General features: G+C 71.4%; 47 protein-coding genes, 1 pseudogene and 1 riboswitch (2 of these 49 running past the window's edge). Of the genes and pseudogenes, 26 read left to right on the top strand and 22 right to left on the bottom strand.

The genetic code is table 11. The features are described 5' to 3' along the window. A protein-coding gene (gene paaK, locus ABZ880_RS24215) for a phenylacetate--CoA ligase PaaK (protein ID WP_361266429.1) crosses the window boundary here: on the top strand, positions 1-237 show its final stretch. 1,059 nt of this gene lie to the left of the window's left edge; only the last 237 of its 1,296 coding nucleotides appear in the window; its start codon lies off the left edge, out of view; its stop codon occupies positions 235-237. Here paaK and ABZ880_RS24220 read toward each other — a convergent pair whose 3' ends face one another. The 4 genes from ABZ880_RS24220 to ABZ880_RS24235 form a co-directional block, all read right to left on the bottom strand. Beyond that, positions 238-1,734 carry an acyl-CoA synthetase gene (locus ABZ880_RS24220; protein WP_361266431.1) on the bottom strand — a complete coding sequence of 499 codons (1,497 nt, stop codon included), beginning with the start codon at positions 1,732-1,734 and terminating at the stop codon, positions 238-240. It abuts the gene before it with no gap. A 247-nt stretch (positions 1,735-1,981) separates the two neighbouring features. After that, positions 1,982-2,878, bottom strand: a complete 897-nt coding sequence (locus tag ABZ880_RS24225) for a hypothetical protein (protein ID WP_361266433.1) — start codon at positions 2,876-2,878, stop codon at positions 1,982-1,984. A 129-nt stretch (positions 2,879-3,007) separates the two neighbouring features. Next, positions 3,008-4,561 carry an acyl-CoA synthetase gene (locus ABZ880_RS24230; RefSeq protein WP_361266434.1) on the bottom strand — a complete coding sequence of 518 codons (1,554 nt, stop codon included), beginning with the start codon at positions 4,559-4,561 and terminating at the stop codon, positions 3,008-3,010. Next, the gene (locus ABZ880_RS24235; RefSeq protein ID WP_361266436.1) at positions 4,558-5,667 is read right to left on the bottom strand and encodes a nitronate monooxygenase family protein; all 1,110 of its coding nucleotides are present in this window, start codon (positions 5,665-5,667) and stop codon (positions 4,558-4,560) included. The genes ABZ880_RS24230 and ABZ880_RS24235 overlap by 4 nt, the downstream gene beginning before the upstream one ends. A 116-nt stretch (positions 5,668-5,783) precedes the next feature. Here ABZ880_RS24235 and ABZ880_RS24240 point away from each other — a divergent pair, with 116 nt between their 5' ends. Both ABZ880_RS24240 and ABZ880_RS24245 read left to right on the top strand, forming a co-directional pair. Then, a complete protein-coding gene (locus ABZ880_RS24240; protein ID WP_361266438.1) occupies positions 5,784-7,568 on the top strand; it encodes a serine hydrolase in 1,785 nt (594 codons plus the stop codon). A 123-nt stretch (positions 7,569-7,691) separates the two neighbouring features. Continuing rightward, entirely contained in the window at positions 7,692-8,138 is a 447-nt protein-coding gene (locus ABZ880_RS24245; protein ID WP_361266440.1) for a hypothetical protein, read from the top strand. Here ABZ880_RS24245 and ABZ880_RS24250 read toward each other — a convergent pair whose 3' ends face one another. The 3 genes and pseudogenes from ABZ880_RS24250 to ABZ880_RS24260 all read right to left on the bottom strand — a co-directional run bounded on the left by ABZ880_RS24250 (position 8,139) and on the right by ABZ880_RS24260 (position 11,807). Beyond that, positions 8,139-9,257: a hypothetical protein gene (locus ABZ880_RS24250; protein ID WP_361266442.1), complete on the bottom strand. Its 1,119-nt coding sequence runs from the start codon at positions 9,255-9,257 to the stop codon at positions 8,139-8,141. It abuts the gene before it with no gap. Between the two features lie 209 nt (positions 9,258-9,466). Next, a pseudogene (locus ABZ880_RS24255) lies at positions 9,467-10,233 on the bottom strand (class I SAM-dependent methyltransferase). After that, positions 10,230-11,807 carry an NAD(P)/FAD-dependent oxidoreductase gene (locus ABZ880_RS24260; protein ID WP_361266444.1) on the bottom strand — a complete coding sequence of 526 codons (1,578 nt, stop codon included), beginning with the start codon at positions 11,805-11,807 and terminating at the stop codon, positions 10,230-10,232. The pseudogene ABZ880_RS24255 and the gene ABZ880_RS24260 overlap by 4 nt, the downstream one beginning before the upstream one ends. Positions 11,808-11,968: 161 nt before the next feature. On the opposite strand from ABZ880_RS24260, the gene ABZ880_RS24265 reads away from it, so the two are divergent. Further along, on the top strand, positions 11,969-13,090 hold the full coding sequence (locus ABZ880_RS24265; protein WP_361266446.1) for a hypothetical protein: 1,122 nt from the start codon (positions 11,969-11,971) through the stop codon (positions 13,088-13,090). 9 nt (positions 13,091-13,099) lie between these two features. Here the strand turns inward: ABZ880_RS24265 and ABZ880_RS24270 are convergent, their stop codons facing one another. Both ABZ880_RS24270 and ABZ880_RS24275 read right to left on the bottom strand, forming a co-directional pair. Continuing rightward, on the bottom strand, positions 13,100-15,340 hold the full coding sequence (locus tag ABZ880_RS24270; protein WP_361266448.1) for a serine/threonine-protein kinase: 2,241 nt from the start codon (positions 15,338-15,340) through the stop codon (positions 13,100-13,102). 61 nt (positions 15,341-15,401) lie between these two features. After that, positions 15,402-16,250 carry an oxygenase MpaB family protein gene (locus ABZ880_RS24275; RefSeq protein WP_361266450.1) on the bottom strand — a complete coding sequence of 283 codons (849 nt, stop codon included), beginning with the start codon at positions 16,248-16,250 and terminating at the stop codon, positions 15,402-15,404. Positions 16,251-16,289: 39 nt separating this feature from the next. On the opposite strand from ABZ880_RS24275, the gene ABZ880_RS24280 reads away from it, so the two are divergent. Beyond that, positions 16,290-19,895: a patatin-like protein gene (locus tag ABZ880_RS24280; RefSeq protein ID WP_361266452.1), complete on the top strand. Its 3,606-nt coding sequence runs from the start codon at positions 16,290-16,292 to the stop codon at positions 19,893-19,895. Here ABZ880_RS24280 and ABZ880_RS24285 read toward each other — a convergent pair. The 3 genes from ABZ880_RS24285 to ABZ880_RS24295 form a co-directional block, all read right to left on the bottom strand. Continuing rightward, entirely contained in the window at positions 19,852-21,030 is a 1,179-nt protein-coding gene (locus ABZ880_RS24285; protein ID WP_361266454.1) for an acyl-CoA dehydrogenase family protein, read from the bottom strand. The two genes, ABZ880_RS24280 and ABZ880_RS24285, sit on opposite strands and share 44 nt — an antisense overlap. A gap of 167 nt (positions 21,031-21,197) precedes the next feature. Beyond that, positions 21,198-21,962, bottom strand: coding sequence for a CbtA family protein (locus ABZ880_RS24290; protein WP_361266456.1), 765 nt, complete (start codon positions 21,960-21,962; stop codon positions 21,198-21,200). A 23-nt stretch (positions 21,963-21,985) separates the two neighbouring features. Further along, positions 21,986-22,207, bottom strand: coding sequence for a CbtB-domain containing protein (locus tag ABZ880_RS24295; protein ID WP_361266458.1), 222 nt, complete (start codon positions 22,205-22,207; stop codon positions 21,986-21,988). Positions 22,208-22,242: 35 nt separating this feature from the next. Continuing rightward, a riboswitch (cobalamin riboswitch) is annotated at positions 22,243-22,391 on the bottom strand. Between the two features lie 99 nt (positions 22,392-22,490). On the opposite strand from ABZ880_RS24295, the gene ABZ880_RS24300 reads away from it, so the two are divergent. Next, on the top strand, positions 22,491-23,066 hold the full coding sequence (locus ABZ880_RS24300; protein ID WP_361266460.1) for a histidine phosphatase family protein: 576 nt from the start codon (positions 22,491-22,493) through the stop codon (positions 23,064-23,066). Positions 23,067-23,175: 109 nt separating this feature from the next. Here ABZ880_RS24300 and ABZ880_RS24305 read toward each other — a convergent pair whose 3' ends face one another. After that, positions 23,176-23,547 carry a ferredoxin gene (locus ABZ880_RS24305; RefSeq protein WP_361266462.1) on the bottom strand — a complete coding sequence of 124 codons (372 nt, stop codon included), beginning with the start codon at positions 23,545-23,547 and terminating at the stop codon, positions 23,176-23,178. A 111-nt stretch (positions 23,548-23,658) separates the two neighbouring features. Between ABZ880_RS24305 and ABZ880_RS24310 the strand changes: the two genes are divergently transcribed. The 4 genes from ABZ880_RS24310 to ABZ880_RS24325 all read left to right on the top strand — a co-directional run bounded on the left by ABZ880_RS24310 (position 23,659) and on the right by ABZ880_RS24325 (position 26,641). Beyond that, positions 23,659-24,024, top strand: coding sequence for a DUF6479 family protein (locus ABZ880_RS24310; RefSeq protein ID WP_361266464.1), 366 nt, complete (start codon positions 23,659-23,661; stop codon positions 24,022-24,024). Positions 24,025-24,084: 60 nt separating this feature from the next. Beyond that, the gene (locus ABZ880_RS24315; protein ID WP_361266466.1) at positions 24,085-24,435 is read left to right on the top strand and encodes a hypothetical protein; all 351 of its coding nucleotides are present in this window, start codon (positions 24,085-24,087) and stop codon (positions 24,433-24,435) included. Between the two features lie 357 nt (positions 24,436-24,792). Next, positions 24,793-25,161 (top strand): hypothetical protein, encoded by a 369-nt coding sequence (locus ABZ880_RS24320; RefSeq protein WP_361266468.1) that lies wholly within the window; start codon positions 24,793-24,795, stop codon positions 25,159-25,161. A gap of 142 nt (positions 25,162-25,303) precedes the next feature. Then, positions 25,304-26,641, top strand: coding sequence for a hypothetical protein (locus ABZ880_RS24325; RefSeq protein ID WP_361266470.1), 1,338 nt, complete (start codon positions 25,304-25,306; stop codon positions 26,639-26,641). A 399-nt stretch (positions 26,642-27,040) separates the two neighbouring features. Here ABZ880_RS24325 and ABZ880_RS24330 read toward each other — a convergent pair whose 3' ends face one another. After that, on the bottom strand, positions 27,041-28,351 hold the full coding sequence (locus ABZ880_RS24330; protein ID WP_361266689.1) for a chloride channel protein: 1,311 nt from the start codon (positions 28,349-28,351) through the stop codon (positions 27,041-27,043). Positions 28,352-28,699: 348 nt separating this feature from the next. On the opposite strand from ABZ880_RS24330, the gene ABZ880_RS24335 reads away from it, so the two are divergent. Beyond that, positions 28,700-30,085, top strand: coding sequence for a glutamate decarboxylase (locus ABZ880_RS24335; RefSeq protein ID WP_361266691.1), 1,386 nt, complete (start codon positions 28,700-28,702; stop codon positions 30,083-30,085). 33 nt (positions 30,086-30,118) lie between these two features. Then, positions 30,119-30,958, top strand: a complete 840-nt coding sequence (locus tag ABZ880_RS24340; protein WP_361266472.1) for a hypothetical protein — start codon at positions 30,119-30,121, stop codon at positions 30,956-30,958. Positions 30,959-30,976: 18 nt separating this feature from the next. Here the strand turns inward: ABZ880_RS24340 and ABZ880_RS24345 are convergent, their stop codons facing one another. The 3 genes from ABZ880_RS24345 to ABZ880_RS24355 form a co-directional block, all read right to left on the bottom strand. Next, positions 30,977-32,587: an MFS transporter gene (locus ABZ880_RS24345; protein ID WP_361266474.1), complete on the bottom strand. Its 1,611-nt coding sequence runs from the start codon at positions 32,585-32,587 to the stop codon at positions 30,977-30,979. A 107-nt stretch (positions 32,588-32,694) separates the two neighbouring features. After that, positions 32,695-35,367: a pyruvate, phosphate dikinase gene (ppdK, locus tag ABZ880_RS24350; RefSeq protein ID WP_361266476.1), complete on the bottom strand. Its 2,673-nt coding sequence runs from the start codon at positions 35,365-35,367 to the stop codon at positions 32,695-32,697. Positions 35,368-35,376: 9 nt separating this feature from the next. Continuing rightward, a complete protein-coding gene (locus ABZ880_RS24355; RefSeq protein WP_361266478.1) occupies positions 35,377-36,279 on the bottom strand; it encodes a universal stress protein in 903 nt (300 codons plus the stop codon). A gap of 164 nt (positions 36,280-36,443) precedes the next feature. On the opposite strand from ABZ880_RS24355, the gene ABZ880_RS24360 reads away from it, so the two are divergent. The 13 genes from ABZ880_RS24360 (at position 36,444) to ABZ880_RS24420 (ending at position 48,388) form a co-directional block, all read left to right on the top strand. Then, a complete protein-coding gene (locus ABZ880_RS24360; protein WP_361266480.1) occupies positions 36,444-37,259 on the top strand; it encodes a universal stress protein in 816 nt (271 codons plus the stop codon). Positions 37,260-37,341: 82 nt separating this feature from the next. Next, a complete protein-coding gene (locus tag ABZ880_RS24365; protein ID WP_361266482.1) occupies positions 37,342-37,848 on the top strand; it encodes a hydrogenase maturation protease in 507 nt (168 codons plus the stop codon). Continuing rightward, complete coding sequence (hypF, locus tag ABZ880_RS24370; RefSeq protein ID WP_361266484.1) at positions 37,845-40,124, top strand: carbamoyltransferase HypF; 2,280 nt, start codon at positions 37,845-37,847, stop codon at positions 40,122-40,124. Before ABZ880_RS24365 ends, hypF begins: the two co-directional genes overlap by 4 nt. A 6-nt stretch (positions 40,125-40,130) precedes the next feature. After that, a complete protein-coding gene (locus ABZ880_RS24375; protein ID WP_361266486.1) occupies positions 40,131-40,388 on the top strand; it encodes a HypC/HybG/HupF family hydrogenase formation chaperone in 258 nt (85 codons plus the stop codon). Between the two features lie 160 nt (positions 40,389-40,548). Next, entirely contained in the window at positions 40,549-41,685 is a 1,137-nt protein-coding gene (locus ABZ880_RS24380; protein ID WP_361266488.1) for a 4Fe-4S dicluster domain-containing protein, read from the top strand. Then, positions 41,685-42,149 carry a cyclic nucleotide-binding domain-containing protein gene (locus ABZ880_RS24385; RefSeq protein WP_361266490.1) on the top strand — a complete coding sequence of 155 codons (465 nt, stop codon included), beginning with the start codon at positions 41,685-41,687 and terminating at the stop codon, positions 42,147-42,149. The genes ABZ880_RS24380 and ABZ880_RS24385 overlap by 1 nt, the downstream gene beginning before the upstream one ends. Further along, positions 42,146-42,952 (top strand): FAD/NAD(P)-binding protein, encoded by an 807-nt coding sequence (locus ABZ880_RS24390; RefSeq protein ID WP_361266492.1) that lies wholly within the window; start codon positions 42,146-42,148, stop codon positions 42,950-42,952. Before ABZ880_RS24385 ends, ABZ880_RS24390 begins: the two co-directional genes overlap by 4 nt. Before the next feature lies 1 nt (position 42,953). Continuing rightward, positions 42,954-43,718 carry an oxidoreductase gene (locus ABZ880_RS24395; protein ID WP_361266494.1) on the top strand — a complete coding sequence of 255 codons (765 nt, stop codon included), beginning with the start codon at positions 42,954-42,956 and terminating at the stop codon, positions 43,716-43,718. Next, complete coding sequence (locus tag ABZ880_RS24400) at positions 43,715-45,076, top strand: nickel-dependent hydrogenase large subunit (protein WP_361266496.1); 1,362 nt, start codon at positions 43,715-43,717, stop codon at positions 45,074-45,076. Before ABZ880_RS24395 ends, ABZ880_RS24400 begins: the two co-directional genes overlap by 4 nt. After that, positions 45,069-45,689 carry a CBS domain-containing protein gene (locus tag ABZ880_RS24405; protein WP_361266498.1) on the top strand — a complete coding sequence of 207 codons (621 nt, stop codon included), beginning with the start codon at positions 45,069-45,071 and terminating at the stop codon, positions 45,687-45,689. The genes ABZ880_RS24400 and ABZ880_RS24405 overlap by 8 nt, the downstream gene beginning before the upstream one ends. Continuing rightward, the gene (gene hypD, locus ABZ880_RS24410) at positions 45,686-46,789 is read left to right on the top strand and encodes a hydrogenase formation protein HypD (protein ID WP_361266500.1); all 1,104 of its coding nucleotides are present in this window, start codon (positions 45,686-45,688) and stop codon (positions 46,787-46,789) included. The genes ABZ880_RS24405 and hypD overlap by 4 nt, the downstream gene beginning before the upstream one ends. Further along, complete coding sequence (gene hypE, locus ABZ880_RS24415; RefSeq protein ID WP_361266502.1) at positions 46,786-47,820, top strand: hydrogenase expression/formation protein HypE; 1,035 nt, start codon at positions 46,786-46,788, stop codon at positions 47,818-47,820. Before hypD ends, hypE begins: the two co-directional genes overlap by 4 nt. 145 nt (positions 47,821-47,965) lie before the next feature. Further along, positions 47,966-48,388 (top strand): hypothetical protein, encoded by a 423-nt coding sequence (locus tag ABZ880_RS24420; protein ID WP_361266504.1) that lies wholly within the window; start codon positions 47,966-47,968, stop codon positions 48,386-48,388. Positions 48,389-48,404: 16 nt separating this feature from the next. Here the strand turns inward: ABZ880_RS24420 and ABZ880_RS24425 are convergent, their stop codons facing one another. The 5 genes from ABZ880_RS24425 to ABZ880_RS24445 form a co-directional block, all read right to left on the bottom strand. After that, a complete protein-coding gene (locus ABZ880_RS24425; RefSeq protein WP_361266506.1) occupies positions 48,405-49,712 on the bottom strand; it encodes a cation:proton antiporter in 1,308 nt (435 codons plus the stop codon). 113 nt (positions 49,713-49,825) lie between these two features. Then, positions 49,826-50,335: a flavodoxin domain-containing protein gene (locus tag ABZ880_RS24430; protein WP_361266508.1), complete on the bottom strand. Its 510-nt coding sequence runs from the start codon at positions 50,333-50,335 to the stop codon at positions 49,826-49,828. 21 nt (positions 50,336-50,356) lie between these two features. Further along, on the bottom strand, positions 50,357-51,088 hold the full coding sequence (locus ABZ880_RS24435; protein ID WP_361266510.1) for a CBS domain-containing protein: 732 nt from the start codon (positions 51,086-51,088) through the stop codon (positions 50,357-50,359). A gap of 13 nt (positions 51,089-51,101) precedes the next feature. Continuing rightward, positions 51,102-53,792 (bottom strand): GNAT family N-acetyltransferase, encoded by a 2,691-nt coding sequence (locus tag ABZ880_RS24440; protein WP_361266512.1) that lies wholly within the window; start codon positions 53,790-53,792, stop codon positions 51,102-51,104. 116 nt (positions 53,793-53,908) lie between these two features. After that, positions 53,909-56,290, bottom strand: a complete 2,382-nt coding sequence (locus ABZ880_RS24445; protein WP_361266514.1) for a phosphoketolase family protein — start codon at positions 56,288-56,290, stop codon at positions 53,909-53,911. 49 nt (positions 56,291-56,339) lie between these two features. Between ABZ880_RS24445 and ppk2 the strand changes: the two genes are divergently transcribed. Beyond that, positions 56,340-57,004: the 5' portion of a polyphosphate kinase 2 gene (gene ppk2, locus ABZ880_RS24450; RefSeq protein ID WP_361266516.1), read on the top strand. It continues 139 nt past the right edge of the window; the window shows 665 of its 804 coding nt (coding positions 1-665); its start codon is at positions 56,340-56,342; its stop codon lies beyond the right edge, outside the window.

Raw genomic sequence — 57,004 nt, forward strand, 5'->3', positions numbered from 1 at the left:
GTGGCGCCGCACTTCCAGCTCCGCCTCACCCGCGAGGGGCGCCTGGACGCCCTCACCGTGCGGGCCGAGGCCCGTCCCGACGCCGGTCCCGAGGTGCGGGAGGCCGCCGCGCGGGCGATCACGGCGGCCGTGAAGGACGGCATCGGTGTCTCGGTGGCGGTGGAGATCGTCGAACCGGAGTCGCTGGAGCGGTCGGTGGGCAAGATCCGGCGGATCGTGGATCTGCGCTCGCGCTAGTCACTCGGAGAACCGGTCCCTGAGCTCCCGCTTGAGGATCTTCCCGCTGGCGTTGCGCGGCAGCTCGTCCACGAACACGACCCGCTTGGGTGCCTTGAAGTGGGCGAGCTTCTCGCGGGCGTGGTCGATGAGTTGCTCCTCGGTGACCTCGCCGCGCGGGACGACGACCGCGGTGACGGCCTCGATCCAGCGCTCGTCGGGGAGCCCGATCACGGCGACCTCGGCGACCGCCTGGTGCGTGTACAGGGCGTCCTCGACCTGGCGTGAAGCGACCAGTACGCCACCGGAGTTGATGACGTCCTTCACCCGGTCGACGATCGTGTAGTAGCCGTGGGCGTCGCGCACCGCGAGGTCGCCGGAGTGGAACCAGCCGTCGCGGAAGGCGTCTGCGGTCTCCTCGGGCTTGTCCCAGTAGCCCTCGCACAGCTGCGGGGACTTGTAGACGATTTCGCCGGGTGTGCCGTCGGGGACGTCCTTGCCGTCCTCGTCGACCACGCGGGCGTCGACGAACAGGACGGGGCGGCCGCAGGAGTCCATGCGGCCCTTGTGCTCGTCGGGCGCCAGTACGGTGGCGAGGGGGCCGATCTCGCTCTGGCCGAAGCAGTTGTAGAACGCCAGCTTCGGGAGGCGCTCGCGCAGCCGCTCCAGGACCGGCACCGGCATGATCGAGGCGCCGTAGTACGCCTTGCGCAGTCCGCCGAGGTCGCGGCCGGCGAAGTCGGGGCGGTTGGACAGGCCGATCCAGACAGTCGGCGGGGCGAACAGGCTGTCCACGCGGCCGGCCTCGATCAGGTCGAAGAGCCGGTCGCCGTCCGGTGCGTCGAGGATGATGTTCGTCGCGCCGACCGCGAGGTACGGCAGCAGGAACACGTGCATCTGTGCCGAGTGGTACAGCGGGAGGGAGTGCACGGGGCGGTCGCCCGCGCTGAGGTCGAGGGCGGTGATCGCGCTCAGGTACTCGTGCACCAAGGCGCGGTGGGTCATCATCGCGCCCTTGGGCAGGGCCGTCGTACCGGATGTGTACAGCAGCTGCACCAAGTCCTCGGTGCGCGGCTCGGGGCCGTCGTACGCGGGCGCCGCCGCCAGCCGGGCCAGCAGCGAGTCGTCGGCGTCGCGCAGGGGCAACGTACGGACGTCGTCGGCGAGTTGAGCGGTCAGGTCGGGATCGGCGAGGACCAGGGAGCTGCCGGACTGGCCGACGATGTACGCGAGGTCGTCACCGGTGAGGTTCTGGTTGACCGGCACATGGACGAGGCCCGCGCGGGCGCACGCCAGGAAGCCGATGAGATATGCGTCCGAGTTGTGGCCGTAGGCGCCGACCCGGTCGCCGGGGGCGAGGCCCAGACCCAGCAGGACGCTCGCCGCGCGGGAGACGGCCTCGTCCAGTTCCTCGTACGTCCACCTGCGCTCGCCGTACTCCACCGCGACCCTCGCCGGGGTGCGCCGGGCGCTGCGCCGCAGCACCCCGTCAACCGTGCTGCCGTGTCCCTGCGTCATGACTCATGATCCTCGGTCCGCCGTCGGGGCGGGTCAAGCACCCGGGAGGGTCACACCTGTAGGCACGCTCAACCGCTCCTTCCCTCAATGATGTTGGGAGGCACCCTTGCGCACCCGCCTGAGACGACTCGTCGTCGGGGCGTCAGCCCTGCTCACCACCTCTACAGCCACGATCATTCGGGTCGGCGAGCACCGCTGACCGGCTGACGGCCCCGTCCTGCGCAGGGTGCGCGGGACGGGCGTCCTTTCACCACGCCTGGCCCTGCTTGACCGGTAGCGGGCGGCCCGTGAACGCGTCCAGGAGGATACGGTCGCCCAACGGCCGGTCCAGTTTCACCGCCCTCTTCTCGCCGAGCAGTTGGCTGGTGCAGGAACCGTCCTTGGTACCGACGATCGAGACGGACAGCACGACGCTGTCGTCCGTCTCCAGGACGTCCACGGCGGGACCGTCGTCGCAGGCGCCGTGCGAGGCGATCACGGTGACGGACCTGCCGCCGTCGGTCACCTCCACCAGCCGTTCGACCGGCCACAGTTCGTCGCTGGGCACCTCCGCCGCCGGTTCGATCGGCGCCTTGGGCAGCCGTGACGGGCTCAGGGCCACCCGCTTGAGCGGGGTGTCGTAGCCCTCGAGCGTGAACAGCCAGGCCGGGACGGTCGCCGGGCCGCGGCTGGTGTCCAGCGTCGTCTCGCCGAGCTTCGCGTCGGTGACGGTGAGGTGCGGTCCGTCGTTGCCGCCGCGGGCCATGGTGTCGTAGGCCTCGCGTGCGGTCATCAACGGCAGAGCGAGCGATCCGCCGCTCTCCCACTTCACCCGGCCGGTCTTCTCCGGGCTGGTGGGGAGGGTGCCGCGGAGGACGAAGTTCTGGGTGGTGTAGGCGCGTTTGTCGGCGTCGGTGTGGAAGGCGCCCTCCGGCAGCTCGATCACCTCCCCCATGGGGTGGTAGCCCGTCGCCCACACCCGTGCGGCCTCGGAGCCGTGCCAGGCGTCGGCGACCTCACGGGCGCGGGCCTGCGAGGTCCGCACCGAGTCGTCGCTGCGCCTGTCGGCCTGCTCACTGCCGCAGCCGACGGCGAGTCCGCTTCCGGCGGTGCACAGGGCGAGTGCGGCCAGCAGTTTGACGACCTGAGCGGTGTGCCTGCGCATGGATCCCCCAAGGGCCGACGGATACGGCGAACGCGGTGCCGTTCCTGTGACGCACCGGCCCTGGGGCACGTTCGTTCCGGCCACCGTCCACTGTGGCCTGTGGCCGCATCGTGATCCGACGCACCCGGGTCACACCGGCCGCGTGCGCCCCTCCCAGTAGGGATCCCGCAGCCGCCGCTTGTAGAGCTTCCCGTTGGGATCACGCGGCATCTCGGCGATGAAGTCGACGCTCTTGGGCCGCTTGTAGCCGGCGAGTTGGTCGGTGCAGTGGTCGAGGATCGAGGTGGCCAGGGTGGGGCCCGGCTCGTGACCGGGGGCCGGTTCGACGACCGCCTTGACCTCCTCGCCCCAGTCGTCGTGCGGGATGCCGAAGACGGCCGCGTCGGCGACGGCGGGGTGGGCGAGCAGGGTCGACTCGATCTCGGCGGGGTAGATGTTGACGCCGCCCGAGATGATCATGTCGATCTTGCGGTCGCGCAGGAAGAGGTAGCCGTCCTCGTCGAGGTAGCCGAGGTCGCCGACGGTGAAGAAGTCGCCGATGCGGTTCTTCTTCGTCTTGGCCTCGTCCTTGTGGTAGGCGAAGCCGCCGGTGTTCATCTTCATGTAGACGGTGCCGAGTTCACCGGCGGGCAGCCGGTTGCCGTCGTCGTCGAAGACCGCGAGTTCGCTGATGGGCCAGGCTTTGCCGACGGTGCCGGGCTTCTTCAGCCAGTCCTCGGCCGTGGCGAAGGCGCCGCCGCCCTCGCTGGCCGCGTAGTACTCCTCCACGCTCTCGCCCCACCAGTCGATCATCGCCCGCTTCACGTGGTCGGGGCAGGGGGCGGCGCCATGGATGGCATGCCGCATGGACGAGACGTCGTAGGAGCGCCGGACGTCCTCCGGGAGTGCCAGCAGCCGGTGGAACTGGGTCGGGACCATGTGGGTGTGGGTGCACTTCTCACGGTCGATCAGCCGGAGCATCTCCTCCGGTGTCCACTTGTCCATCAGGACCAGGCGGTGGCCGATGTGCAGCGACGCGCCCGCGAATTGGAGCACGGCCGTGTGGTACAGCGGCGAGCAGACCAGGTGGACGTTGTCGCCGTAGGGCTTGATGCCGAAGATGCCGAGGAAGCCGCCGAGGTAGGCCTCCTCGGGCCGCTTGCCGGGCAGCGGGCGGCGGATGCCGCGCGGGCGGCCGGTGGTGCCCGAGGTGTAGTTCATGACCCAGCCGAGCTCGCGGTCCGGGGGCGCCGACTCCGGTTGTCCGTCGAGGAGTTCGGCGTACGGCCGGAAGCCCTCGACCTCGCCGACCGCGTACCGGTGGGTCGCGGGGAGGCCCGCCTCGTCGGCGGCGTGGCGGGCGGGCGCGGCGAAGCGTTCGTGGGCGATGAGCACCTTCGAGCCCGAGTCGGCGACGATCCAGCCGATCTCCGGGCCGACGAAATGGTGGTTGATGGGGACGAGGTAGAACCCGGCCTGGGTGGCGGCCAGATAGGCGGTGAAGAACTCGATGCCGTTGGGCAGGACGACGGCGAAGGCGTCGCCGCGCTGCATGCCCGCGGCGCGCAGTCCGTGCACGAGGCGGTTGGTGGCGGCGTGCAGGCGTTGGGCGCTCCACTGCTCGCCGTCGGGGGCGATCAGCACCGTGCGGTCGGGGTCGGTGCCGGCCTGGGCCCAGAATCCGGCGGGGGGCGTGCTCGTCACTTGCCGCTCCTTCCGGCGATGCGGTTGATGCGGTCGACGGCCTGCTCGAAGCCGCGCGTGAGGTCGTCGAAGACGGCCTGGACGCTGCGTTCGCTGGTCATCCGGCCGACGATCTGGCCGACGGGCGTGCCGAGCAGGGGTTCGACCTCGTACTTCTGGATGCGTGAGACGGCTTCGGCGACGAGCAGGCCCTGCAGGGGCATGGGCAGGGTGCCGGGTCCGGCCGGGTCGTCCCAGGCGTCGGTCCACTCGGTGCGGAGCTGGCGTGCGGGTTTGCCGGTCAGGGCGCGGGAGCGGACGGTGTCGCCGGAACCGGCGGCGAGCAGTTTCCGCGTCACTGCGGGCGAGGACATGTCGGCCTCGGTGCACGTCAGCCACAGGGAGCCCAGCCACACACCCTGCGCACCGAGGGCGAGCGCGGCGGCCACCTGCTGTCCGCTGCCGATGCCGCCGGCGGCGAGCACGGGCAGCGGGTCGACGGCCTCCACGACCTCGGGGGTGAGCACCATGGAGGCGATCTCACCGGTGTGGCCGCCGGCCTCGTAGCCCTGGGCGACGACGATGTCGATGCCGCCCTCCATGTGCTTGACGGCGTGCCGGGCGCTGCCCGCGAGCGCGGCGACCAGCACGTTCCGCTCGTGGGCGCGGGCCACCACGTCGGCGGGCGGGGAACCGAGGGCGTTGGCGAGCAGCCGGATCGGATAGTCGAAGGCGACGTCGAGCTGGTTGCGGGCGACCTGCTCCATCCACCCGGTGATGCGCCACCCGGACGCCTCGCCCTCGGCCAGCTCCGGAACCCCGTACTTGGCGAGGGTGTCCTTCACGAACTGCCGGTGTCCCTCGGGGATCATCGCCTCGACATCGGCCTCGGAGACACCTTCGACCTTCTTGGCCGGCATGACGACATCGAGGCCGTACGGCATTCCGTCGACGTGCGCCTCCACCCAGTCGAGGTCGCGCTTGAGGTCGTCGGGGGCGGTGTAGCGGACCGCGCCGAGCACTCCGAAGCCGCCGGCCCGGCTGATGGCCGCTGCGACGGCGGGGAACGGCGTGAAGCCGAAAATGGCGTGCTCGACTCCCAGTTTCTTGCTCAGCTCCGTCTGCATGGGCGCAGAATGCCGCAGTCCTCCGGTCGACGGAAGAGCTTTTCTGATACACCGTCAGATTTATTGGGCGGGATGCCTTGTTGACATGACCCACAGCCGACACGAGTGTTTCTCGCGTGACCGATGACGCAGCAAGCGGGCTCGGACTCTCCCGACGTCAACTGGCCCGAAGAGCCCTGGCCTTGGGCGGCGCCCTGGCCATCGCCCCGTTCCCGGCCGGCCCGGCGGCACAGGCCGCGTCCGGATCCGGGCACCCCGCCCTGCACCACGGCTCCCCGGAACGCGCCGGCCTGCTCCCGGCCCACCTGAGTCAACTGGTCACGGACGCCGAGGCGTTCCTCGGCCCCTCTCCCAAGCACCCCTGGTACGCGGGCGCCGTGCTGCTCGCCGGACGCGGCGGCACCGTCGCACTGCACCGGCCCATCGGCATGGCGGTGCGCTATCAGGCGTACGACGAGAAGACCGACACCGGCGTCGAGTTCCCCGCCGACCGGCAGATCGCGATGGCCGAGGACACCGTCTTCGACCTGGCCTCGGTGTCCAAGCTGTTCACCTCGCTGCTGGCCGTGCAGCAGATGGAGCGGGGCGCGCTGGAGCTGCAGGGCAGGGTCGCCTCGTACGTCCCGGAGTTCGGGAAGGCGGGCAAGCAGGACATCACGATCCGTCAGCTCCTCACCCACACCTCGGGATTCCGCGCCTGGATCCCGCTGTACAACGCATCGACGTACGACGAAAAGCTCCAACTCGTCTTCGACCAGACGCCGATCAACCCGCCCGGCACCACGTACCTCTACTCCGACCTGAACCTGATCTCGCTGCAACTGGTACTGGAGAGGATCACCGGCCAGCCGCTGGACGCCCTCCTCCACGACGAGATCACCGCACCGCTCGGCCTGGACCGCACCCGCTACAACCCGCCCGCCTCCTGGAAGCCGAAGATCGCGGCCACAGAGGACGCCCGCAAGCCCTGGTCCGGCCTGGACCGGGGGCTTGTGTGGGGCGAGGTGCACGACGAGAACGCCTTCAGTCTCGGCGGAGTCGCCGGGCACGCCGGGGTGTTCTCCTGCGCGTGGGACCTGGCGGTGCTGGGCCGGACACTGCTCAACGGCGGCCGCTACGGCCGGGCGCGCATCCTGCGGCCGGAGTCGGTGGAGTTGATGTTCACCGACTTCAACACCGCGTTCCCGGGCGACGAACACGGCCTCGGCTTCGAGCTCTACCAGCCCTGGTACATGGGCGCGATGGCCACCCCGCGCACCGCGGGGCACACCGGCTTCACCGGAACCTCGCTCGTCCTGGATCCGACGACCGACTCCTTTCTCGTCGTGCTCGGCAACTCGGTTCATCCGGTGCGCAGTTGGCGATCCGGCTCGGCTCCTCGGGTCGCGGCCGGAAACAACCTGGCGCGTGCCGTGCCCGTCCGTCCCGCCCATGGTCGTACGGCATGGTTCTCCGGCATGGCGAGCGCCGCGACCGCCACGCTCACGCTCCCTGCGCTCGACACGACGCCCGAGGACGCACGGCTTCGCGCCGCCCTGTGGTGGGACACCGAACCCCAGTCGGACGTTCTGGTCCTGGAGGCCACGACGGACGGCGGCACTACCTGGCAGCCCGTGCCGTTCACGACCGTGCGCCGGGGCGAGGACCCGCAGGAGCACCCGTTCGGCTCGGTCACCGGCTGGTCGGGCCGGGTCTGGCACCGGGTGACGGCCACGCTCCCGGCGCACGCGGAGCTGGCTCTGCGCTGGCGGTACACAACCGACAAGCTGTACGTGGGCCGGGGCGCGTACGTCGACGGACTGCGCGTCGAGACGGCCGACGGTGACGTCCTGTTCAACGAGGCGCGACCGGCGGACTCGGCCCGGATCGTGGCGGCAGGGTGGGCACCGTCGGCCGATTAGCCCCGGCCTTCAGCCCATTGGGCCCCGCCGTCCACGGGCGCTGACCTGCGAATCCCCCACCACCCCACTACCGTGAGCAGCGATCGATACACGCAGAGTGGGAGGCGTCGGATGGTCGGAAGGGTGGCGACCGCGCTCACGGCGGGCCTGGCGGTGATGTGTACGACCGGCCTGGCGGCCGCGCCCTCGGACTCGGATCTGCAGGTGGTCCGGCTCGACCCGGACGCCGCGCCGCCCGGCGGCCGTACCGTGGTGCACGCCTTCGTGTCCAACCAGGGGCCGGACCGGACCGCCTCGCCGTTCACCGTGGTCGTGGACCTGCCGCAGGGGTTCACCGCCGAGGGGCCGTACTTCCCGGAGGACTGCCGGGCCGGCGCGGCCGGCCGCGTGGTGCGGTGCACCTTCGGGGCCGGGCTGCCGCCGTTGCGGACGGCGACCGCGCTGGTTCCGGTGCGGGTGGGCGCCGACGTACCCCCCGGCACGAAGGCCGAGGGGCACGTCCAGGTGGTCAGCGACGACGACTGCACTCCGGGGAACGACCGCACGCCGTTCACACTGTCCGTCAGCTGATCAGCGGTACACCCTCACGTAGTCCGCCTGCATGGTGAGCGGCGTCGAACCGCTGGGCGCCGGGTGGTACTGGCCGGCGCAGACCGACAGGTTGAGGATCAGATACGCGGAGAAGTCGCTGCCCACGCCGTGACCGTCGGAGTAGACCTTCTTGCCGTTGACGTACCAGTCCACCGAGCCCGCGCCGTAGTGGGTGCCGATGGTGACCCACTGGCCGGGGGCTATCGCGCCGGAGTCGGTGTAGTAGTCGGAGCCGGAGGTGACGTGGTTGGTCAGCTCCAGCAGGTTCGGGTTGTCCGGGTGGTACTCGAAGGAGTCGATCTCGCCGTTGCCGTCCTTCCAGGTCCACAGGGCCGGCCAGGCGCCGCTGCCGGAGGGCGGCTTGACCCGGGTCTCGGCGTAGTCGCCGGTCTTGACCTGGAAGCCGCCGCTGGAGCCCTCGGTGGTGAGCAGACCGGTGGCCCACGCCTGCTTGCCGTTCTCCAGGGTGTGCGAGGAGGGCTGGGCGGTGAAGGTGGCGATGCCGCCCGAGGTCGTGACCTTGCTCTGGTCCAGCCAGTCGAGCTTGTTGTCGTCCGGGTTGTGGTCGCCGTAGCGGTAGGACGAGCTGGTGTCGCCGACCCACTTGGAGCCCCAGGCGATGCTGCTCGAGAAGTCGTCCGACCAGGTCAGGGACTGGCCGGATATGGGCGAGCCGCTGGTCGGCGTCGGGGTCGCGGTGGACGGGGCCGCGCCGACGGTCAGCTTCTTCGACGGCAGGTTGTGCCAGGCTCCGCCGGACTCCTGCCAGAAGCCGAAGATCGTGTACGTTCCGGCCGGCAGCGTGCGCGAGCCGCTGGTGAACTTCACACCGCTCGGGCATATTCGGACATTCGAGGCGTTGCCCGGGAAGTCCAGGTTGTTGCCGGCCGCGTCCCGGACGCCGACGCCGAGGGTCTTGGCCGTGAAGCAGCTGGACGAGTGCACGGTCAGCCTGGCCGAGGCGGCGACGCCCGCGGTCATCGTGGTCGGGGTCAGGCTGTCCTGGGTGACGGAGGGGGCGGCGGAGGCCTGGCCGGCGAGCGGCAGGAGCAGCGCCGCGGCGGCCGCGCCGGCCACGCCCAGCCGGGCAGGAGACATGGAAAGGTGCATGGTGGGGGCTTCCTCGACGGAGCCTGCGAGGGGAGCTGTCGTGAACGGACCGCTGTCCCCGTCGCCGCAGGTCTGGGCGTTCCGGCGGCGGAGGCCACCCGGGACGGACCCCCGCAGGCTAGGCAGATCGGCCGTTTGCGTACAACGAGATGTCACTCACACCGGATGATCACCAGTGGGTCGAAAGGGAAGCATCCCTAGCCCGCTCTCGCTGTCAGCACTGGCTGGTAGAAGCCGCTGGTGTCCGGGGTATGCCAGGCGAGGTCGGTGAAGCAGGCCGCGGCCGCCGCGTCGGTGACCTCGCTCCGGGTCAGCGCCCAGGACGTCGTACGGCGCACCCGCACCTCCCAGCCCTCCCCGTCGGGCAGGAGCTGGAAGTACTCCTGGTCATAGCGTTCGCTCTCGTCGTGCCAGTGCCACAGCTGGAAGGTGATCGAGCGGCCGTCGGCGCCGTGCGACACCTGGGGAGGCGCGGCCGCTGGGCGGGTCCGGCGGAGTTCGTCGTAGTCCCGGAGCGTGAGCAGGAGCAGCCCGTCGTCCCTCAGCACCCGGCGCACGGCGCGGAGGGCGGCCGCCACGTCCTGCACGGTCAACAGGTGCGCGAGCGAGTTGTCGGCGCAGACAACGGCGTCGAACTCGCCCGCCCGGTAGGGGAGTTGACGCATGTCTGCTGCCACGGCCGGAAGATCGATCCCGCGGGCCGCGGCTTCGGCCGCGGCCAGGGCGGCGGCCACGGGGCTCAGATCGCTGCCGACGACCCGGTGTCCGGCGCGCGCGAGGCCGATCGCCTGGGTGCCGATGCCGCAGGCGCAGTCCAGCAACGTGTGCGGCCCGGCGCCGAGTCGGCGGCGGGGAGGCCGTCCAGTGCCGCGGCCTGGCGGGTCGTGCTCGCTTCCCAGTCCGGGAAGATGCGGTGGTAGTCGGCGGCGAGCGAGTCGTAGAAGTCCCGCGCCGAGTCGGTCACTCGCCCGTCGCCCCCAGTACCGCCATCGCCGCGTTGTGCCCCGGCACCCCGCTCACTCCCCCGCCGCGCACGGCGCCCGCCCCGCACAGCAGCACGTTCGCGTGCCGGGTCTCCACGCCCCAACGGCCGGTGTCGTCCTGGGCGTAGGGCCAGGCGAGTTCGCGGTGGAAGATGTTGCCGCCGGGCAGGCGCAGGTCGCGTTCCAGGTCGAGCGGGGTCCTGGCCTCGATGCAGGGCAGGCCGTCGGCATCGACGGCCAGGCAGTCGGCAAGGGGTTCGGCGAGGTGGGCGTCGAGTTGGGCGAGCGTCGACTTCAACAGCTCCTCCCGTACGGCGTCGTTGTCCCGTTCGAAGAGCCGGGCCGGGGTGTGCAGGCCGAACAACGTCAGTGTCTGGTAGCCCTGTTCGACCAGGTCCGGGCCGAGGATCGTCGGGTCGGTGAGGGAGTGGCAGTAGATCTCCGAGGGCGGTGCCGCAGGGAGTTCACCGGCGGTGGCCTGGGCGTGGGCGGCGGCGAGTTGGTCGTAGCCCTCGGCGATGTGGAAGGTGCCGGAGAACGCCTCGCGCGGGTCGACGGAGCTGTCACGCAGCTTCGGCAGCCGCTTGAGCAGCATGTTCACCTTGAGCTGGGCGCCCTCGGCGGGAGCGGGCGGTGCGTCGCCGGTCAGCTCGGCCAGTGCCTGGGGGGAGGCGCCCACGAGGACGTGCCGGGCGGCGGCCACGCCCTCGCCGTCGGGGGTGCGGTAGGTGATCTCGGCGGTTCGGCCGTCCGTGTCGATGCGTACGGCCTCGTGGCCGGTGGCGATGACGGCGCCCGCGTCGCGGGCCGCGGTGGCCAGGGCGTCGGTCAGCGCGCCCATGCCGCCGACGGGGACGTCCCAGGCCCCGGTGCCGCCACCGATCACGTGGTAGAGGAAGCAGCGGTTCTGGCGCAGCGAGGGGTCGTGGGCGTCGGCGAAGGTGCCGATGAGGGCGTCGGTGAGGACGACGCCCCGGACGAGGTCGTCGGTGAAGCGGTCCTCGATCGCGACGCCGATCGGGTCCTCGAACAGGGTGCGCCAGGCCTCCTCGTCGTCGATGCGGCGGCGCAGTTCCTCGCGCGCGGGCAGCGGCTCGGTGAGCGTCGGGAAGACCCGCTCGGCGACGCGGCCGGTCATGCCGTAGAGGCGCTGCCAGGCCTCGTACTCACGGTCGGAGCCGGTGAGCCGGGCGAACGCCTCCCGGGTGCGCGCCTCGCCGCCGCCCACCAGGAGTCCGGTGGACCGGCCGTCGCGCTCCACGGGGGTGTACGAGGAGATGGTGCGCGCGCGGATCCTGAAGTCGAGGCCGAGGTCCCGCACGATCTTCTTCGGCAGCAGGCTGACCAGGTACGAGTAGCGCGACAGCCGCGCGTCGACGCCGGCGAACGGCCGGGTGGAGACGGCGGCACCCCCGGTGTGGTCCAGCCGCTCCAGCACCAGTACGGAGCGTCCGGCCCGGGCCAGGTAGGCGGCGGCGACCAGTCCGTTGTGTCCGCCGCCGACGATGACGGCGTCGTAGGTGCGGTGCGTCGCAGGTCCCTCGTGTGCAGGCATGGTTCTTCGTAACACGGGGTGATCCACCTTGGCGAGAGAACGCTTCTGCAGTGAGTTCCTCCCTCCACTTGGGCGAGGCACCGTCAAGTCGTCCCGTGCGCACGCCGAACCTCATCTCTGCATGCCTGGTTCGGTGGCACGTGTGGGCGAGGAGACGCGGAATGAACGGGAAAAGGACGGGATCATGGGCGAGCGGCCTCGGACGGAAGATGCCGTTCTGGGCCTCTCGGAAGGAGCGTGGGCACTGGGAACAGAAGGAACTCCTGCTTGCGAGGATCGCAGAACTGGACGCCGTCCTCCATGCCCTCGAAACGCGAGCGCTCGAGGACAGTGAACGCAGCGCCCTGGCCCCGTACTACGCGGAGAAGGCACGCGCGGAACTCGAAGCGGCCACGAAGACCCTCGAGCACGAAGCCCATCCCATGATGAGGGGCGCGTCGCACACGGGCGTCGCCCAGTCGCACGTCGATGCCGCGCTGAACCTCATGGTGTGGCTGGCGTCGCTGGACGACGTCAAGGCGCTGCTTCCGCAGATGGTGGCCCTCGTCGACGAGCACTTCACATCCACCGATCCACGCCGCGAGCGCATCACGGAGATCGCCGGCAAGCTCGACGATCCCCACAACTCCAAGCTCGCACCCAGCGACCGCGCCTTCCTCGCCGAGACGGTCAGCCTGGCCCGGCGGCTGCTGCGCAAGGAGACCCTGCGGGTGCGGAGCTTCGTACGCATCGTCATGGTGGTGTCGGTGTGTCTGACCGTCGCGGCGGTGGGCCTCGCGATCGCCGGGTATCTGTGGCAGGAGATGGTCCCGCTCTGCTTCACACCGGAGGTGCACAACACCTTCCAGGTCGTCTGCCCGACACGGGCGCGCCCCGCTGGCAAGACCATGCCGTCAACCGAGTTCATCGCCCGAACCGCCCGTGAGGGTGACTATCTCGTCGTCGAGATCGTCGGCGTGGTGTCCGCGGGGATCGCGTCCGCGGCGGCACTGCGGCGGATCAGGGGAACGTCGCTGCCGTACAACGTGCCGGTCGTGCTTGCGCTGCTGAAGCTGCCGACCGGCGCGCTCACCGCGGTGCTCGGACTGCTGCTGATGCGCGGTGGGTTCATCCCGGGGCTCAGTGCGCTCGACTCGACCGCTCAGATCATCGCCTGGGCCGTCGTCTTCGGCTACTCCCAGCAGCTGTTCACGAAGTCCGTCGACAGTCAGGGACAGGCGGTGCTGGACGCCGTCCGCGGTCCCGGTCTTCCCGCTCCCTCAGTGGATGACGGCAAGCCGTAGCCCCGTACGTCACCGCCCGCCCGACGCCCGCTGCTGCCGCAGCACCGCCACCCGGCGGTAGAGCTCGACGGCCTCGGCGCCGCGGCCGAGTTGTTCCAGACAGTGGGCCTCGTCGTTGCGGCTGGCGAGGGTGTCGGGGTGGTCGGGGCCCAGGACCCGCTCACGGGCGGCGGCCACGCGACGGTACTCGGCCAGGGCGTCGGGCCAGCGGCCGAGCCAGCCGAGGCCGACGGCGACCTCGCGGCGGCTGACGAGAGTGTCGGGGTGGTCGGGGCCCAGAACGCGCTCGCGGATGGCGCACACGTCGCGGGACTCGGCGAGGGCCTCCTCCCAGCGGCCCAGGCGGCCGAGGTTGACGCCGAGGCCGTGGCGGGCGCGGAGGGTCTCGGGGTGGGTGGGGCCCTGGACGCGGGTGCGGTCGTCGATGAGGTCGCGGTAGAGGGTGAGTGCCTCGGCGCTGCGGCCGAGACGGCCGAGGCTGATGCCGACCTCGTAGCGGGCGGCGAGGGTGTCGGCGTGGTCGGGGCCGAGGGCCTGGGCGCGGGCCTCGGCGACCTCGTGGTAGGTCTGCAGGGCCTCGGGCCAGCGGCCCAACTGGCCGAGCGCGTAGGCGACTTCGTAGCGGGTGACCAGGGTGTCGGGGTGGTCGGCGCCGAGCACACGGGCGCGGGCGGCGGCCACGTCGCAGGCCATGCGGTACGAGTCCTCCAGGCGGCCCAGCCTGCTGAGGTTGAAGGCGAGGTTGTGGCGGCAGCGCAGGGTGTCCGGGTGATCGGGGCCCATGCCGCGCTCCCGGGCGGCGAGCACGGACGTGTACACCTGGTGGGCGTCGAAGTGGCGGCCCAACTGGCCCAGCACGTACGCCATTTCCTGACGGGCGGCGAGCGTGTCGGGGTGGTCGGCGCCCAGGGCGCGGGTTCTGGCGGCGGCCACGAACTTGTACTCCTGCAGCGCGTCGGCGGCGCGGCCCGTGCGGCTGAGGGTGAAGGCGACCTCGTAGCGGCTGGCGAGGGTGTCGGGGTGGTCGGGGCCGAGAAGGTGGGCGCGTTCGGCGGCGACCGCGCGGTGCACCTCGCCGGCCTCCGGCCAGCGGCCCAGCCGGCCGAGGCTGAGTCCGGCGTTGTGCCGTCCGGCGAGGGCGGTGAGGGTCTCCGGGGAGGGGGCGGAGGGCTGCTCGGGTGCGGGCTCCTCGGCGCGTCCGTTCGCGGGGCGCGGGATCCACTCGCCGGTCAGGCCTGCCCCGGCGTCCGGGGGTGTGGTGCTGAGGCCGGCGCCGGTGGCCTTGTGGCCGGTGGTCATGCCGCGGGTCCAGGACGGCAGGCGGGCCTCGCGGGAGTCGGGCTGCTCCGGCCGCCGGAGCACCGGCTGTGGGGTCACCACGGTCGGCACATACGTCGGCGTCGTACGGCCCAGGCTGATACGGCGGCCCAACTCGCGGGCGTCGTGCGGACGTTGCTCGGGCCGCTTGGCCAGCAGGTCCAGGATGATCTTCTCGAGGTATTCGGGCAGTTCGGCCCGCTGGGTGCGCGGCGGCCGGGGCGGCGTGTCGCGGTGGCCGACGAGGATCGCCCACGCGTCGTCGAGGTCGAAGGGCGGGGCGCCGGTGGCGATCTCGTACAGCACGCACCCCAGCGAGTAGAGGTCGCTGCGCTGGTCGACCTCGCTGCCGCCGATCTGCTCCGGGGACATGTAGTGCGGGGTGCCCATCGCGATGCCGGTGCCGGTCAGCCGGGAGGTGAAGCCGATGTCGTGGCCGAGGCGGGCGATGCCGAAGTCGCAGATCTTCACCGTGCCGTCGGTCAGCCGCATGATGTTGGCCGGCTTCAGGTCGCGGTGCACGATGCCCTGCTGGTGGGTGTAGGCGAGGGCGGAGGCGACCTGGTCGGCGATCTCCACGACGTCCCCGACGGGCAGCGGGTGGTGCTTGTTGTCCTCCATGAGCTGGGAGAGGTTGCGGCCCTCCAGGAGCTCCATCACCAGGTAGAGGATGCCGTCGGACTCGCCGAAGTCGTGGACGACGGTCACCCCGCGGTGCGACAGGGCGGCGGCCACGCGGGCCTCGCGGCGGAAACGCTCGCGCAGGACCCGGGTGAAGGACTGGTCGTGGTGCGGGCCGAGGGGCTTGAGGCACTTCACGGCGACATGCCGGCCGAGGGACTCGTCGCGGGCCCGCCACACCTCGCCCATACCGCCCCGCCCGATCAGATCGAGCAGCCGGTACCGGCCCTGGATCAGCCTGCTGTCCCCCATCTTCTGCGATCGCCCCCCGTACTGTTCGCCCGCCCACCCCTGGCTCGTCCAGTATGGCGAGCTATCGTCCGAGTTTGTACGGTGCCGGGCGGGAGCCGGGGCCGAGCCGTGACATGGCGCGGAGGATGTGTTTGGGCGGGAGTTGCCAGCGGACACGTGCGGGAATGCAGCGCAACAGGTTGCCTGTGGCACGCAGTTGCAGGGTGACGGTGTCGGGTTTCGGGGCCGGCCTGCCGTACAGCTCGTGGGCGTACGGCGGCAGGGCGGCGTACGCCAGTTGTGCCACGCGCCGCCACAGCACCTCGCGCGCCGGGACGAGGAGGAAGTGCGTCGGGGGGCGGAGGAGGAAGTCGTCCACTTCGCGTGCCTCGGGTCCGGCGACGAGTTCGGGGCGGACCTTCTCGAAGTAGGCGGCCATCTCCTGCTGGTCGGCCGGTACGGCATCAGGGTCCAGGCCCACCAGGCGGGCGCTGACGCGGTGTTCGCCGATGTAGCGGTCGGCCTCGGCGTCGGTGAGACGGAAGCCGGAGCGGCGCGCGACCTGCAGATAGGAGTCGATCTCGGCGCAGTGCACCCACAGCAGCAGCTCGGGTTCGTCGACGCCGTACTGCTCCCCCGTGCCGGGATCGGTCGCCGACAGCATGCTGTGGATCTTCCGCACGCGGGCGCCGGCCCGCTCGGCGGCCTCGGTGGTGCCGTACGTCGTGGTGCCGACGAAGTTGGCGGTACGCATCAGCCGGCCCCAGGCGTCCCGCCGGAAGTCGGAGTTCTGCATGACGCCACGCACCGCCCGGGGATGCAGCGCCTGGAGATAGAGCGCGCGGACGCCGGCGACCCACATCATGGGGTCGCCGTGCATCTGCCAGGTCACCGAGGACGGTCCGAACAGCCCGGGGTCCTCATCATTCATGCGGTTCACCTCCACGTACGCCCGTTCGACCACGATCCCATGGCCGCGTCATCGGGTCGATACCGCCAGTTGCAGGCACGTTCGCTGCGCCGAATGCAGGACTGCCGTGTGGAAGATGGTCTGTCGGGGAATTCTTCGCAGGCCGTGCAGCACGGTTCCTGGCGAGGGAGCGACGACATGGCTGTTGAGCACGCCGACGACATGGCCGTTGAGCGAGTCAGCGAGAACACGCAGGAGATCCGCATCGCAACCGCGATGACAGGCGGCGTAAGTCTCGCCATCTGGATGGGCGGGGTCGCACGTGAGCTGAACCTGCTCCAGCAAGCAGCCTGGCGACGACACCCACAGGCCGACGGTACGTACAAGGACCTGCTCAGTGCTCCACGGGGGCCCGATGACCAGGTGCGGACGCTGTACCTCCGTCTCCTCGAGTTCCTCGACGTGACCGTGAGCATCGACATGCTGTCCGGTACGAGCGCCGGGGGCATCAACGGCGCTCTGCTCGGACTGGCGCGGGCGCAGTCGCTCGACCTGGGCCGACTACGGGACTTCTGGCTCAAGTACGGCGACTTCGAAACCCTTCTGCGAGACCCCAAGGAGACCAGGCCGCCGTCGCTGCTCCAGGGCGATGGGGTGTTGTTCAAGCAAATGCTGGGGTTGCTGCAGGGGGAAGGGGGACTGCAGAAGTCGGACGAATGCTTCAGAGCGCCTCATGATCGGGAAGGCGCGGAGGTAAACACCAGACTCTTCATCACCACAACCCTGCTCACCGGCGAGACGAGCCGGTTCACCGACAGCGTCGGGACCGTGGTCCAGGACATGGACCGGCGAGGTCTCCTCGTTTTCGACCACAGCCAGTTGCGGACGGCGGGCGCCGAGGAACGCGTGGCCCTCGCGGCACGCTGCAGCTCCTCCTATCCCTTCGCCTTCGAGCCGGCGTTCCTTCCTTACAAGAAGGAGGTGCCCGAGTCCGGCGCAAAGACTCTGTTCCATCCGGCCATGGGAGAGTTCGCGAATATTACCCGCGATCACTGGGTGGCCGACGGCGGCCTCCTGGCAAACCGGCCCATCGGCCCGCTGCTCCAGGCCGTCTTCGACTGTCCGGCCGAGGGCCCCGTGCGAAGAGTGTTCCTTTACGTCGTGCCGTCGCCCGGCGAATCCCCCGACCCTCGGGAGGCACCCGCGGAGAAGGAGTCCTTCGAAGCCCCCTGGACTCTGGGCCAGGCACTGCTCAAGGACCTGGGCAGCGTCCTCGGCCAGAGCATCAGATCCGACCTCGCGGCCCTGCAGCAACATAACGACCGGGTCGACTCCATCCGCAACACCCGGCTGCGCATGGCCGAGATCGCTTCGGGCGCGGGATGCGCCGAGCGGGTGGTGCGGTCCTTCAGCGGACGTCTCCTGACCGAGGGCATGCTCAACGACTACCGTGCCCGCCAATCGGCCTGGCTCGTGCAGCCGGTGATCGACGCGCTGATGCGGGCGGTCACGACCATGCCGAGAAAGGCGATTCCCCAGGCCTGGATCGACGTCCTCGCACCTGGGCTCAGCACGGAACAGGAATGCCGGACAACAGCAGCCGCAGCGGTGTCCCGCGGGTGGGAGTTCCCGAGGGCGGGCGACATCGACAAGCTGACTGCCTTCGGGCGGCCTACCTACGACGGTGCCAAGGCCACGGTGCTCTCGATGCTACGGGCCGCGTACGTCTGCCGGCCCGGGCATGTGCGTGCCCTGGCAGAGCTGACCAGTCGCACGCACGGCTCTTTCGTCGCAGTGCCGCGCCCCCGCACGGACCGACTCGTTGCCGACGAGCTTGCCTCGTTGGCAGGTACACCGAAGAAGGACTGGCCTGATCTCCCAGATCTCGCAGGCACACTCGCCACGAAGTACGCAGACAGCCTGAGCTCACCCGCGCCTGGCTCCGGGACGTCTCTGGAGGCCGGTTGGACCGAGCTGGCGAACGTGGTCGCCGACCTGCACCGGCTCGTCGGCATCCCAGTCCCGACGCCTTCGGCCGGGAAGCCGACGCCCGGCAGGACAACCGCAGCGGAGCGCCGGCGCGCGGCCGCCCAGGAGCTCGGCTGCTATCTGCGGTTCCTCTGGGGGATCAGAGACGACATCCCGATCTCTCTCTTCGACCTGCACGTTGCCACGCGGTCCGTCCTTCCGGTCGGTGTGGAGGTGGAGCAGTCCGTCGAACTGATCCAGGTCAGCGCGGACACCCGCACCACCCTGGCCCCAGGGCGCGCCACCGCGGGGGCCAAGCTCACCGGAATGCAGCTGAATCACTTCGGAGCCTTCTACAAGGCCTCGTGGCGGGCGAACGACTGGACCTGGGGGCGACTCGACGGCGCCGGCTGGCTCGTGCACACGTTGCTCGACCCCCGACGAATCCTGGAAAACGCAGAACTGCACGCGCCAGAAGGACAGAAGCGAAGCGTCTGGTTCTGCAACGAATTGGCCCGACGGGTTCTCGACGGCGAGACCTGGGAGGACGCAGCACCCGTGCATCGACCGGGCGAACCCAGGATCGAGCCCACCAGGGAAAAGGTCGAGGAAGAGCTCGCGTATCTCGACGACCCGACTCAACCCGTCCCGACTTCCCTCCCCTGCACCTCTCTGTGGGTGGCACGACGCTGGCAGGAGTGGATCTGCGCCGAGGAACTGCCCGTGATCGCCCGGCACATGCTCGCCACGCCGACGCGGTCGCCGAGTCCGTGGGCGCTGAGAGTGCTCAAGGACGCGGGACAGCCGGACCTGGCGGTGGCGGCCGCCCAGGCAGCATCGTCGGCGGTCATGAGCCGCAACTGGTCCCGCCAGCAGCGGAAGCTGATCCGCACTTCGCGCCGTTCCGCCGACGCCGCGGCCTCGACGACAGGGGTACCGCAGGACGCGATGGCCAAGCACCTCGCGGACTGCCCTGTGCCGACGGAGACTCTCTTGGGGGAGCTGGGACAGCCATTGTTCACCCGCACGGTCACCAAGGCGCTGGCCACGGCGGTCGCGGCGGTGACGGCGCTCAAGGAGCCGCCCGCTTCGATCAAGCCCTTCTCGTCGTTCGCGCGCACCGTCACGATGATCGGCTACCGGACCGTAGGCCTCACGAAGGCATCGCCCTGGGTACTGACGGTGCTCGGCCTTGTCGGTATCACCCTCGGCTTCTTCCTCGCCCGCGGCGACGACTCGTTCCTGGGGCTCACGGCGGCGGTGTCCCTGGCCACCGGTTGTCTCCTGTTCGGCTTGGCGGCCTGGGGCATGAGCAGACGCCTGTTGCCCGCCACGGTGGCTCTCCTGCTGGTTGCGGCGATCGTCGTCTCGGCGACAGTCAAGCGGGCCTTCCTGTTCGGGAAGCCGACGGAGCAGTCCTCCGGCGGCGCCACGCCCCCACCCGACGTGGGCTGGGTCGGGGAGCACGCGCTGCCCTGGCTCCAGCAGCCCTACTGGCATCCGCTACTGGCGTTGGCCGGGTTGATCGTGCTCAGCCTGTTGATCAGCGGCGCCGTCACCAAACTGGCGAAGATCATCCGGCGAGGAACGACGAACGTGCTACGGCGTCTGCGAGCATTGGGGGAAGGGCCGGAACCCGCGCGATCAGGTGCCGTCACCGCCGCACCCTCGGCATCCCCAGACCGATCCACGAGATGATCTCCCGCTGGATCTCGTTGTTGCCGCCGCCGAAGGTGAAGATGACCGCCGAGCGGTAGCCGCGTTCCAGTTCGCCGTGGAGGACCGCGCCCGTCGAGCCCTCCTTGAGGGCTCCCGCGGCGGCGACGATCTCCATGAGCCAGGCGTAGGCGTCCCGGCGGGCTTCGGAGCCGTAGACCTTGACCGCGGAGGCGTCCTGGGGGGTGAGGGTGCCGTTCTGGACGGCGTTCACCATCTGCCAGTTGAGGAGTTTCATCGCGTCGAGCCTGGTGTGGGTCTGGGCGAGGCGGCGGCGCACCCAGGGCAGGTCGATCACGCGGCGGCCGTCGGCGAGCTTGGTCTCCGTGGCCCAGCGCTGTACGTCCTGCAGGGCGCGGATGGCCATGGTGCCGTGGGCGGCGAGGGTGACGCGCTCGTGGTTGAGCTGGTTGGTGATCAGCCGCCAGCCCTGGTTCTCGGCGCCGACGCGGCGGGAGACGGGGACGCGGATGTTCTCGTAGTAGCTGGCCGTGGTGTCGTGGGAGGCGAGGGTGTTGATGAGGGTGCAGGAGTAGCCGGGGTCGGTGGTCGGGACGAGGAGCATGGTGATGCCCTTGTGCGGCGGGGCGTCCGGGTCGGTGCGGGTGGCCAGCCACACCCAGTCGGCGGTGTCGCCGTTGGTCGTCCAGATCTTCTGGCCGTTGACGACGTACTCGTCGCCGTCGCGGACCGCGCGCGTCTTGAGGGATGCGAGGTCGGTGCCGGCGTCGGGTTCGCTGTAGCCGATCGCGAAGTCGATCTCGCCGGAGAGGACCTTGGGCAGGAAGTAGGCCTTCTGCTCGTCCGTGCCGAACTGCATGATCGTCGGTCCGACCGTGTTCAGTGCCATGAGCGGGAGCGGTACGCCGGCCTGGGCGGCCTCGTCGAAGAAGATGAACTGCTCCATCGCTGTGAGTCCGCGCCCGCCGTACTCCTTGGGCCAGCCCACGCCGAGCCAGCCGTCCGTGCCCAGGCGCCGGATTGTCTCGCGGTAGAAGCGCTTCTGGGCTGCCGGGTCGCCGTGCCGGGCGTAGGCGTTGTCGGGCACCAACTCGGCGAAGTACGCACGCAGTTCGGTGCGCAGCCGTTGCTGCTCGGGCGTGTATTCGAGGTGCACGGCGCCTCCAGGCTCCCGGGACCGGTCCTGACGGCGCACACCGTAGAACGTGTTCCAGAAATTGGGAATGGCGCGGAGCGTCGGGGATTGGCGCGGCATACGGAAAAGGGGCCCCCGGTCGTCCGGGAGCCCCTTTCGTTGAACTGCTCAGTGCGCGGCTGAAGTGCTCAGTGCGCGACCGGAGTTGCCCGGGCCTCGGCCGGGGTTACCGACGACTTGGCCCCTTTGGGAGCCAGCAGCCGCTCCGCCAACAGCCCGAAGACCAGCCCGAAGGAGGTCCACAGGGTCGCTTGGACGGCCAGGGCCGCCAGGCGGAACTGCCACAGCAGGGTGGCCGAGAAGTCCTTCGGGACCTCGTTGAAGGAGGGCAGGAACGCGTACGCCAGCCCGACGACGAGGAGGAGGAAGGCGCCCGCGGCAATCGTCGCGTTCCAGTTGCCGAGGCGCGGCGCGAGGCGTTTGCCCAGGATCACGGTGGCGACGGCGAGCAGCACGCTGAGGGCGACCATCAGGAAGTACAGGGTGGTGCGCTTGCCGATGGTGTCGGGGTCGCCGACGGACGGCGGGTTGGCCGGGTACTTCAGGAACGGCACGACGTACACGGCGATCAGGCCGGCGGCCGCCAGGAGCAGCGCGCTCGCGCGCGGCCCGAAGCGGCCGATCCGGCCCAGCGCGAAGCAGTACGCGAGCGCGGCGATGCCGCCGAACGCGATGCCGTAGACGAGGACACCGGTGGACAGACCCGCGGTGGACTGCATCGTGCGGCTGACGGCTTCGACGCCGTGCTCGTGGGAGTGCGCCTCCTCGTAGGCGATGGCCGCGTCGACGCGCGGTTCACCCAGGAAGTAGGCGACGACGAGGGCGAGCAGGCCCGCGGCGAGTCCCGCGAGCATGCCACGCACCAGGAGGTTGCGGACGGTTGCCGAATTCATGGGCTGTGCGTGCTCCCCGGCCGTCAGTGGCAGGGGAAACCGAGCAGGTGGCGGGCGTCGTGCACCCACTCGTGGACGTTCTCTCCGCTCATCACAGAGGTGGCGCCCTGCTCGGCGCCGACGAAGTAGAGCAGGACCAGCATCAGGATGCCGAAGAAGACCGCCCAGGGGACGATCGCACCGATCGGCAGCTTCGCCGGTACGGCAGTGGGGGTGGTGGTCGGCTGAGCGACAGACTGCGCCATGGCAGGCCCTCCTGGGGAACTCGCGTCCCGTCTCGGTGGTGCACAGGACGACGGGCGGGTCTGACTCGCCCGGCCCGCACCCAGGGTGCGTGCCCGGCATTACAGTGGCGCGACCGTGCCGGATTCCCACCGGCTTCCGCTGTGCCGTCGTCAATATCGACGAGACGGTACCGCGAAGCGAAGGCGCGGCCAAGGGCGCACGGAAGGGCGGCGAGCGCCCCGGGGAACCCTTTCGCCGCCAATTCGCGGAGTGCAAAGGGATGTTGAGCACGGGAGTGGACGCATGACGAGCCGAGTGATCTTGATCTCACCCGCGATCAGCGCCGCGCTGAGACAGGCCCGCTTCGACGACGGCTGCTCCCTGGACGCGGCCGGGCTGCGGCAGGCGCAGGCCGCCGTCGGTACGGTCCCCGCGGTCGGGCGGGCCTGGTCCTCCCCCACCGTGCGCTGCCGCGAGACGGCCGGTGCGCTCGGGCTGGACGCCCTGGACGCGCCGGAGTTGGCGGGGCTGGACGCGGGGCGCTGGCGCGGGGCGACGCTGGCGGAGGTCGGCGAGCGGGATCCCGAGGGGCTGGCCCGGTGGCTGTCGGATCCCGGATCGGCGCCGCACGGCGGGGAGTCGGTGCGGGCGCTGTGCGACCGGGTGGCCGGCTGGCTGGAGACGGCCGCGCAGTCGGCGGGCGCGAGCGCGGCCGTGGTCGAGCCCGAGGTCGTACGGGCCGCGGTGGTACGGGCATTGGGCGCGCCGGAGTCGTCGTTCTGGCGCGCCGACGTCCCGCCGCTGGCCGCCGTGGAGCTCAGCGGCAGGGCGGGGCGGTGGAACGTACGGCTCGGCCGGCCGCTCGGCACCGCGGAGTGAGCGCCGGTTCACTGCGGCGCCGGGCGGATTCGCGCCCCACCGTGGGCGTCGGTTCGCCGGCTCCGGGAACGGAGCCTCGGTTCAGCGTCGTCAGGGACATCCGTGGGTGTCAGTTCAGCGTGTCGAGGAAGTCCGTGCACGCCTGGGCGCACTCCCGGCAGGCCTTCGCGCCGTCCTCGGCGCCCGGGTGCCGGTCGAAGACGTGCGCGCACTCCAGGCACACGGTGCGGCACCACTCCACCTGGATGCGCATACCGGCCTCGTCCAGGCGGTTCTGCTCGGACAGCACCCGGCACGTCGCGTCGCACACCTCCGCACACATGATGCCCTTGCGTCGTACGAGTTCCTGCTCCTCCGTGCCGTCCGGATCCACGAGGCTGGCGCGCAGCGCACACGCGCGAGCGCACTCGGTACAGGCCTGCGCGCAGGCGAAGCGGTCCTCCAGGAACTGGAAGAGCTCCTGCTGGGTCGTCGATGTCACACCGGGCGGGTAGCCGCTGCCGTTCGCGCCAAACCCGGTGTTCGCCGTGGTTGTGGCGGTGGGGCCGGGGCGGGCCGGTTCATGGCGGACGCCCCGGGTACCCGCGGGCTCATGAGTACCGCATGGATGGACATCGCCGCAGGCCGCGGCGCACTCGGGATCGGTATGGCCGTGGCGGGCGTGGTGGTCGTCGCGCTGCTGATCGGCGCGTTTTGGCTGGGTGCCCGTATCCGGCGCCGCGAGCCGGGCCCGCCGCGCCCGGAGGAGCAGCCGCGGCTGCCGGACGAGGGCCCGGTCCGCGAGGTGCTGGAGAACCGTGAACCCGACGAGGTGCCGCGCAGCGATCGCCGGCTGACCCCGCACGAGCTGCCCGGGCACGGCAACTCGCCGACCCGGACGGGTGCGTCGAGGCCACGGCGGCGCTGGAGCGAGGGCGGCAGCGGATCGTTCGGCAGCGGCGGCCCGGGCATCCGCTGACGCCGGGCCCGTCCGCACCATCACCTGGAGGAACACCGTCACCGGGAGGAAGTGAGACCCATGACCGACCCCGCCCGCGGCACCCTGCCGCTGCCGGACTACGACCATCTGCCGATCGGCGGGCTCGAGAGCCGTGTACGGTCCCTGACCGCCGACGAGGTCGAAACGCTGCTGACGTACGAGCGCGCGCACGGTGACCGGCTCCCGATCACCGCGCTGCTGTCGGCGCGCCTGGAGCAACTGCGCACCGGTGCCGAGCCGACGTCCGGCAGCCCCGGCGCGCTGCGCCCCGAACAGCACGGCCGGCACGCGGGCTCCCCGGTCTCACCGGCGACCTCCTCGCAGCCCTTCAGCCCACCGCCGCACGGCACCCCCGACCAGCGGGGCAGGCCGAAGGGTGATCAGCGGTAGCTGTTTGCGGTCCGGGCGCGGGGGCACCGTGGGTCCGGAGACGACCAGGAGCGCACCCAGCAGTGCGCCGACGCCTGCGTGACCGGCGGCAAGAAGGTGTTGCTGTGCAGTCGCTCGGGGTTGACGGTGTCCGTCACAGAGCGGCGGTGAATTGCGACCGGCAGCAGCATGGTCAGCGCCGGGGTCCGCCCGCGGGGACGACAGCTCATGGGCACCTGGCCGGTCGTCACCGCGGTGCCTTCCGGGATTCATCCGACTGGTCGCGCATCAGATGACGCAGACCGGTGGTCACGGCAGCGTGGCCGAAGAGGCCGCAGGCTTCGCGCTGACTTCCCGCACAGACGAGGACTCGTCGCCATGATCTGTCGTCGCCACGTCGGCCGCCGGGCCGGAGTCCTCGTTCTCCTGCTTGCCGCAGCGGGCTGCTCCGACTCCGCCATGGGCCCGATCGTCTACACGACACCGGCCAAGCGGGAGGTGAAGATCCAGAGCCCGGCGGTCGACGCATGCCATCGTCTGCCGGGCGGCGCCTACCGCGTGGTCAACCACACGCTCTACGACATCCGGCTCTTCACCAACGCCGCCTGTGTGCTGACGCCGGCCGGTCAGGACCAGAGCGGTCAGGTCGGCGGAGAGAGCTTCTACCTCGCGACACAGGCGACCGTCGGCTTCACACCCGGCCAGTCCCCGTGGCTGAGCTACTACGTGGTCCCCGGTACCAGCTGAGGCCGAGGCAGGCACAACGCCACCTCTGGTACCCGTCGGCCCCTTGATGCCATCGCGGCACCGGACAGCAGCCGACGCACCCGTCACCCCGCCGGCCCCTCCCGGATCGCCAGGTGACCCGCGCCGGGATCTCCTCGAAGACATGACAGGCACCGACACGCCCCCGCCAGAGCCGGAGCCCTCCCGTGAGACTCCTGGCGAGGAACAGGAGCTCTCGCCGCAGAAGGCCCACGAACTGGACGAGCTGCGCCGCCGGGTGAGCGAACTGGAGAGCGCCAGGCACGAACCGAAGCACCGGCTCCGGGCCCTGGGTTCGGTCCTGCTGATCATCCTGGCGTCCGTGCTGGCACTGCTCGCCGTGGTCGCGGTCTGGGCCAACAGCATCATCCGCGACACCGACCGTTACGTCGCAACCGTGGCACCGCTGGCGTCCAACCCCGACATCCAGCAGGCAGTGACCACCCGGGTCACCAACGTCGTGCTGAAGCAGATCGACGTGGATGCGCTGGTCGCGCAGCTGAGTGACGCGGCGTCGGAGAAGGGGGTTCCGCCCAAGGCCGCGAACCTCATCGGCAACCTGAGCGGTCCCATCGACAGCGGTCTGAAAGAGCTGGTGCACAGCACTGTGTTGCGGGTGGTCTCCAGCAGCGCCTTCGAGACGGTCTGGACCAATGCCAACCGCCGGGCCCACACCGCCGTGGACAAGGCGCTGACGGGGTCGGCCGACTCTGCGATCACGCTGAAGAACAACCAGGTCGCCATCGATGTCGGGCCCATCGTGGCCCAGGTGAAGGACCGCCTGGTCAGTTCGGGATTCGCGCTGGCCTCGAAGATCCCCGACGTCCACACGGAATTCGTCGTGGTCGAGGGGAAGGACGTCGGCAAGATCAAGTCGTATCTGAGAGTGCTGCAGATCATCGGCAACTGGCTGCCCGTCATCGCGGTGCTGATCGCCGCCGCGGGCGTGTTCCTGGCGTCGCATCGCCGACGGGCGCTGATCGGGGCCGCCATCGGGGTGTTCCTCGCCATGGTGCTGCTGGGTGTGTGCCTGACCGTCTTCCGAACGGTGTATCTGGACCATCTGCCGCCGGGGACGAACGCGGACGCCGCGGGTGCCGTCTACGACTCGCTGGTGAGGTTCCTGCGCTCCAGCGTGCGAGCCGTGGGGGCGCTGGCCCTGGTCACAGCCCTCGGGGCCTTCTTCATCGGACCGTCCCGGGTTGCCGTGCTCACCCGCCACTTCTGCACCAGGGGCATCGGCGCCGGGCGGGACGTGGCCGTCTCGGCGGGGCTGCGCCTGGGCGCGGTGGGCCGGTTCGTGCACCGCTTCAAGGGGTGGATCGGGGCCGTGATCCTGGCGGTGGCCGCGATCGTCCTGTTCACCTGGAACTACCCGACCATGATGGTCGTGATCTGGACGGCGGTGATCGTGTTGGTGGCCTTCGCGATCCGCGAGTTCCTGGACACCGAGCCCGCGTGACACCCCGCCGGCCCGGCGGTGTCCGGTGTGGCGCGCGCGTCCCGCCGCTTGTGCACGCGGCGCCGGATCACCCGCCCGCAACGGAGCGTGGCGGTGCCGACGACGATCAGGATGCCGAGGTTCAACAGCACTTGCTGCAGTGAGGCTCGCACCTCGTCTCAGCCGGCGAAAGCACCGGCCCGGGCCTGCGCCCGGGCCACGATCCCCACGATCCCCACGATTCCGGGCGGCGCGGCGACCCCCACCGAGCAGAGGGACGTGGCGACGGCGAGCAGGAACGATCAGGGAGGCAAGCCCTCACCGGATCCCACGCGAACCACGTCGCACTGTTCACCGAGGAGATCGGTCCCGGCAGTGAGCAACTGGGCGATTTCCCGCAGGCCTTCACCTACGTCTCGATCATCCTGGCGGTGACGATCCTGGACGACGCGCACGACCGGCCGGCGGTTCGCTGAACGCGGGGATGGGCGGCCCCTGCGGCAGGAGCTGGACCACGACGAAGGACACCACGGCGGCCAGCACCACCAGCGCCACCGTCTCCACGTTGCCCAGCAGGAGTACGACCAGGACCACACTGCTCACGGGCACCCGCAGGGCCGCGGTCACCGACGCCGCCATCCCGACCGCCATCGCCGGCACCAGCCCCAGACCGGGCAGCGGCGACAGCAGGACACCGGCCGCCCCGCCCAGGAACAGGGCGGGGAAGACGGGGCCACCGCGCAGGCTGCCCAGACAGAACGTGTACGCGAGACCCTTGAACACCAGCACCGCGACGAGGGCGCCCACCGACCATGCATGCGGGTCCTGCGCCAGGCCGGCCAGGGCGTCCTCCCCCGACATGGCGGCATCGGCCGGCGAATGGCCGGTGGCGACCGCGTAGAGGGTGATGGAGCCCGCCGCCCCCAGCGCGCACAAGATGGTGTTCCGTACCGTCCGGGTCGCCACGAAGCCGGCCACGAACCTGCCGCCCACGAACACCCAGTGGATGAGGAAGGCGAGGGCCGGCGCGATCAGCAGGACCCACAGGACGTCCGCCCAGTCGAGCGGCGGCGGCTTGGGCAGCCCGATGTCCAGGCTCCCGGTCTCCAGACCGGTCCAGTGCACGAACCCGGTGAAGATCAGGTCCCCGACGCCGCTGGCCAGCAGGGCCGGCAGCATCACCGCGAACAGCTGCGGCCCGCCCATCCCGGCCACCTCCATCAGGAGCACGGCACCCACCACCGGGTTCCCGAAGAGCGCCGAGATGGCCGCCGCGGACCCGGCCGCGCCGAGCAACGCCGTGCTCGCCTCGGTCTGGGGCGCCCGGACCAGGCTCGCGAAGAGCAGCGCCAGACCGCCGCCCAGGGCGATCAGCGGTGCCTCGGGACCCAGGACGACCCCGAGCGGCAGACCGACCAGCGCGGCGACGAGGACACCGGGCAGTGCCTCCTTGGTGACTCCGCCGGAATGCAGACCGCCCGCCGGGATGTGCCCGCCCCGCCCGGGAAGCCGGGCGACCACCAGACCAACGACCAACCCGGCCACCGCCATCAGGGGCAGCGCCCACCACCACGGAGCCTGCTTCCAGCCCAGGTCCTTTGGCCAGTCCGTCCAGATCAGCTGCTCCAGCTGGTGAAGCGCCACGAGGAACCAGAAGGCGAGCAGCGCCACCGGAACACCGATCAGCCCGCAGAACACCAGCGCCTTGCGGTATTCGGGGCGGCGCAGCATGTTCTGCAGCTGGTCGGCCTCTTGGGGCTGATTCCCCGGCGCGGGCACGGCCGCTGCCGATTTCGTCCCGGCGATGGGGGCCTCCTGAGATCAGGACACGACAGGTGATTCAACCTATAACAGGACGATGCTATCCACTCGGCTGTCCACTGGCCGTCGCCACGCTGCCGAGCCGGCACACAAAGTCCTTCGCCGCAGGCGCCGAAGCCGCGTGGCCCGTGCCCGGTATCCGGGGGCCGAGGCTCACTGAGTCGTGCCCGAGATGGCCTACGTCCTCATGCCGAAGCCGCGGCCGATCCGTAGCGTCTGATTCGGATCCGAGACCGATATGTGAGGTGACTGGTGGCTCTGCACAACGCTCAGGAGCGGGCGGCCGACCCGGCCGTCGACATCTTCGCCTCGCCGCTGAGTGAGCGGCCCCTGCCGAAGCGATCGATGCCGGAGTTCCCCGCGCCACCGTCCGTGGTCTTCCAACTGCTGCGCAACGAACTGCTCCTGGACGGCAACGCCGCACAGAACCTGGCCACCTTCTGCACCACCTGGACGAACGACGAGGTCCGCCGCCTGATGGACCTGTGCCTGGACAAGAACATCGTCGACAAGGACGAGTACCCGCAGACCGCGGAGATCGAGTCGCGCTGCGTCAACATCCTCGCCGACCTCTGGCACGCGCCGGCCGGCACGAGCGACGACGCCAATGCCGTGGGCTGCTCGACCACCGGCTCCAGCGAGGCCGCCATGCTCTGCGGCCTCGCCCTGAAGTGGCGCTGGCGCGACCGCCGCCGCGCCGCCGGCCTGTCCACCGACCGCCCGAACCTGGTGTGCGGACCGGTGCAGGTGTGCTGGGAGAAGCTCGCCCGCTACTTCGACGTGGAGCTGCGCCAGGTCCCGGTGGAGCCCGGAGCGACCGGCCTGCAGCCGCACCAACTGCGCGAGTACGTCGACGAGAACACCATCGGCGTCGTCGCGATCCTCGGCGTCACCTACACCTGCACCTACGAACCGGTCGCGGAGATCGCAGCCGAGCTCGACCGCCTGCAGAAGGAGACGGGCCTCGACGTCCCGCTGCACGTCGACGCGGCCTCCGGCGGATTCATCGCACCGTTCCTCCACCCCGATCTGGTATGGGACTTCCAGCTGCCCCGAGTCGCCTCCATCAATGCCTCCGGCCACAAGTACGGCATGGCGCCGCTCGGCGTGGGCTGGGCACTGTGGCGCGACAAGTCCGCCCTGCCGGAGGACCTCGTCTTCCACGTCGACTACCTGGGCGGCGACATGCCCACCCTGGCGCTGAACTTCTCCCGCCCCGGAGGGCAGGTGGTAAGCCAGTACTTCATGTTCCTGCGCCTCGGCCGCGAGGGGTACCGGCGGGTGTACCAGTCCTGCGCCGACACCGCGCAGCACCTGGCCCGCCAGATCAGCGAGATGGGCCCCTTCACCCTCCTCTACGACGGCGCAGACGCACTCCCGGCTGTCTCGTACACGCTGACCGACCCGGCGTCGACGAGCTGGAGCCTCTACGACCTCTCCGACCTGCTGCGGATGCGCGGCTGGCAGGTGCCCTCCTACCCGCTGCCGCCGAACCGTCAGGAGACGGTCATCCAGCGCGTCCTGGTCCGGCACGGCGTCGACCGCGACGAAGTCGAACTCCTCGCCGACGACATGCGCAGAGCGATCAAGCACCTCGACGAAGGCCGCCCCAGCGACGCGGAACGCGCCGGCTTCCACCACTGAGGCAGGGGCTGCCTCTGGACGCGGGAGCGGATCGTGGAACAGCCCGAGCAGCGCACCGAGGGCGCGGGACCGTTCACCACCCGAGCCACCTGGCGCCTGCCCGGTGGCGGCGAGGTGGTCTGGGAGTCACGGCTCGCACGACGACGCGGAGTGCTCGCCCTCCGCACACCGACCGCAGGCGGAGATCTGCACGCCCGTGCCGACGAGGTCTCGGTCCGCCGCCTGCGCAGGCTCAACGCCGTCGCCGCGACCGCCTTCGTCATCGGCGGGGCCCTGTTCGCGGCCGGCGCCGCCGTGGCCCAGTTCGGCTCCGGCGACGCCACCGAGTGCGCCTCGATCTACTTCGTCGGCGGACTGTTCTTCAACACCGGCGGGTACGTCTCACTGCTGCAGGTGATCAACGCGCCCCGTCACGTGATCGGCGGCAGGGCGCTGGTCACCCGCCGCTGGCGCTGGTGGAGCTACGAGCCCACGCGGGTGGACTGGCTGAGCGCCTTCCTCCTGTTCACCGGCACCCTGGTCTTCGGTGTCAACCTGCTCAATTCCTTCCTCCAAGGCCTGAACGTCCACCAGGTCAACCGTCTGATCTGGGTGCCCGACGTGGTGGGCTGCGTGCTGTTCCTGGCCTCCGGCCACCTCGCCCTGGTCGAGGTCTGCCACGGCCGGCCCCGCCTCCTCCCACGCGGCCTCGGATGGTGGATCGTCGCGGTGAACCAGCTCGGGTCCGTCCTGTTCATGGTCTCGGCGCTCGCCGCGTACACCCGCCCGGCCACCGGCAGCCCGGTCAACATCGACATCGCCAACTGGGGCACTCTCGTCGGCGCCCTGTGCTTCTCCGTCGGCGGCGTCCTCCAGATCTACGAACGCCCGTAGAGCACCGCCCGATGAGGCCTACGTCGAGCGGGGCTGAGTCGTCGGGATCCGGTGGGTGAAGAACATCGCGAGGAGCGACGTGAGGGCAAGGATCGCCAGGGCGGCACGCAGGCCGTCGAGCCGTGCGTCGGCATTCGCGTCGAGCGCGGCCTGCGTCACCTTCGTGCTCGCGCCCGCCTCGTCGAGGGCGGCCTCGAGCTGAGCGTCCGACAGGAAGGGCACACCACTTTGCAGTTCGACGCCCGCCTTGTCCTTGACCTGGGCCGGGATCTGCGGGTTCTGCTCGACGTTGGCGAGGAACGAACTGGTCAGCGCGGCGATCAGGACCGACCCGGCCAGTGCCGTACCGATCGAGGAACCGAGGTTGGTGACCGCGTTCTGGACGCCGCCCACTTCCGCGCTCCGCTCGTCCGGCACCGCTGACAGGGTCACCGAGCCGAGCTGGGACGCCAGCGCGCCCATGCCCAGCCCGATCAGCAGGAGGGGAATGGTGACGACTTCCGCACCCGCGTCGGCGTCGAGCGCGGCCATCAGGACCACCGCTCCCGCGAACAGCGAGAGGATCCCGAACCGCACCACCCGCCGCGGCGAGACATCCGGGAGGAAACGCGGGATGAGGATCGCGGCGGCCAGCAGTGTCAGCGAGAGCGGCAGGATGCGGGCGCCGGTCTTGAGCGCGGACAGGCCGAGGGCCACCGACAGGTAGAGGGGTACGACGAAGAACACGCCCATCTGCACGAGGTACTGGAAGAAGAACATCGTCAGCCCGCCGGTGAGTTGCCGGTTCTGCAGGAGGGCCGGGTCCACGAGTGGTTCCCTTCGCCGCTCCACGAGGCGTGCCTCCCAGCGCAGGAACAGCCAGATCAGGAGCAGCCCCGCCAGCATCAGCCAGACGACCAGTGAGATCCCGAGCCATGAGGGCGCGTCGGGCTTCGGCTGGAACCAGCCCCATTCGTCCGAGCGGAGCACGCCGTAGACGAAGACCCCGAGCCCGGCGGCGGACAGCACCGTGCCGAGGAGATCGATGCGGGAACGGCCTTCGGTCGGTGCGTCGGCGATACGGCGGCCGAGGGCCAGGATGGCGAGCACGATCGCGACTTCACCAGCGAACACCCAGCGCCAGGAGAAGTAGGTGGTCGCGATGCCTCCGACAAGCGGCCCGAGGGCGATCGCCACGGCTCCCGCGGCCGTGACGAGCCCGTAGGCGGCGGGCCGGCGTTCGACGCCGAAGTTGCCGGCGACGAGCGCCACGATCGCGGGCAGGATGAGCGCCGCCCCGAGGCCTTCCAGAAGCGACCAGCCGACCAGGAGCACCGGCAGGTTCGGGGCCAGCGCCGTGGTCAGGGATCCGCACCCGTACACAGCACAGCCGATCATGAACGCGCGTTTGTGACCGATCAGCGTGCCGACCTTGCCGCCGGGGATCATGAACATCGCCATCACAAGGGTGTAGGCGGTGATCGCGCCCTGGACCCCGGTCACCGTCGTGCCCACGTCGTCGGCCACCGTTGCGATCGAGACGTTCATGACAGAGCTGTCCAAGGCCATGAGGAACTGGCCGGACGCGAGTGTCAGGAGAACGAGTCGTGCGGTTGCCGAACCCTTGGGGCTGCCTTCCCGTGGTGCCATGCGCGCATGGTCTCAACGGCCGTGTCTGTCGCCCCACGACCCGCCATGGAGATAGACCGGTTGGCCGCGGGGTTGACCCGACCTCGAGGCATGAACCGCTCAGCTCCTCATCGGCTGTCGCTGGTTTTGGTCGTGTCCATCACGGTCGCGCGTCCCGCCTCCAGCCGCGCCGCCGGGATGCGGAACGGCGAGCAGGAGACGTAGTCCAGGCCCGCCCGGTGGAAGAAGTGGATGGAGTCCGGGTCTCCGCCGTGTTCGCCGCAGACGCCCGTCTCCAGGCGGGGGTTGACCGAGCGGCCGGCTTCGACGGCGATCTCCACCAGCCGTCCGACGCCCTCCTGGTCGATCGAGTCGAACGGCGACACCTGGAAAATGCCCTTGTCCAGGTACAGCGGGAAGAAGGAGGCCTCCGCGTCGTCGCGGGACAGGCCCCAGGTGGTCTGGGTGAGGTCGTTGGTGCCGAAGGAGAAGAAGTCGGCGGCCCCGGCGATGCGGGCGGCGGTCAGGGCGGCACGCGGCAGTTCGATCATCGTGCCGATCGGGCAGTCGAGTTCGGTGCCGGTCTCGGCCGCGACCTCGGTGAGGACGCGTTCGGTCTCGGCGCGGGCCAGGCGCAGTTCCTCGACCGTGCCGACCAGCGGGATCATGATCTCTGCGCGCGGGTCGCCGCCGGCCTGCCGGCGGGTGGTGACCGCTTCGGCGACGGCCCGTACCTGCATGGCCATCAGGCCGGGCACGGCCAGGCCCAGGCGCACTCCGCGCAGGCCGAGCATCGGGTTCTGCTCGTGCATGCGCTCGACGGCGGCGAGGAGCTCGCGGTCGCGCGGGTCCGGGTCGGTGGCTTCGGCCAGCCGGACGGCGAGTTCCGTGCGGTCGGGCAGGAACTCGTGCAGCGGCGGGTCCAGGAGGCGGATCGTCACCGGCAGCCCGTCCATCGCCGCGAGGATGCCGGTGAAGTCCTCGCGCTGCAGCGGCAGCAGGGCGGCGAGGGCCTGTTCGCGCGCCGTGTCGTCGCGGGCGAGGATCATCGCCTCGACCAGTGCCCTGCGCTCGCCGAGGAACATGTGCTCGGTGCGGCACAGGCCGATGCCCTGCGCGCCGAGGCTGCGGGCGCGCGCGGCGTCCTCGGGAGTGTCGGCGTTGGCGCGGACCTCGAGGCGGCGTACGGAGTCGGCGTGGGCGAGGGCGCCCAGGACCGCCTCGGTCAGCGGGCCGGCGGCGGTGCCGGTCTCCAGCGCGCGGCCGACGTCGGAGGCGGTGAGCGGGAGCGCGCCGAGGTGGACGGTGCCCGCGGTGCCGTCGACGGAGACCGTGTCGCCCTCGTGGACGACCACCCCGGACCCGGTGGTGAACGCGCGCGCGACCGGGTCGACGCCGAGTGCCTCCGCGCCGCACACACAGACCTTGCCCATGCCGCGTGCGACGACCGCCGCGTGGCTGGTCTTGCCGCCCCGGCTGGTGAGCACGGCCTGTGCGGCGATCATGCCGGGCAGGTCGTCGGGGGTGGTCTCGCGGCGGACGAGGATCACCTGCTCGCCGACCGCGGCACGCCGTACGGCCTCGGCGGAGTCGAAGACGGCGGCGCCCACCGCGGCGCCCGGCGAGGCGGGCACGCCGTGGGCGAGGGGCACGTCGGTCGGCCGTAGCTCGAAGCGGGGGAACATCAGCCGGGTCAGTTCGGCGCCGTCGACCCGGACCAGTGCCTCGTCGGCGGTGATCGCGCGTTCCTCGCGCAGGTCGTGGGCGATGCGGAAGGCGGCCTCGGCGGTGCGCTTGCCGACCCGGGTCTGCAGGATCCACAGTTTGCCGCGCTCGACGGTGAACTCGACGTCGCACAGGTCGCGGTAGTGGTTCTCCAGGGTGCGCATGTGGTCGCCGAGTTCGATGTAGGAGCGCGGGTCGAGCGACTTCAGCTCGTTCAGGGGCAGCGCGTCGCGCACGCCGGCGACGACGTCCTCGCCCTGTGCGTCGGGCAGGTAGTCGCCGTACATGCCGCGTGCGCCGGTGGCGGGGTCGCGGGTGAAGGCGACACCGGTACCGGAGTCGTTGCCGAGGTTGCCGAAGACCATCACCTGGACGTTGACGGCGGTGCCGAGGTCCTCGGGGATGTGTTCGCGGTGGCGGTAGACGCGGGCGCGCTCGGTGTTCCAGGAGTCGAAGACGGCGCGGATGGCGCGGGAGAGCTGCTCGGCGGGGTCCTGGGGGAAGTCCTCGCCGGTCTCCTTGCGGATGATGGCCTTGAACTCCTCGGTCAGCCGGGCGAGTTCGCCGGTGTCGAGGTCGTGGTCGTGCGTCTTGTGCGCGGCGATGGCCTGCTCGAACAGGTCGCCGTCCACGCCCATCACGGTGTGCCCGAACATCTGGATCAGCCTGCGGTAGGAGTCCCAGGCGAACCGCTCCTGCCTGGAGGCCTTGGCGAGTCCGGTGACCGATCGGTCGTTGAGCCCGATGTCGAGGATGGTCTCCATCATCCCGGGCATGGAGAAGCGGGCGCCGGAGCGCACGGACACCAGCAGCGGGTCGTCGGCTGCGCCGAGGGTGCGGCCCATGGCCCGCTCCAGGCCGGCCAGCGCGTGGGCGGCCTCGACGCCGAGTTCGGGCGGCTCCTCGCCGGTCTCCAGATAGACCTTGCACGCGTCGGTGGTGACGGTGAAGCCGGGCGGGACGGGCAGCCCGATCCTTGTCATCTCGGCGAGTCCGGCGCCCTTGCCGCCCAGCAGGGCGGCCATGTCGCGGCCGCCCTCGGCGAATTCGTACACGTACTTCGTCGGTGTGCTCATGGCGGCCTCTCAGTCGTGGGGTACGACGGCCACGGGGCAGCCGACGTGGTGGATGGCGGCGTGGGCGACGGGCCCGATGCGCGGGCCGGCCGGCCGGTCGGTGCTGCGGCGGCCGACGACGAGCAGGCTCGCGCCGGAGGCGGCACGCAGCAGCGCCGACTGGGGCCGGCCCTCGGTGACGGTCTCGGCGACCTCGACGCCGGGGTACTTGTCGCGCCACACCTGCAGGACGGCGGTCAGGAAGCCGTGCCACTCCTCGGCCCGCTCGGGGCTGCCCACGAGGCCGAGGTCGCCGGGGCCGAGCCCGATCGGGGAGGGCTGCTGCCAGGCGTGGACCACTTTCAGGCGGGCTCCGCGCAACCGGGCCTCCTCGAAGGCGAACTGGATCACCTCGTCGCAGGGGTCGGCGAGGTCGATGCCCAACACCACGTCCCGGTATCGGGTCCGGATCGAGCCGTCGCCCCGGGCGTCCGGGAGATGCTCGTCGGCGGCCTCTTCGCCGGCCCGGACCAGGACGACGGGCCGAGCGGCCCGTGCCACCACACCAAGGGCGACCGAGCCGACCAGGAAGCCGGTGAAACCGCTGAGGCCGCGCGAGCCCAGCACCAGCAGGTCGGACTGGTCGGCCGCCTTCAGCAGGGCGGCGCTCGCGGGGCCCTCGACCTGTTCGTCCTCGATACGGGCTGCGGGGCAGGTACGGCGGATCCGGTCCTCCGCCTCGCGCAGGGCGCGGCGGGCCAGATGCCGCTGGGCGGCCGTGGCGATCTCGCCGTCCTCCTGGCGCGGATGCCAGTTCCAGACGTGCACGAGCTTCAGCGGACGATCGCGCCGGACCGCCTCGCGGGCGGCCCAGTCGGCCGCGGCCTGGCTCTCGGCCGATCCATCGACTCCGGTGATGACGGGCGGAAGCATGATGCGCACCTCCTGCGCTCGGTCTGCTCCTCGCCATCAGCCTCGTCCCGGCCCCTACCGGCGGGTATGGGCCGCCAGGGCTCAGGCCGGGCCCGTTCGGCCCCTGCCCGGGCGGGGGGTCGGCGGCCAGGCTGGAAGACCTACGGGTCGGAAGGCAGCGGACCATGCAACGAGTGATCATCGCCGGGGTGGACGGGTCGGCGGGCAGCCGTGCCGCGGTCGACTGGGCAACGCGCGAGGCGCTGTTGCGCGCGTTGCCCCTGCGGGTGGTGCACGTGGTGCCGGCGGACGCCACGGACGTGGTGGAGCGCAGACCGCACCGTGCCGATCTGGCGGACCTTGTGGCCGAACTCGTTCAGCGGCACCCGGCGTTGAAGGTTCGAGGCACGAGCCTTGTCGGGCCTCCGGGCGCGCTCCTGCGCAGCGCGGGCGAGGACGCCGAGCTGGTCGTGCTCGGCCTGCGCGGCGAGGGCGACGGCGCCGGGATCACCGTGGGTTCGACCGCGGCGGCCCTGGCCACGGGCTCCGCCGGGCCGGTGGTCCTGGTCCCCGGCAAGCGCGCCGGTGTGGGTCCCTCCGCCGGCGTGACCGTCGGCGTCGACGTCCGGGCGCCGGCGTCCGGCGCGCTCGGCTTCGCCTTCGAGGAAGCACGGCTGCGCGGCGTACGGCTGCGCGCGGTGTACGCCTGGAGGCTGCCGCCGCGCGCCGCCGCCTCGCCCTGGCCCGTCCTGGAGGAGGACCGCGCCACCTTCGAGGACCACGAGGTGCAGCTGCTGTCCGACGCGCTGCGGCCGTGGCGCACGAAGTACCCGGACGTCGACGTTCTGGAGGACGTCCTGCTGTTCACCCCGGTGGAAGCCCTCGCCCACGCCTCGGAAAGCGCCGAACTGGTGGTGGTCGGACGGCGTTCCGGCTCGGCCTCCACGGTCCGGGAGCTGCTGGAGCACTGCCGGTGTCCGGTCGCCGTCGTGCCGTCGTAGGCCCGGTGGGGAGGGTCGGCCCCGACGGTTGGGTCGTTCGGCCTCTGTGGGTGCCGTATGACGGCGGCGCAGGGTGAGGAGCATGAGTCCGCGTGCACGCATCGCCGTCATCGGTGTCGGAAATGACTTCCGGCGCGACGACGGTGTGGGCTGGGCGGTGCTCGCCGGGCTGCGCGAGCGCGCCGGGGAACGGCCGCTGCCCCCCGGCACCGTGCTCGCCACCTGCGACGGGGACCCCGCCCGGCTGATCGGCCTGTGGGAGGGCGCCGACCTCGCCGTGGTCGTGGACGCGGCCCACGCGCACCCGGGCACGCCCGGCCGTGTGCACCGCCTCGAACTCGACGCCGGACACCTCGCACAGCCGCCGACGACCAGCTCGCACGGGCTGGGCCTCGGCGAGGCGGTCGAACTCGCCCGGGTTCTGGGCGTGTTGCCGGGCCGTCTCGTCGTGTACGCCGTGGAGGGCGCCGACAGTGCGCTGGGCACCGGCCTCTCCCCCGCCGTCGCGGCCGCCGTCGAACCCCTCGTCCGCGCCGTCGAGTCGGAGGTCGCCCGGCACCGGGAGCCTGCGGCAAGGGGGCGGGCATGACCGTGCGCCGCTTCCATGTGGAAGGCATCGTCCAGGGCGTCGGCTTCCGGCCGTTCGTGTACCGCACCGCGGCCGAGCTCGGCCTGGACGGCTGGGTGGCCAACGTCAACGGGCACGTGGAAGGTGTGGTCGCCGGGCCGCCCCGGGCCATCGAGGAGTTCGCGGCACGTCTGCGGGCCGACGCGCCCGCGCTCGCCCGGGTCCGCCGGGTCCGCCTCACCAACGGCATACGCCGGCCGGGGTACGAGCGGGGGTTCCGGGTCCGCTCCAGCGCGCCCGGCGTCACGGACAGGGCTGCGCGCGAGATCCCGCCCGACGCGGCGATCTGTGACGCCTGCCTGCATGAGCTGCGAGACCCCCGCGACCGCCGACACCGCTACCCGTTCATCAACTGCACGGACTGCGGGCCCCGCGCCACGATCATCGAGGACCTGCCCTACGACCGTGTCCGTACGACCATGCGCCGCTTCCCGCTGTGCGCGCGGTGCGCCGCCGAGTACGGCGATCCGGCCGACCGGCGCTTCCACGCCGAACCCGTCGCGTGTCCCGTGTGCGGACCAAGGTTGGTCTGGGAGGACCTGCGCGGCGAGGAGGCTCTGCGCGCGGCGGTCCGGGCCGTCGGCGCCAGTGGGATCGTCGCGCTGAAGGGCCTCGGCGGCTACCAGCTGGCGTGCGACGCGGGCGATCCGGTGGCCGTGACGGAACTGCGCCGCCGCAAGCGCCGTCCGGCGAAACCGTTCGCCGTCATGGTCCGCGACCTCGCCACGGCCGCCCGGCTGGCGCGGATCGGCGCCACGGAACAGCGGGAGCTGACGTCCCCCGCCCGTCCCGTGGTGCTGCTCGCCCGGCGCGCGTCGAAAGGGATCGCTCCGGAGGTGCACCCGGGGTTGCCCCACGTCGGCCTGTTCCTGCCCACCACCGGCCTGCACCACCTCCTCCTCGACGACCTGGACCGGCCCCTGGTGGTCACCAGCGGCAACCTCAGCGACGAGCCCATCGCCGTCGACGACGCCGAGGCCCGCCGCGCCCTGGCCGGCATCGCCGACGGGTTCCTCACCCACGACCGGCCCATCCGCTCCCGCTACGACGACTCCGTGGTGCAGTTCACGGGCCGGACCCGGATCACGGTCCGCCGGGCCCGCGGGCTGGCCCCCGCCCCGCTGCCACTGTCTGTGCGGGAGCCGGTCGCCGGGGCCGGGGCCCAGCTCAAGCACACATTCACGCTGGCCGCGGACGGCCGGGCCCATCTCGGTCCGCACACCGGCGACCTGGCCGATCTCGCGACCCACGACGCGTTCCTGGCGTCGTACGACCATCTCAAGCGGCTCACCGGCATCGAACCCGTCGCCCTCGCCCACGACCTGCACCCCGGCTATCTCTCCACCCAGTGGGCCGAGGCGCAGCCGGGGCGGCGGATTCCGGTGCAGCACCATCACGCGCACGTGGCGGCCTGTGCGGCCGAGCACGGGGTGCGGGGGCGGTTCCTCGGCGTCGCCTACGACGGGCTCGGGCTGGGCGACGACGGCACGCTGTGGGGCGGCGAGATCCTCGTCGCCGATCTGAGCGGCTACCGCCGCGTGGGCAGGTTCGCGACCGCGCCCCTGCCCGGCGGCGACGCGGCGGTACGCCATCCCTCCCGTACAGCCCTCGGGCATCTGCTCGGCGCCGAGACGCTGGGCTCACCCCACCCCTACCCCTGGCTCACCCGGCCCTTCACGCAGCGGCTCGATCCGGCCGAGGCCGCCGCCGTGCGCGCCATGGTCGCCAAGGACGTCAACTGCCCGCGTGCCTCGAGTGCCGGACGGCTCTTCGACGCGGTCGCCGCCCTGCTGGGTCTGTGCGACCGGGTGGGTTACGAGGGTGAGGCCGCCGTCCTGCTCGAGGCGGCGGCGGGTACCGAGCACGCCGTGCCGCTGGCCCATCGGGTGGTGCGGGCGCAGGGTCTGTGGGTGTACGACTCCGCGCCGACGCTGGCCGACCTGCTGGAACGGCAGCTCGACGGTGAGCCGGTGGCCAGGCTGGCCGCGGCCTTCCATCTGACGCTCGCGATCGTCACCGCGGAACTGGTCGCGCGAGCCGTGGACGAGGGCGCGCCGCGCACGGTGTGCCTGGGCGGCGGCTGCTTCGTCAACCGCCTGCTGCTGACCGAGGTGAAACGCCGACTGCGCGCGCAGGGGATGCGAGTGCTGGTCGGCGGTCAGGTCCCGGTCGGGGACGGCGGCATCAGTTACGGCCAGGCCGCGGTGGCAGCCGCGCGGCTGGCCGGGGAGGGGTGAACGCCCATGTGCCTCGGCATCCCGGGCCGGGTTCTGGAGATCCACGACGACGCCGGCCTGCGCATGGCCACCGTCGACTTCGGCGGGATCCGGCGCGAGGTCTGCCTGAGCTGCACGCCGGAAGCGGACGTCGGGTCGTACGTCATCGTCCACGTCGGCTTCGCGATCACCCAGGTCGACGAGGCGGAGGCGCACCGCACCCTCGACGTGCTGCGGGCGATGGCGGGTGCGGTGGAGGGCGAGCTGGGCGAGCCACTGCCGTGAGCGGCCCGCCGGAAGGAGCCCATCGGAAGGGGCCCATCGGCCCTTTGGGATCCGGTCGGCCCGCCCGGCAGGGACGGTCAGCCCCTGCCGCGGACGGTGTGCCGGGGCCGAACCTGGCGGTGGAGGAAGCACGGAACCGCCTCGGACAGGGAGGACCGTCATGACCGCCACCCGAGCCCCGGCCGTGCTCGACCGGGACGGTCTGAACGCGCTGGTCGCGGCTCTGGTGGCGCAGGGACGCACCGTCGTCGGGCCGACCGTCCGCGACGGGGCGATCGTGCTGGCGGAGATGACCTCGGCGGACACGCTGCCGTACGGCTGGGGGGTCGAGCTGGACGCCGGGCGGTACCGGCTGGTGCGGCGAGCGGACGACGCCGCCTTCGCAAACAGCGCGGGACCGCAGTCCTGGAAGGCGTATCTGCACCCGCAGCGCGAGCAGTTGTGGAGCGCGGACCGCACCCCGGAGGGCGGCCTGTCCTTCACGGCGAGCGAGCCGGAGGTCCCGTCGTACGCCTTTCTCGGCGTCCGCCCCTGTGACCTTCGGGCGATCGCGATCCAGGACCGCGTCCTGACCGGCGGACGGCACGAGGACACCGGCTACGGGCAGCGGCGCCGGCGTGCGCTGCTGATCGCCGCCGAATGCACCGAGCCGGGCGCGACCTGCTTCTGCGTGTCCACGGGCGGCGGGCCCGCCGCCGATCCCGGCTACGACCTCGCGCTCACCGAGGTGGTCGACAAGGACGGGCACCGGTTCCTCGTGCGCATCGGCAGCGAAGAAGGCGCCGAGGTGCTGGAGCAGGTGCCGCACCGCTCCGCCGACTTCGTCACCGAGGCCACGGCCCGCGGCTCGGTCGACGCGGCCCGTGACCGCATGGGCCGCTCGCTGCCCCCGGTCGACCTGCGGGCCCTGATGGGCGCGAGCCTGGCCGCCGAGCGCTGGAACGACGTCGCCGAGCGCTGTCTGACCTGCGGGAACTGCACGATGGTCTGCCCGACCTGCTTCTGCACCACCACGGAGGAGGTCACCGACCTGACCGGTGACCACGCCGAGCGGTGGCAGCGCTGGGACTCCTGCTTCGACCTGGACTTCTCGTATCTGCACGGCGGCCCGGTCCGCGCCTCGGCGCGCAGCCGCTACCGGCAGTGGCTCACCCACAAACTCTCCACCTGGCACGACCAGTTCGGCACGACCGGATGCGTCGGCTGCGGGCGCTGCATCGCCTGGTGCCCGGCCGGCATCGACATCACGGAGGAAGTCGCCGCGCTGGAGGCCGAACTCGGAACGGAGACGGACTGATGCCCCCCTCGATCGCCCTGCGCATGAACCACGCCCTGCCCGCCGAGCACCGCGAACGGCTGCTGCGCGTCGCCCGCGAGGTCTCCTTCCCGGCCGGCACCCGGCTGTTCGAGGAGGGCGGGCATGCGGACCGCTTCTGGATCGTCCGGGACGGGACGGCCGCCCTCGACATGCATGTGCCCGGCCGCCGCCCACCCGTCGTCGAGACGCTCGGCGTCGGCGATCTCATCGGCTGGTCCTGGCTGTTCGAGCCGTTCGCGTGGCAGCTGGGCGCCGAGAGTGTGACCCCGCTGCGGGCCTACGAGTTCGACGCCGTCGCCGTCCGTCTGATGTGCATGGACGACGCCGAGTTCGGGCGGGCCGTCGAGCACTGGGTCGGCCGGGTGCTGGCCCACCGGCTGCACGCGGCACGGACCCGGCTGCTCGATCTGTACGGGCCCTACGGCAGCGGCGGTTCGCGATGACGGACGTCCCCGTGCCCCACCGCGTGGTCGCCCGTCGGCCGGAGACCGCCGACACGGTCACGCTGTGCCTGGAGCCGCTCGCCGAACCGCTCACCGACTTCGAGCCGGGTCAGTTCGCGATGGTGCACTGCTTCGGGCGCGGCGAGATCCCCGTCTCGGTCAGCTCGGTGCAGTCCACCGGCGGTCTCGCGCACACGATCCGGGCGGTGGGCGCCGTCTCGGCGGGGCTGTGCGAGGCGCAGGCCGGGGATGTCCTGGGGCTGCGGGGGCCGTACGGCGCCGGCTGGGAGCTGGAGCGGGCGCGCGGGCGTGACGTGGTGGTGGTCGCGGGCGGCATCGGGCTCGCGCCGCTGCGGCCGCTGATCCTGCGCGCACTGGCCGAACCCGCGCGGTACGGCCGCGTCAACGTGCTCATCGGTGCCCGCACCCCCGGCGACCTGATCGGCCTCAAAGAGGCGGCGCGCTGGTCCACCGTCTACACCGGCGTGACCGTCGACCGGCCCGACGACGAGTGGCGCGGGGACGTCGGCCTGGTCACCCAGCTGCTGGACCGGGCGGACTTCGAGGCGGCGGACGCCTGCGCGTTCGTCTGCGGACCCGAGCCAATGATCCGCGCCACCGCCCGCGACCTCGCGCACCGTGGCGTGCTCCGCGAACGGATCCGGGTCTCGCTGGAACGCAACATGCGCTGCGCGACCGGACATTGCGGGCACTGCCAGCTCGGTCCGGTGCTGCTGTGCCAGGCGGGTCCGGTGGTCGGCTGGGACCAGGCCGAACCGCTGCTGTCGGTAAGGGAGCTGTGAGATGTCCACGATCGCCACTCCCACGCTCGCGGTGTTCAAGCTGGCCTCCTGCGACGGCTGCCAGCTCACTCTGCTGGACTGCGAGGACGAACTCCTGGCGCTGGCGGGCGAGGTGCGGATCGCGCACTTCCTGGAGGCGTCCAGCGCGGTGGAGCCGGGACCCTACGACCTGTCCCTGGTCGAGGGCTCGATCACCACGCCGGAGGACGCCGAGCGGATCCGCGCGATCCGGGCCGCCTCGCGCCACCTGGTGACCATCGGGGCGTGCGCGACCGCCGGCGGCATCCAGGCCCTCAGGAACTTCGCGGACGTCGACGAGTACCGGCGCACGGTCTACGCACACCCCGAGTACATTTCCACGCTGGCCACCTCCACTCCCGTATCGGCGCATGTGGACGTCGACTTCGAGCTGCGCGGCTGCCCGATCGACCGCCGTCAGCTCATCGAGGTGATCACCGCGTTCCTCGCCGGGCGCAAGCCGGATGTCCCGAACCACAGCGTGTGCTTCGAGTGCAAGCGGCGCGGCACGGTCTGCGTGACCGTCGCGCACGGCACGCCGTGCCTTGGGCCGGTCACGCATGCCGGGTGCGGGGCGCTGTGCCCGGCGTACCGGCGCGGCTGCTTCGGCTGCTTCGGTCCGTCCGGGTCGGTGAACCTGCCCGCGCTGATCCCGTTGCTGCGCCGCGACGGCATGGACGAGGACGCCGTGCTGCGTTTCCTGCACACCTTCAACACCGCCGCATTCGACAAGGAGTTGAACCCGTGACGCACCGCGGATCCCGTGTCCTGCACGTCGGCTCGCTGTCCCGGGTCGAGGGCGAGGGAGCCCTGCGCCTGCACGTGCACGACGGGACGGTCACCGAGGCACAGTTGCAGATCTACGAACCGCCTCGGTTCTTCGAGGCGTTTCTGCGTGGCCGTGCCTACACGGAGCCGCCGGACATCACGGCCCGGGTGTGCGGGATCTGCCCGGTGGCGTACCAGATGAGCGCGTGCGCGGCGATCGAGGACGCCTGCGGGGTGAGCGTCGATCCGGTGATCCGGGATCTGCGCAGGCTGCTGTACTGCGGCGAGTGGATCGAGAGCCAGGTCCTGCACATCTATCTGCTGCACGCGCCGGACTTCCTGGGCCGGGCGGGCGCGATCGAGCTGGCCCGCACGCACCGGGCCGAGGTGGAGCGGGGGCTCCGGCTGAAGAAAGCCGGCAACTCCCTGATGGAGCTGCTGGGCGGGCGGGCCGTGCACCCGGTGAACGTACGCCTGGGCGGCTTCCACCGGGTGCCCACGCGTGCCGAACTGCGGCCGCTGGCCGAGCAGTTGAAGCAGGCTTTCGACGACGCGTGGGAGACCGTGCGCTGGGTGGCCGGCTTCGAGTTCCCCGACGCCCGCGTGGAGGCGGACCTGCTGGCGCTGGCCGACCCGGACACGTATGCCATCGAGGGCGGCACACCGACGATCCTGCGCGCGGACGGCACCACCGGCTCCTTCCCGGTGCGGGATTTCACCGAGCACGTCACCGAGACTCATGTGTCCCACTCCACCGCGCTGCACTCGCGGCTCGACGGGCGGCGGCATCTGACCGGTTCGCTCGCCCGGTTCGCGGTCGGCGGTGCCCGGTTGTCGCCGGTCGCGCTGCAGGCGGCCACGGAGGCGGGGCTCGGGGATCCGCGCACGGGCGCCGTGTGCCGCAACCCCTTCCGGTCGATCCTGGTGCGGGCGGTGGAGGCGGTGTACGCCGTCGGCGAGGCCCTGCGGATCATCGAGGGATACGAGCCGCCCGAGCACCCGTACACGGAAGTCCCCCCGGTCGCCGGGGTCGGGCACGGCGCCACCGAAGCCCCGCGCGGGCTGCTCTACCACCGCTACGAACTCGACGCCGACGGCCTGGTGACCAGTGCGCTGCTCGTGCCGCCGACCGCGCAGAACCAGGGCGCGATCGAGGAGGACCTGCGCCACCTGACCCAGCGGGCCATCGGCGAACACGATCCGGACGACGGCGAGTTGACGGCGCTGTGCGAGCGGGCGATCCGCAACCACGACCCGTGCATCTCGTGCTCCACCCACTTCCTCGACCTGACGGTCGTCCGTACTTCGGGAGCCACCTCGGGAGGCTGCGATGCCTGAATCTCCGTACACCGTGAGCGACGTGATGACGCACACCGTCGTCGCCGTGGGCAGCGCGGCGTCCTTCAAGGAGGTCGTCGAGCTGCTCGACCAGTGGAAGGTCAGCGCGCTGCCGGTGCTGGCCGGCGAGGGCCGGGTAGTCGGGGTGGTCTCCGAGGCGGATCTCATGGCCAAGGAGGAGTTCCGCGACACCGACGAGGGCGATCCGGCGGTTCTGCGAAAGGCGGCCGCGGTGACCGCGGGCGAGCTGATGAGCACCCCGGCGGTGACCGTGCACGCGGACGCCTCGCTGGCCGAGGCCGCCCGGATCATGGCCCGTCGGCACGTCAAGCGGCTGCCCGTCGTGGACGGGGTGGGCCTGCTGCAGGGCGTGGTCAGCCGCAGCGATCTGCTCAAGGTCTTCCTCCGGGACGACGAGGAGATCGCCCAGGAGATCCGGCGCAGCGTCCTGGGACAGCTCCCGGTCACCACTCCCCTGACGGTGAGCGTGACCGAAGGCGTGGTCACGCTCGGTGGTTCGCTGCCCGACCGGATGCTCGTACCCGTGGTGGCGCGGGCCGTGCGGGCGGTGGAGGGGGTCGTGGACATCCGGCTCGATCTCACGCACCGATGAAGTACCTCGACGAATACCGCGATCCGCTGCTCGCCCGGCGGCTGCTGGACGAGCTGCGGCGCACCGCCACGCGCCCGTGGCGGATCATGGAGGTGTGCGGCGGTCAGACCCACACCCTGGTCCGCCAGGGCATCGACGAGCTGCTGCCCGCCGGGATGCGGATGATCCACGGCCCCGGCTGCCCGGTGTGCGTGACCCCGCTCGAGACCCTGGACCGGGCGATGGCCATCGCCGCCGAGCCGGGCGTGATCCTGACCAGCTTCGGCGACATGCTGCGGGTGCCCGGCACGGACACCGACCTGCTGTCGCTGCGGGCGCGGGGAGCGGACGTACGCGTGGTGTACGCCCCGATGGACGCCGTCCGCCTGGCCGCCGGCCACCCCGACCGCGAGGTGGTCTTCCTGGCCGTCGGCTTCGAGACGACCGCCCCGGCCAACGCGATGGCGGTGCTGCACGCGGCCCGCCTCGGGCTGAGGAACTTCTCGATGCTGGTCAGCCACGTCCTCGTACCGCCCGCCATGACGGCACTGCTCGACGACCCCGACTGCGAGGTGCAGGCCTTCCTGGCGGCGGGGCATGTGTGCGCGGTGATGGGCTGGACCGAGTACGAGCCCATCGCCGACCGCCACCAAGTGCCCATAGTGGTCACCGGTTTCGAGCCGCTGGACCTGCTGGAGGGCATCCTGATGGCCGTACGGCAGCTGGAGTCGGGCCGCTGCGAGGTGGAGAACCAGTACGTGCGGGCCGTGCGCCGCTCGGGCAACAACGACGCCCAGGACGCGGTCCGCAAGGTCTTCCGGGTCACCGACCGCGCCTGGCGCGGTATCGGGGCACTGCCCGACAGCGGCCTCGAACTCGCCGAGGAGTACCGGGAGTTCGACGCTGCCCGCCGCTTCGACGTGGGCGGGCTGTGCCCGGTCGAGGACCCGGAGTGCATCGCGGGCGCCATCCTCACCGGGGCCAGGCTGCCCACCGACTGCGCCGCGTACGGCACCCGTTGCACCCCGCGCCATCCGCTCGGCGCGCCGATGGTGTCGTCCGAGGGCACCTGTGCCGCCTTCCACGCGGCCGGACGCACTCCCACCAGGAGCACGGCATGAGCATCGAATGTCCCACTCCCCACAACGAGGACGAGGTCGTCCTGCTGGGTCACGGCGCCGGGGGCCGGCTCACCGCCGAGCTGCTCGACCGGCTGGTCCTGCCCGCCTTCGGCGGCGCGGCGGGCCCGATGGAGGACGCTGCGCTGCTGCCCGGATACCGCGAGTTGGTGATCAGCACCGACAGCTTCGTGGTCAGTCCGCTCTTCTTCCCGGGCGGGGACATCGGGTCCCTCGCCGTCCACGGCACGGTCAACGACCTCGCCATGCGGGGTGCCTGGCCGCTCGCGCTGTCCGTCTCCCTGATCGTCGAGGAGGGGCTGCCACTGGCCGAACTCCGGGCCGTCCTGGAGTCGTTGGGCAAGGCGGCGCAGGACATCGGGGTGCCCGTGGTCACCGGCGACACCAAGGTCGTGGGGCGTGGCGCCGCCGACCGGCTGTTCATCAACACCACCGGCGTCGGGCAGCGGCACGGCCCGCTGCACCCGTCCGCCGCGCTGGCCCGCCCAGGCGACGCGGTCCTGCTGTCCGGGCCGATCGGGCTGCACGGCACGACCGTCCTGAGCACCCGTGAGGGCCTCGGCTTCGAGAGCGACATCTCCTCGGACAGCCGGCCCCTGCACCGGCTGGTGGGAACCCTGGCCCCACTCGGCGCCGCCGTCCACGCGCTGCGCGATCCGACCCGGGGCGGGCTCGCCGCGGCCCTCAACGAGATCGCCCGCGACTCGTCGGTCACCGTCGAGATCGAGGAGAGCGCGATCCCGGTGCCCGCGGCGGTCGCCTCCGCCTGCGACCTGCTCGGCCTGGATCCGCTGGTCGTCGCCAACGAGGGCTGCATGGTCGCCTTCGTCGACGCCGGGGCGGCCGAGGCGGCGCTGGCCGCCATGCGGTCGGTGCCCGAGGGCGCGCAGGCGGTGCGGATCGGCGAGGTGCGGCTGCCGGAACCGGCCGGGCGGGTGACCGTGCGCACCCTGGTGGGTGCGCGGCGCATCGTGGAGATGCCGCTGGGTGAGCTGCTTCCGCGTATCTGCTGATCAGCGGGGCGAGGCACCCGCCGGTGGTCGGACGCTTGACCGGGCATCATCACCCTCCCGGGGTGACGACGGACTGATCGACGGGATGAAGGCTGGGTCATGAGCGGCTGCCGGCCGCGGCCGCACGAAGAAGGGAGAGCCAGCCATGGCCACCACCACTACCCCGCACCGGCGCTCCGCACGCGCCGAAGCGGCCGCCTCGGGGCTGACGGTCTTCGCCGCCGTGATGCTGTTCATCGCCGGTACCCTCGACCTCTTCCGGGGCATCATGGCGATCGCAGACGACGACGTCTTCGTCACCACCCCGAACTACGTCTTCAAGTTCGACCTGACGAGCTGGGGCTGGATCCAGCTGGCACTCGGTGTCATCGCGATGGTCGTGAGCGTCGGACTGTTCTCCGCGGCCACCTGGGCGAGGGTTGCCGGAGTGGGCATCGCAGGGCTGCTGATCATCGCCAATTTCCTGTCCGTCCCCTACTACCCGTTCTGGTCCCTCACGCTGATCGCCCTGTACGGCTTCGTCATCTGGGGGCTGTGCGTGGTCAGGCGGGACGACGTCAGCGGCTAGTCGGAGCCGGCCCCCGTCAGCCGGCGGGGCGGCCGTCCGGTTCGTCCGGCGCGCCCTCCCGCAGTCGCGGACTGCGGGAGGCGGCCTTCTTGTGCCAGGCGCCGTACCGCTCCGCCAGGAAGACGGCAGACATGCCGTGCAGCAGGATGCTCAACGCGACGGTGAGGGCAACCACCCGCCCGATGAGCTGGACCCCGTGGACGTGCTCCTCCACCACGAGCAGCCCGAAGACGACGGAGGCGAGCCCGCGAGGCCCGAACCATCCGATGTAGGCGACCGTCGGGAGGGCCAGGCCGCTGCCGGTCAGTGAGAGCGCGACGGGCAGCATGCGGACCGCGGTGAGGCTCAGCACGGCGTAGACGACAATCCGCCAGTCGACATCCTCCAGCGTCGGGCCCAGCAGGACGGCGCCGAAGACCAGGAAGCTCACGGACGCGAGCAGCTCGGCGAGACGCTCGGCCAGGTGGGCGGTGTCGTCATCGCCCGCCGCGGCGTCCACTTCTGTGTCCCGCCGACGGGAGCCTCTCTCCTGCCGGTAGGAGACGCCGAAGGCGAAGCCGGCCACCCAGGCCGCGATGAAGCCGCTCCCGTCGACGACGACGGCCAGGGTGTACGACCCCACGGCCACGGCCAGGACGAACACCTGCCGCCAGTCCCGGCTGACCCAGTCCCGCTCGCGCGAGCGGCGCAGCAGCCATCCGCCGATCCCACCGACGGCAAGCCCCAGCGCGGTGCTGAGCACCAGCGCGCGCCAGAAGGCTCCGCCGGCCCCCTCCTGCGAGGTCACGGTGCCGGGCAGAGCCGCGAGGAAGAGCACGAAGAACGGCAGGGCCATGCCGTCGTTGAGGCCGCTTTCGACGTTGATGCCGTTGCGTACCAGGGCGGGGACTCTCGGATTGGAGACCGCGGTCTTGCCGAGGGCCGCGTCGGTCGGGGCCAGGATCGTCCCGACCAGCGCCAGCTCCCATACGGTCAGTCCGGGCAGCAGCGGCCAGGCCAGGAGCCAGCCCGCCCCGATGGTCAGCGGCAGGCCGATCCCGAGCAGCCGTTCGGGGAGGAACCCGCCGACGCGCAGGTCCCGGCGCCGTACGGACATCGCGTCGGTGAACAGCACCAGCGTCAGGGCCGCCTCGACCAGGGTGAGGACCGGTCCCGCGTCGTGCTCCAGGTCGAGGAGGCCGAGCCCGAGCGGTCCGATGGCGACCCCGAAGGCGGTGAACACCATGGGCGCCGAAACGACGGTGGTCGACAGCCGCCGGGAGAAGAGTGCATACCCCGCGGTGACGGCGGCCACGGCCGCCCCCGTCCACGCGCTGCCGCTCACCGTGCCCTCGCGTCGTCGAGGGCCGGTGAGCAGCAGTCTCTACCTGGCCGGTTTTTCGACAATTTCCCACCAATCCGGAGGAAGCTTGCCCGTTCAGCTGGGCCGCGCGCCCTTCACGTAGTTTGCCTCTCCTTCGCCAGTTCGCCGGCGACCCGTGCTGCCCACGCCTCGATCTCGGGGAAGTTCCTGAAGTCGCCGCCCTTTCCGCTGCGCAGGATCATGCCTGCGATGCGGCCCTTGGCACCCTCTACCAGGCAGCCTCCGAAGGTGACGTGCCCCCGGGCGTCCAGCCGGGTCATGGTGCGGCGTACACCGGGCACGGGCGGGATGTCCCGCTCCGACGCCGTGGCGTCGAGGGGTCCGCTGCTGAAGAACCACAGCGGCCGCGCGGCCAGTGCGCTGCGGTTGCGGCGCACGAACCGGCGGGCGTCCTTGTGCCAACGTCCGGCGTACAGTCCGCCGCCGACCACAACGGCGTCGTAGCGTGTCACGTCCTTGACGGACCCGGCCGGCGCCGTGTCGGCCGTGAGGCCTTCCTTGCGCAGGACCTCGGCCACGGCCTCGGCGATCTGCGCGGTCGATCCGTTGGTCGTTCCGTAGGCGACCAGCACGCTGATGGGCATGGCGGTCCGCCTCCTTTCAGCTCACAGCTTGCCCAGCCAGTCGTCGGCGACACCGTGCAGTGCCTGCTCGTCGGGCCGGACGTGCGAGTCGTCCAGCCGGTGGGTGAGCTTGTCGACGACCGCGACCACCCCGTCGATCTGACGGGTCATGGAGACGGCGATCTCCGTCTCGCTCTTGCGTTCCATGTGTCCGGAGAGCGTGACCACGCCCTCCACCACGGAGACGTCGACGCTGCGCGGTGCCAGCCACAGGGCGTGGACGATCACCTCGTCGACGACCTCCTTGCGGATCTCGGCGTCGGGCCGCAGGAAGACCTGGAGCAGGTCGCGGCGGGTGACGATGCCGACGAGCCGGTTCTCTTCGTCGAGGACGGGCAGCCGCTCGACGCGGTGCTGCGCCATGGTCCGCGCGGCCTCGACGATGCTGTTGTCGGCGTGCACGGTGACGGGCGGCTCGGTCATCAGCTGGCCGGCGGTGCGGGCCCGGGTCTTCGCGGCGCGTGTCCTGCCTTCGTGGGTGAGGGCGGCGAGGCGGTGGTGCTTCTTCGGCTCGTACGGGTCCGGCGCCTCGGCCTGGCGGATCATGAGGTCCGTCTCGGAGATGACGCCGATGACCTTCTCGTCGTCGTCGACCACCGGCAGTCCGCTGATGCGGTGCTCTCCGAGCAGCCGGGCCACCTCCTTGAACGGGGTGCCGTACTCGGCACGGACGACCTCCGTGGTCATCACGGAGCCGACCTTGTTGTGCTTCATGGCTGTTTCCTCCTCAGCGGAGCCGGCGCAGATACGGGTCCTGGGGCCTGCGGGGCAGCAGGCGCACCCGCGCATCGAGCACACTGACTCCGCCCGGTGTCGCGAGTACGGGGTTGAAGTCGGCCTCGGCCAGCTGCGGCAGGTCACTCGCCATCCGGGACAGCCGCAGCAGCAGTTGTTCGAGCGCTTCGAGGTCGACGGGGCGCGCGCCGTTCGCGCCGAACAGCAGCGGGGCGCAGCGCGGGGCCGTGATCAGGTCGTGCACGTCGTGGTCGGTGAGTGGCGCGAGCCGGGCGGCATGGTCGGCGAGCACTTCGGTCGCGGTGCCGCCGAGGCCGAACAGGACGAGCGGTCCGAAGACCTCGTCCTGGACGACGCCGGCGAACAGTTCGGTGCCGCGGTCGGCGAGCGGCTGCAGCACCACACCCCTCAGCAGGCCCGCAAACCGGGTCTCCAGGTCCCGGAAGGCGGCGCGCACTTGGGAATCGCCGCGCAGGTCGAGATGGACGGCGTGCTCGGCACTCTTGTGCAGCAGGCCCGGCCAGTGCCCCTTCATGACCACCCGGCCGTCGGCGCCGCGCAGCCGGTCGGCGGCGAGGACGGCGTCGTCCTCGGTCTCGGCCCAGGCCCACGGCGACTGGGGGATGCGGTAGCAGTCGAGGAGTTCAGCACAGGTCCGCGGGTCGAGCCAGCCGCCGTCGGGGTGAGCCTCGAGGTAAGTGTCCACTACGGAGCGGGCGCGCGCCGTGTCGACCTCGTCCAGGTCGGGGACGGTCCCGGCGGGCCGGGCCAGCCAGGCCGCGCGACGGGCCGCGTGCGCCAACGCCCGTGCTGCCGCCTGGGGTTCGGCGTACGAGGGGATGGTGCCGCCCTCGGCGGGCAGCAGTTCGACGGGCAGGGCCTGTTCGAGCCGTACCGCGGCAAGCGGCTTGGCGCCGCGGGACGGTGCGCGCGTGAGGGCTCGTACAAGGTCGTCGCCGGTTGCCTCGGCGACCGCCGTGGGGACCAGGGCCACCAGGACGGCGTCGACACCGGCGTGGCGCAGAATCCGGTCCACGCAGTCCGTGAGTTGTTCTTCGGAGACGGCGGCGGTGGCGTCGACGGGGTTGCCGACGGCGGCGCCCTCGGGCAGTACGGCGAGCAGGTCGTCGACGAGTTCCGGGGTGGGCGGCGGCAGGGTGAGTCCGGCCTCGGCGCAGGCGTCGGCGGAGAGTACGCCCGCTCCGCCCGCGTTGGTGACGATCGCGACGCGGGGGCCTGCGGGCAACGGCTGGGAGTGCAACAGGGCGGCGGTCTCCAGGAGTTCACCGACCGAGCGGGTGGCGGTGATGCCGGCCTGGGTGAACAGGGCGCCGCGGGTCATGGTGCGGGTGGCGGCGGCCGCGGTGTGCGACGCTGCGGCGCGCCGGCCGGCGTCGGTACGGCCGGCGTCGACGGTCAGCACCGGCATGCGGCGGGTCACGCGGCGGGCGGTGCGGGAGAAGGCCCGCGGGTTGCCGAAGGACTCCAAATGCAGCAGGGCGAGGTCGGTGCGGCCGTCGCTCTCCCACCACTGGAGCATGTCGTTGCCGCTGACGTCGTACTTGTCGCCCAGGGACACGAACGAGGACACGCCGATACCGAGCCGGGACAGCCCGTCGAGCAGGGCGATGCCGACGCCGCCGGACTGGACGGCGACGCCCGCGGTGCCGGGGCGCGGATGGCCCGCGGCGAAGGTGGCGTCGAGGCGCAGTCCCGGGTCGGTGTGGGAGATGCCGAGGCAGTTGGGGCCGACGAGGCGCATGCCGTAGGTGCGGCATGTCTCCATCAGCGCCCGGCCCTGGTCGGCGTCGAGGCCCGCGGTGACGACCAGGAGCGCTCGTACGCCTGCCTTGCCGCACTCCTCGGCGGTCTCCGGGATCCCGGCGGCGGGGACCGCGAGGACCGCGAGGTCGGGCGTCACGGGAAGGACCGCGACCGAAGGGTAGGACGGTACGCCGAGGATCGCGGTCGCGGCCGGGTTCACCGCGAACAGACGCCGGTTGAACCCGGCCGAGGTCAGGTGGTGCAGGATGGCCCGGCCCACGGAGCCCGGTTTGCGTCCGGCGCCGACGACGGCCACCGCATGGGGTCGCAGCAGCGGCTCGAGGCTGGCGACGTCGGCGGCGCGGCCGCGTTCCTCCACGGCCGAGAGATAGGTCTCGCTGTCGTCGAGCGCGATGGTGCAGCGCACCTCCGGACCCTCGAAGCGGCGGGCCGTGCGCAGGCCGAGGTCGGCGAAGAGCCGCAGCACCTCGCGGTTCTCGCTGAGCGCGTCGGCCGTGAAGGCCGTGACGCCCTCGGCGCGGGCGGCCGACACGAGGTGCTCGACGAGGAGCGTGCCGACGCCGCGGTGGTGCAGCCCGTCGGCGACCGCGATGGAGATCTCGGCCGTGGTGCCGGCCCCGCCGGTGTCGTACTCGGCGAGGCCGATCAGCCCGCCCGGCGTCTCGGCCAGCAGGGCCCGGTACCCGGCATGAGGCGGCGCGCAGGCCCGGTCGGCGGCCAGGGCGGCGGAGCGCCGACTGGCCGAGAAGAACCGCAGCCGCAGGTTCTCGGCCGACATCTCCTCGTAGAGCCCCTGCACTTGATCGTGGTCGCTCCTGAGCACGGGCCGAATGCACACGGTCGTACCGTCCGCGAGCAGAGCGTGGGCCAGGGGCCGGGTGAGCGCGTCGTCCGCCATGACGAAATCCCCTCCAGGTCTCTCGACACTTCGAGCGTCCACCGGAACGAGCAGCGCTCACATGGGCTGTCCGGGGGCCGAAGGTGGGCCGGTCGGCCCCCGGTGAGGGCCGGGTCTCAGGAGTTCCACGTCCAGTCCGCGACCTCCGGCAGGTCCGTGCCGTGCTCCCGGATCCACGCCTGGTGGCGGGTGCGGGCGTCGGCCATCGTCTGGCGTACGGCTGCCGCGCGCACCGCGAGGCCCGGGACGCGGTCGATGACGTCCATGACCAGGCGGTAGCGGTCGAGGTCGTTGCGGACGACCATGTCGAACGGGGTGGTCGTGGTGCCGGACTCCTTGTAGCCGCGGACGTGCAGGTTGGGGTGGCCGGTGCGCCGGTAGGCGAGGCGGTGGATCAGCCACGGGTAGCCGTGATAGGCGAAGATCACCGGCTTGTCGGTGGTGAACAGGCCGTCGTACTCGAAGTCGCTCATGCCGTGCGGGTGCTCCTCGCGGGGCATCAGGCGGGCCATGTCGACGACGTTGACCACACGGACCGCGAGGTCCGGCAGGTGCCGGCGCAGCAGCTGGGCGGCGGCCAGGACCTCCTGGGTGGGCACGTCGCCGGCGCAGGCCAGCACGACGTCCGGTTCGCCGCCGTTCTCGGTGCCCGCCCACTCCCAGATGCCGGCTCCGCGCGCGCAGTGGGCGCGGGCCTGGTCCATCGACAGCCAGTCGAAGCAGGGCTGTTTGCCGGCCACGATCACGTTGACGTAGTCGCGGCTGCGCAGGGCATGGTCCGCCACCGAGAGAAGGGTGTTGGCGTCCGGCGGCAGGTAGACCCGTACGACTTCGGGGCTCTTGTTGAGGACGTGGTCGACGAACCCGGGGTCCTGATGGGAGAAGCCGTTGTGGTCCTGGCGCCACACGTGCGAGGTGAGCAGGTAGTTGAGGGAGGCGATGGGGGCGCGCCACGGCAACTGCCTCGATGTCTTCAGCCACTTGATGTGCTGGTTGACCATGGAGTCGACGATGTGGACGAAGGCCTCGTAGCAGGAGAACAGCCCGTGCCGTCCGGTCAGCAGATAGCCCTCCAGCCAGCCCTGGCAGGTGTGTTCGGAGAGGATCTCCATCACCCGGCCGTGCCGGTCGAGGTGTTCGTCCACCGGAAGGTGCCGGGCCTGCCAGGCCTTGCCGCTGGCGTCGAAGACGGCCTGCAGCCGGTTGGAGGCGGTCTCGTCGGGGCCCACCACCCGGAAGTCGCGGCGGGCCGCGGTGTCGTGCATGACCTGTTCGAGGAGGTCGCCGAGGATGCGGGTGGGCTCGTGGAGGGTGGCGCCCGGCTTGTCCACGGGCACGGCGAAGCGGTCGAGGTCCGGGATCGGCAGGTCGCGCAGGAGCAGGCCGCCGTTGGCGTGCGGGGTGGCACCCAGCCGCCCGGCTCCGTCGGGGACGCAGGCGAGGACGTCGGCGACGGGCCGGCCGTCGGCGTCGAACAGCTCCTCGGGGCGGTACGAGCGCAGCCACGCCTCCAACTGCCGCAGATGCTCCGGGTTTTCGCGCACGGCGGCCAGCGGGACCTGATGGGCGCGCCAGGTGCCCTCGACCGGGACGCCGTCGACCTCGGCGGGGCCGGTCCAGCCCTTCGGGGTGCGCAGGACGATGACGGGCCAGTGCGAGCGCTCGGCCACACCGTCCTCGCGGGCGGACTGCTGCAGCGCGGCGATGCGCTCCAGGGCGTCGTCCATCGCGAGGGCCATCGCGCGGTGCACGGTGGCCGGGTCGTCGCCGGTGACATGGATCGGCACATGACCGTACCCGCGCAGCAACTCGTCGAGTTCGTGCTCGGGCAGGCGGGACAGCACCGTCGGGTTGGCGATCTTGTAGCCGTTGAGGTGGAGGATCGGCAGGACCGCTCCGTCGTGCACCGGGTCGAGGAACTTGTCGGAGTGCCAGGAGGCGGCCAGCGGCCCGGTCTCCGCCTCGCCGTCGCCGATCACGCAGGCGACGAGCAGGTTCGGGTTGTCGAGGGCCGCGCCGTAGGCGTGCGAGAGGGAGTAGCCCAGTTCGCCGCCCTCGTGGATCGAGCCCGGTGTCTCCGGCGCGACATGGCTGGGCACACCGCCCGGGAAGGAGAACTGCCGGAACAGCCGCTCCATGCCCGGCGCGTCCCGGGCCACGTCCGGGTACGTCTCGCTGTAGGTGCCCTCCAGCCAGGAGTTGGCCAGCACGGAGGGGCCGCCGTGACCGGGTCCCCAGATGCACAGGGCGTCCAGGCCGCGGGCCTTGATGACGCGATTGAGGTGGGTGTACACGAGGTTCAGGCCGGGTGAGGTGCCCCAGTGGCCGAGCAGCCGCGGTTTGATGTGCTCGGGCCTGAGGGGCTCGCGCAGGAGCGGGTTCGCCATGAGGTAGATCTGCCCGGCGGCCAGGTAGTTGGCGGCCCGCCAGTGGGCGTCCAGGGTGCGCAGCTCCTCGTCGGAAAGTACGGTGGCGTCCAGGTGTTCGACCTTGGGCATGAGTGACTCCGGAAGTCAGCGACGTGGCTCATCGGGCGGTGGAGACGGCATGGCCGGCAAGAAAGCGGCGACACTGCCGCGCAAGACGTACGAGAAGGAACTGCTGCGCCTGCAGACGGAGTTGGTGAAGCTGCAGGAATGGGTGCGCGCGGAGGGCGCCCGTCTGGTCGTCGTGTTCGAGGGGCGGGACGCGGCGGGCAAGGGCGGCACCATCAAGCGGGCCGCGGAGTACCTCAACCCGCGCGTGGCGCGGATCGCGGCGCTGCCGAAGCCGACCGAGCGGGAACGCACCCAGTGGTACTTCCAGCGGTATGTGGAGCATCTGCCGGCCGCCGGGGAGATCGTGCTCTTCGACCGGTCCTGGTACAACCGGGCCGGCGTCGAGCACGTGATGGGCTTCTGCACCAAGGAGGAGTACCAGCTCTTCCTGCGGCAATGCCCGATCTTCGAGCGGATGCTGGTGGAGGACGGGATCCTGCTGCGCAAGTACTGGTTCTCGGTGAGCGACACCGAGCAGCAGGAGCGCTTCCGGCGCCGGCTGGACGATCCGGTGCGGCGCTGGAAGCTCTCCCCGATGGACCTGGAGTCGATCACCCACTGGGAGGCGTACTCCCGGGCCAAGGACGAGATGCTGGTGCACACGGACGTCCGGGAGGCACCCTGGTACGTCGTCGAGAGCGACGACAAGCGCCGCGCCCGGCTGAACATGATCGC

Origin of the sequence: Streptomyces sp. NPDC047043, from assembly GCF_040644055.1 — a bacterium.
In the GTDB taxonomy this organism is placed as follows: domain Bacteria; phylum Actinomycetota; class Actinomycetes; order Streptomycetales; family Streptomycetaceae; genus Streptomyces.

What these genes read in the sequence shown, in the direction of transcription:
- ABZ880_RS24220 (WP_361266431.1), bottom strand. Translation starts at nt 1,734, where the DNA reads ATGACGCAGGGACACGGCAGCACGGTTGACGGGGTGCTGCGGCGCAGC.
- ABZ880_RS24385 (WP_361266490.1), top strand. Translation starts at nt 41,685, where the DNA reads ATGCCCCCCTCGATCGCCCTGCGCATGAACCACGCCCTGCCCGCCGAG.
- ABZ880_RS24235 (WP_361266436.1), bottom strand. Translation starts at nt 5,667, where the DNA reads ATGCAGACGGAGCTGAGCAAGAAACTGGGAGTCGAGCACGCCATTTTC.
- ABZ880_RS24270 (WP_361266448.1), bottom strand. Translation starts at nt 15,340, where the DNA reads ATGGGGGACAGCAGGCTGATCCAGGGCCGGTACCGGCTGCTCGATCTG.
- hypF (WP_361266484.1), top strand. Translation starts at nt 37,845, where the DNA reads ATGACCGTGCGCCGCTTCCATGTGGAAGGCATCGTCCAGGGCGTCGGC.
- ABZ880_RS24280 (WP_361266452.1), top strand. Translation starts at nt 16,290, where the DNA reads ATGGCCGCGTCATCGGGTCGATACCGCCAGTTGCAGGCACGTTCGCTG.
- ABZ880_RS24355 (WP_361266478.1), bottom strand. Translation starts at nt 36,279, where the DNA reads ATGCTTCCGCCCGTCATCACCGGAGTCGATGGATCGGCCGAGAGCCAG.
- ABZ880_RS24345 (WP_361266474.1), bottom strand. Translation starts at nt 32,587, where the DNA reads ATGGCACCACGGGAAGGCAGCCCCAAGGGTTCGGCAACCGCACGACTC.
- ABZ880_RS24405 (WP_361266498.1), top strand. Translation starts at nt 45,069, where the DNA reads ATGCCTGAATCTCCGTACACCGTGAGCGACGTGATGACGCACACCGTC.
- ABZ880_RS24250 (WP_361266442.1), bottom strand. Translation starts at nt 9,257, where the DNA reads ATGTCTCCTGCCCGGCTGGGCGTGGCCGGCGCGGCCGCCGCGGCGCTG.
- ABZ880_RS24380 (WP_361266488.1), top strand. Translation starts at nt 40,549, where the DNA reads ATGACCGCCACCCGAGCCCCGGCCGTGCTCGACCGGGACGGTCTGAAC.
- ABZ880_RS24315 (WP_361266466.1), top strand. Translation starts at nt 24,085, where the DNA reads ATGACCGACCCCGCCCGCGGCACCCTGCCGCTGCCGGACTACGACCAT.
- ABZ880_RS24440 (WP_361266512.1), bottom strand. Translation starts at nt 53,792, where the DNA reads ATGGCGGACGACGCGCTCACCCGGCCCCTGGCCCACGCTCTGCTCGCG.
- ABZ880_RS24365 (WP_361266482.1), top strand. Translation starts at nt 37,342, where the DNA reads ATGAGTCCGCGTGCACGCATCGCCGTCATCGGTGTCGGAAATGACTTC.
- ABZ880_RS24300 (WP_361266460.1), top strand. Translation starts at nt 22,491, where the DNA reads ATGACGAGCCGAGTGATCTTGATCTCACCCGCGATCAGCGCCGCGCTG.
- hypE (WP_361266502.1), top strand. Translation starts at nt 46,786, where the DNA reads ATGAGCATCGAATGTCCCACTCCCCACAACGAGGACGAGGTCGTCCTG.
- ABZ880_RS24225 (WP_361266433.1), bottom strand. Translation starts at nt 2,878, where the DNA reads ATGCGCAGGCACACCGCTCAGGTCGTCAAACTGCTGGCCGCACTCGCC.
- ABZ880_RS24325 (WP_361266470.1), top strand. Translation starts at nt 25,304, where the DNA reads ATGACAGGCACCGACACGCCCCCGCCAGAGCCGGAGCCCTCCCGTGAG.
- ppdK (WP_361266476.1), bottom strand. Translation starts at nt 35,367, where the DNA reads ATGAGCACACCGACGAAGTACGTGTACGAATTCGCCGAGGGCGGCCGC.
- ABZ880_RS24390 (WP_361266492.1), top strand. Translation starts at nt 42,146, where the DNA reads ATGACGGACGTCCCCGTGCCCCACCGCGTGGTCGCCCGTCGGCCGGAG.
- ABZ880_RS24275 (WP_361266450.1), bottom strand. Translation starts at nt 16,250, where the DNA reads ATGAATGATGAGGACCCCGGGCTGTTCGGACCGTCCTCGGTGACCTGG.
- ABZ880_RS24290 (WP_361266456.1), bottom strand. Translation starts at nt 21,962, where the DNA reads ATGAATTCGGCAACCGTCCGCAACCTCCTGGTGCGTGGCATGCTCGCG.
- hypD (WP_361266500.1), top strand. Translation starts at nt 45,686, where the DNA reads ATGAAGTACCTCGACGAATACCGCGATCCGCTGCTCGCCCGGCGGCTG.
- ABZ880_RS24265 (WP_361266446.1), top strand. Translation starts at nt 11,969, where the DNA reads ATGAACGGGAAAAGGACGGGATCATGGGCGAGCGGCCTCGGACGGAAG.
- ABZ880_RS24445 (WP_361266514.1), bottom strand. Translation starts at nt 56,290, where the DNA reads ATGCCCAAGGTCGAACACCTGGACGCCACCGTACTTTCCGACGAGGAG.
- ABZ880_RS24295 (WP_361266458.1), bottom strand. Translation starts at nt 22,207, where the DNA reads ATGGCGCAGTCTGTCGCTCAGCCGACCACCACCCCCACTGCCGTACCG.
- ABZ880_RS24375 (WP_361266486.1), top strand. Translation starts at nt 40,131, where the DNA reads ATGTGCCTCGGCATCCCGGGCCGGGTTCTGGAGATCCACGACGACGCC.
- ABZ880_RS24310 (WP_361266464.1), top strand. Translation starts at nt 23,659, where the DNA reads ATGAGTACCGCATGGATGGACATCGCCGCAGGCCGCGGCGCACTCGGG.
- ABZ880_RS24395 (WP_361266494.1), top strand. Translation starts at nt 42,954, where the DNA reads ATGTCCACGATCGCCACTCCCACGCTCGCGGTGTTCAAGCTGGCCTCC.
- ABZ880_RS24360 (WP_361266480.1), top strand. Translation starts at nt 36,444, where the DNA reads ATGCAACGAGTGATCATCGCCGGGGTGGACGGGTCGGCGGGCAGCCGT.
- ABZ880_RS24435 (WP_361266510.1), bottom strand. Translation starts at nt 51,088, where the DNA reads ATGAAGCACAACAAGGTCGGCTCCGTGATGACCACGGAGGTCGTCCGT.
- ABZ880_RS24320 (WP_361266468.1), top strand. Translation starts at nt 24,793, where the DNA reads ATGATCTGTCGTCGCCACGTCGGCCGCCGGGCCGGAGTCCTCGTTCTC.
- ABZ880_RS24420 (WP_361266504.1), top strand. Translation starts at nt 47,966, where the DNA reads ATGGCCACCACCACTACCCCGCACCGGCGCTCCGCACGCGCCGAAGCG.
- ABZ880_RS24330 (WP_361266689.1), bottom strand. Translation starts at nt 28,351, where the DNA reads ATGCTGCGCCGCCCCGAATACCGCAAGGCGCTGGTGTTCTGCGGGCTG.
- ABZ880_RS24430 (WP_361266508.1), bottom strand. Translation starts at nt 50,335, where the DNA reads ATGCCCATCAGCGTGCTGGTCGCCTACGGAACGACCAACGGATCGACC.
- ABZ880_RS24260 (WP_361266444.1), bottom strand. Translation starts at nt 11,807, where the DNA reads ATGCCTGCACACGAGGGACCTGCGACGCACCGCACCTACGACGCCGTC.